Here is a 46,620-nt window from a genome sequence, read left to right on the forward strand (position 1 = left end):
GGATTTTCTTTTCTTCTCTGTCTTGATCCTTTCCCCCCCAATGATCAAATCGTATTCCTGACCCAACTGGGACTCGACAAGCTTTAGTGCTTCCTTAAAGGCTTTTCGGTTTTCCTCTTTACTGAAAGCGGTAAACGGTTCGTTTTTAAAATCTATGACCATGGATATCGCCTCCTTATTTTTTTCCAATACCATTCCTATTCTTTCTCAGGATACCATTTTTCATAAACAAAACTTAAGTCATAGGGAGTTATGGTTCTCTAATCCCTATACACATGGAAAAAGGGTTCTCCATTATTGGGTCTTACGTAAATCGCCTGGGGTCTGCTAATGGAATTTACGTATACATTAATATAAGTGTTGTCAGGAAAATATTTTGGCAGGATGGAGGCAATAAATTGGGTCATTTGAATAATTTCTGTCTTGGAATCAAATTCTGTTGTCACGGTAACGGTTAATTCCACCAGTTCCCCTTCTACAAACCGTCCCATTCCAATAATCCCGGCAAAGTTTTGGTAAAAACCCTGAACCTCATTTTTGAAGTCCGTAAAATCCCGCTGGGTTTTCAAAAAAATACCCTCAAGGGTTTTATTGCTGGGATAAAGGACATATTTCTCATTCATTTCTTTCCACTTTGAAATAGTTTCTTCATTTCCATTTACCGTTCCCACGGATATAAATCGACCTGGAATGAGGGATGGTTTCGGCTCCATTTGGAATAACGCCACAATGATTGGTACAGACGTGACCTTTTGTCTTAATCTTTGCACCACTAAATTGGCAATCCCCTTTGTCTTTGACAGCATTTCTTCAGGCAGGTATTCCTTTGTTTCCCCTTGAGGGGTTTCATATTGGGATGAAAATGATAAGGCAATGACGATCCCTTCCACCTTAGTCCCGTCTTTGGAAAGGTAATTATGTTCCAAAATATGGTATAAAAATGGGGTTCCTTCTGAAGGATTAAGTCCGTTTAAATTTTCTGGTGTTTTTCTTGCCAACCAGCTTTCCAGTTCCCCTTTTGTGAGAAACTGTCCCTCACGAAACACATATTGATTGATTGGAAAGGTCTGCTGGGCAATTTCCAATAATCCTAATTCCAATCTGGAAGCATCCAAACGACTGTTTAAACGGGTGAGGGTCCCTCTGCTTTGGTTCGGTTGGTATGGCAATACTCCCGGATAATATTTTTCTGTTACTTCGATATTTGGAGAAATATTCGGCTTAATCACATTAGGTTCTGCTTCTTTTTCTTGAAATAATGAACATCCGGACAGTAAAAAAATCATTGCGACGACAGGAAATAGATATTTTTTCAAAACAAAAAACCCCTTCCCTCATTAGTAACATCAAAAAATAGTCTATCAGAGGAACGGGGAGAATACAAAAACGAAAACATGGTTTTCATAAATCTTTTCAACTTATTTAAAGGAACGGGCGACGATCCCGTAATTCATTGGGTTGGGATAAAACACCTGCTCAACCTGGTAGCCTGATTGTTTCAATACGTTTTTTACTTCGGACTGCCCTATGCGATGGGATAAAGGCGGTCCCTGATCCATCTCTTCATCCTTCCACTCAAGAATTAATAACTTGCCTAGAGGCTTTAAGACCCTTTTAATTTCCACCAATGTTTGATTGAGATCATCCACCTCATGCAAAATGAAAGAAGCTAATGCCTTATCTGCTATTGAATCGCCAAGACGAATGGACTCAACAGGACTTTCTAAATATTCAATATGACGAGCCTCCATCTTATCTGCCTTTACTTTTATCGCAGCCAACATTTTCGGTTCTACATCCAAAGCAACGATTTTATTCTTTACTACATTCGCTGCGGGGATTGTAAAATATCCTGTTCCAGCTCCTAAATCAATAAAAACATCCTCCTCGCTTAAATCCAATTTATGTAGTATTGCCTCTGGCGGTAGATATTTTTTTCGCTCAGGATTATCTAATTTATGGATATGTTCCGGATTAAACCGTTTATCCATCGGTCTGTCACTCCTTTGTAATTTGATTTCTTTCCCAATACTTTTGTATACCCATCATCGTATCGTTTCTAAACAATACAAAATCAATTTCAGAAACATGCATGACCCGAAGGGTCACAAATTGATATGAAAATGTTATTTTCATATCAAAAAGATGGAGAAACGATATGAAAGAAAAGAGGGTTATCATGACCCAAACTATTCCTGTGTAGAGTGCAAATACAACGGATCATAACCATCGGTGTACAGCTGAACAAATCGAAGTACGATCCAATGGTGACTTAAACGTACATGGTTCAGCCGGAACCTGCAGCAGTACATTTACTCTAGAATAAGGCATCTTAAAGAAGGCTGCATCATATCGGTGCAGCCTCTTCTACCGCTGGAATCAATATCTTAATCTTAGAGAGTTACTCCTGACGCCGTACAGATTGGGCCTGCAAAGCCTTTTTCGGATTTAGGCTGCGGTAAACGACATAGCTTCTCCTTAAATAAGTAAGGGGCAAACTCCACACATGGACAAGGCGTGTAAAAGGCCAAATCCCAAAAAGGGCAAAAGCAGCCAGAATATGCAGTTGAAAAATCAGTGGAGCGCCTGCCATTAATTCAGGTTGAGGAGAAAAGACGAACAGACTGCGAAACCATGGTCCAATGGTTTCCCGATAATCAAATTCTCCTCCCAAAGCTGTATACCCCATCGTGGTTCCTAAACCTAATCCCATTACAATCACCAGAGAGACAACAGTCACAATATCGCTTGTACTGCTGTTTACATATATTCTTCCAACAGCAAGCCTCCGGCCCAGAAGCAGCAAGATTCCAATCATGGTTACAATACCGACGAAGCCGCCAACCCAAACCGCTCCTATATGATACATTTCTTCAGAAACGCCAATAACTGAATACACCCATTTTGGCACCAAAATTCCGGCTACATGGCCGAAGAAAACAAAGATGATCCCCCAGTGAAAAAGCAGGCTTCCCCATTTTAATCCTCTCTTTTCCAAAATTTCACTCGATTTTGCCGTCCAACCATATTGATCGGTATTAAAGCGGTAGAAATGTCCAACAAAAAATATCGTAAACATCAAATATGGAAAAATCACCCAGAGAAATTGGTTCCACAGATTCATGATGCACCTCCTGCTACGTCCTTTTGAACGGAATGACCCGTTGACAGTAAACAAGCCTGCAATACCCTGGCGTAAGGGCTGTTCATCATTTCAAGTTCCGAATGAAGCTTTTCAAGAATGGAACACTGTGACTCAAGAATTTCTTTGGCTAAACTTTGGGGAACAACGGATGCAAATTCCAGCAAAAGCGGCAAGTAATCCGGCAATTCTTCCGACGTTATCTGATAGCCAGCCTGTTCAAACCTTGCCTTTAAATCCACCAATGCTTGCCCCCGTTCACGTTGATCCCCATACTGTAAGTATGTCAAATAAAGAGTGGTTTTTTCATTAAAATCGAAGGTATTCACATATTCCGAGCATAGATCGGCTAAATCGGTCCGATCAATATATGCCATAAAATCTGAGAACAGCTTGCGAATTTCCTCATCCCCTAATGCGAAAATCTCATCGCGAAGTTCCCTCGATGAAATCCACTCCCCATCGGGATATTGCAGCAGAATAGAACTTAGTTTAAAAATTAACCGACTATCTGTCATCTGAATCCCCCCATCCTAAGACATTACAGCCGGAACAGGACTCCATAAAGTCCAACCCTGCTATTCCGCGGCCCAAGTGCATATTGCCTACCTGTTCCCGATGGGCAGAAGGAATCACATAACGATCGGAATATTTGGCAATAGCCAATAACCGATACATCTCCTTAACCATATGTTCATCCAGTTGAAGTTCCGCAAGCATCCCGATATCCGGATCTTTTCCGATATTAACAGCGCGCATATAGGATCTCATGGCCACCATCTTTTTTAAGACTGTCCGAATCACTTCCGTATCACCGGCCGTTAATAAATTAGCCAAATATTGAATGGGTATTCTTAAATGATCAATGGCAGGGAAAATCACTTGGGGATCCAGATGGTCCCCTTGCCCTTGAAAAGCATTCATGATCGGGCTTAAAGGGGGAACATACCAAACCATCGGCAATGTCCGGTATTCCGGGTGTAAAGGCAAGGCAATCCCAAATGTAACTGCCAATTTGTAAACCGGTGAGCGCTGGGCCGCATTGATCCAGTCTTCCGGTATGCCATCCCGGCGGGCTTGTTCAACAACCTTGGGATCATTGGGATCGAGAAAAATACTCAAGTGTGATTGAACCAACTCTTTTTCATTGGAAACAGAAGCTGCTTCTTCAACTCGGTCAACATCATACAGAACAATGCCGATATAGCGGATACGCCCGACGCATGTTTCAGAACAAATGGTGGACAGACCGGCCTCTATTCTTGGAAAACAAAACGTACACTTCTCTGCCTTTTGCGTTTTCCAATTAAAATAAACCTTTTTATAAGGACATCCTGTCATACAAAACCGCCATCCACGGCAGGCTTCCTGATCCACCAACACAATCCCGTCTTCATCCCGTTTGTAAATGGCGCCGGACGGACATGAGGAAACGCATGGCGGATTGATGCAATGTTCACAGATTCGGGGAAGATACATCATAAATGTCTGTTCAAATTCCAGGCGAACGGATTCTTCGAGCCCTTTCATATTGGGGTCCCGTTGGCCGGTGACATGCACCCCTGCCAGATCGTCTTCCCAGTTGGGTCCCCATTTTAATTCCATATATTCTCCGGTAAGCTGGGATTTTGGTCTGGCCACGGGCTGGTGTTTTTTCTCGGGACTATTGATCAACGTTTCATAGTCATAGGTCCAAGGCTCGTAAAATTCATCAATGGGGGTCAAGTAAGGGTTGTAAAAAATTTGCGCCAATTTGGTGGCTCTTCCCCCTGCTTTCAGTTCCAGTTTTCCCTTTTTTATTTCCCATCCCCCTTTATGGGTCTCCTGGTTCTCCCATTCCTTCGGATATCCAATCCCGGGCTTCGTCTCTACATTATTCCACCACATATACTCAGTACCGGGACGATTGGTCCATGTATTTTTGCAGGTCACACTGCAGGTATGGCATCCGATACACTTGTCCAGACTCATCACCATTCCAAATTGGGCCTTAATTCTCAAGCCAGGACACCTCCTTCAGCCTTCGAATGACAACCTTCATGTCCCGCTGATTTCCTGTAGGACCGTAATAATTAAATCCATAACTTAATTGGGCATACCCGCCAATCATATGGGTGGGTTTTACATAAATTTTTGTCGGGCTGTTAAAGGTTCCCCCGCGTTCCTTTGTAATTGGTGATCCTGGGACATTAATAATCCGGTCCTGAACATGATACATAAAGGCTGTTCCCCGGGGAATCCGATGGCTGACCACGGCACGTGCAACCACGACACCGTTGCGGTTATACATTTCAAGCCAGTCGTTATCAGCAATTCCCACTTCTTCCGCATCCTTATTATTCATCCATACATGGGGTCCGCCGCGGAATAAAGTTAACATGGGTAGTGTATCCCCATAGGTACTGTGATAAGACCATTTAAAATGAGGAGTTAAATACCGCAAGGTAATCTCTTTACTGTTCACATCGGGCCTTCTATCCGCCGGATAAAACGTCTTTATAGGCAGGGTGGGTTTATATAGAGGAAGTTCTTCACCGAACTCCTGAATCACCTCATGATCTAGGTAAAAATGTTGGCGCCCTGTTAGCGTCCGCCAAGGAATCATCTTTTCCACATTAGTGGTAAAGGGTGAATAACGCCGGTTCCCTGTCTCTGTCCCGCTAAAAACGGGAGAAGTCATTACTTTTTTTGGTTGGGCTGTAATTTCAGAAAAAGAAAGCTGTTCTTCCTTCCTTTCTTCGGCTAAATCCCTTAATCTTAGACTGGTTTTTTTCTCAAGGGCTTCCCATGCTTTTACCGCCATCGCCCCATTGGTAGTGCTGGACAAGGTTAGGATCGCCTCTGCCACATCCCGGTCACTAAAAAGGCTTGGACATTCCTTGTATTCTCCTTCGTAACTGACGGTTCCCAATATTCTTTGCAGCCGCTCATACTCTTCCTTTCCGTTCCAGGTAATTCCCTTTGATCCAATGGATTCTTTCACAAGAGGGCCTAACGCAATCATCTTCTCATAAACTTTCTTGTAATCCCGGTCCACAATATGCAAACGGGGTAAATTGACGCCAGGAATCGGTTGAATGTCCCCGGTTTTCCAATCAGGAACTTGACCTAAGGGTTGAGCAATCTCATCAGGAGAATCATGCAGCAAAGGAGTAGCCACCAGATCCTGTTGGGTTTCCGGAAAATAATTTACAGCTAATTCAGAAAAGGTTTTTGCCAATTTTTTAAAGGTATCCCAATCTGATTTGGCTTCCCAGGGCGGAGTGATCGCCGGATTAAAGGGATGAATAAAGGGATGCATGTCGGTACTGCTGAGATCATACTTCTCATACCAGGTGGCTGCAGGAAGTACGATATCTGAATAAACAGAAGTTCCTGACATGCGGAAATCAATATTTACCAATAAATCCAATTTCCCCTCGGAGCCTTTCTCATTCCACTTTACTTCCCTTGTTTTTATTTGTTGATTTTCTTCACTTAAATCGCCGTGATGGGTTCCCAATAAATGTTTCAGGAAATATTCGTGACCTTTGGCTGAACTTCCAATTAGATTGGCGCGCCAGACGAACAAGACCTTTGGAAAATTATTTGGGTTGTCCGGATCTTCTACAGCAAATTGAAGTTTTCCCTGCTTTAGCCGGTTGGTGATATTGGTAATGATTTCTTCTGTCGTTCCCGCACCGGTTTGTTTCACCTTATCAATCAATTTGATGGAATTTTGGTCAAACTGCGGGTAAAACGGAAGCCAACCCAAACGGGCAGCCAATGCATTATAATCTGCATAATGTTCATAACGGGGTTTATCCTTTAACGGAGAAATCAGCTCACGGACAGGAATTTCTTCATATCTCCATTGACTGGAAGCAAAATACATAAAGGAGGTGCCATTTTGTAGTCGCGGAGGGCCTCCCCAGTCCCGGGCAAAGGCAATGGTTTGCCATCCCTCCAGGGGTCGGAGCTTTTCCTGCCCAACATAATGAGCCCATCCGCCGCCATTTACTCCTTGGGACCCGGTTAAGAGAACAAGATTAAGAATAGAGCGGTAAATCAAATCAGAATGGTACCAATGATTAATTCCAGCCCCCATCACAATCATGGAACGACCCTTTGTATCGATGGCATTCTGGGCAAATTCGCGGGCAATTTGTGCTGCCAAATTTCGGTCTACGCCTGTGATGGCTTCCTGCCAGGCTGGGGTGTAAGGTTTCGGGTCATCATAATTTACTGGGTAATCACCGGCCAGACCCCTGCCGATCCCCACATTGGCCAGCATCAGATCAAAGACCGTTGCCACGTATAAGGGTTCACCATTTCGGTCTATTTTTTTGGCGGGGACGGAGCGATACAATACTTCTTTTTTCGTATCGTCAAAATATGGCAAAGCCAAAGAGATCACTTCATCATGGTTGCCAAGGAGAGTTAAAGCCGGATCGATGGGAAGATTCCCGACTTCATCAATTAAATGAAGATTCCAATTGCCTTTTTCTTCCCAGCGGTGCCCAATGCTTCCGTTTGGAACCGTAAATTGATTCGAATGTTGATCCAACACCACTGCTTTCCATTCCGCCTTATTTAGCGGAAATCCCAGATCGCTTGCTCTCAGAAAACGTTCTGCCGTAAAATGATCTCCTCTTTTTTTCAAGGTAACCAAAAAAGGAAGATCGGTGTATGTTTTTGCATAATGATTAAAGTACTCTGTTTCCTTATCTACATAAAATTCTTTTAAAATGACGTGTGTCATCGCCATAGCCAAAGCCGCATCCTTACCCGGATGAACAGCAAGCCAATGGTCTGCGAATTTCACATACTCCGCATAGTCGGGGCTGACCGCAACCACTTTTGTTCCACGGTAACGGGCTTCCACCATGAAGTGGGAGTCCGGAGTCCTTGTTTGTGGGAGATTGGAACCCCAAATCATCATGTAACTGGAATTATACCAATCACCACTTTCTGGAACATCGGTTTGATCTCCCCATATTTGCGGTGAAGCGGGAGGAAGATCAGCATACCAATCATAAAAACTGATAAGAGCACCGCCAAGCAGCGTCAAAAAACGGGAGCCTCCCGCATAGCTGACCATGGACATGGCCGGTATTGGCGAAAAACCGAAAATCCGGTCAGGTCCAACCTGTTGGATGGTATAAATAAGAGAGGCGGATATCAGTTGATTTATCTCATCCCATGATGCACGCACAAACCCTCCCTTCCCCCGTGCAGATTTATATTGTGCCGTTTTTTCCGGATCTTCCAAAATGCTCTTCCAGGCAGCTACCGGGTCATTCGTTTTCTCTAGCGCTTCACGCCACAAACGAAGCAATACTCCACGTACATATGGATAACGGACACGCAACGGGCTGTAAATATACCACGAAAAAGAAGCCCCCCTTGGACAGCCGCGCGGTTCATACTCCGGCATGTCAGGTCCCGTGGTGGGATAATCGGTTTGCTGGGTTTCCCAGGTTACAATCCCGTCTTTCACATATACTTTCCAACTGCAAGAGCCGGTACAGTTGACGCCATGAGTAGATCGAACAATTTTGTCATGCTGCCAGCGCCGTCTATATACTTTCTCCCATTCCCGGTCAAAGGGCGACATCTCACTCCATCCTTCTGAATATTTGGTTCTAGGCTTCAAGAACTTTAGTTTTTTTAACAGGGGTGAAGTCTTCTTGTTCATAACCCATCTCCTTTCATAACCATATCTGTCACGCTTCCTTTTTTTACTGTACAAATTCTTATGTGATTAATATGTTTTGAATTGGGATAAAATATACAAAATTCCTTTTTTAGGAGTTTAAATATATTAATTGAAAATATTTTCATTATGTAAAGGTGAGATCCCCATGCCAGAATGGCTGCAAAGGTTGTTTCAACTTGTTCAAACGCTGTCTTCCACTTACCTGTTTCTGTTATTTGCCGGAATCGCAGTATATTGTTTTGTTGTCCTCGTTCCCCATTACAAGGATAAAAAGTACAGCAGAGAATTAAAAATTACTCATTTTGGCGGATGGATGACCCTTATTTTATCCTTCATCACATTGCTGATACTGTTGTTCAAATCATAATATATGAACGGAACTAAAGAATTCACTAAGGACAGCCTTCGAGTTCGTACTTAAGCAGAGAGGCTAAAGAACGGGAATTAGCCCTCAAACTGACTCCACCTTTGAAATACCCAGATGTTTTTGAGGGCTCCGTTCTTTAGACTTGAAGCGGTCATGAATCTCTTCTTGGACGAACTCGACTAGCGGACGTGTGAATCTTTAGTTCCGCATCTATAGATCAAGTCGTTGCACCCACCCTGCGTATCAAAACCTTTACATCCACTTCCACCGGAACAGTTGGAAAGAGATCGATCCATCTTTTTTCTACCTTTTTCCAAACCTTCGGCTCTCTCTTTGAAAGTGTTTCGGCAAATTCGAATATATCCGTTTTATATTCTGTTTGAACTTTTTTGATCGTTCTCGTAATTCCTTGTTTTAAATGGTCTCTTAAAAGAGCCTCCATTTTTTCAATAGATTTCGCGTCCAAAGTTTCCAGGTTTTTGCAGGTATTCTCCATCAACACCCCTTCCGTTTCCACTTTAATGCGAAAAGAGATATTCTCGCTGTTTACCATCGGTTTTATTATGCTTTTGGCTATATCCACTTCATATGCAATATGTCCCTCATCCCCTTCGGGGCACTCCACTACAATTTCCCCGCCGCGAATTTCACCCACCACCCAATGGTGAAAGGCTACTTCCGCTTCCCCCATCCATCCAATCCATTTCCCCTTTTTCATAATGGCTCCGCCGGCCAGTTTTGCTTCACGGTGTGCCGCCCTTACCCTGGGGATTAACATATTGGATTTGGCATGGAACATATGAGAAAGCATACCTAAGTCTATATCGGGAAACCGGGCGCTGAAACGCGCTTCTTCCGACAAGCGGGATATGTAAATGGCTGATACGGGTTCGAGCATCGGCTTTATCTGCAAAACATTCCTTCCTCTCCCTTCCGCAATCATGACCTTTGTCTTGAGACGGATTTCAGAATGTCGCAGGAGAGGTATTAGCGCTTCTTCAATCCCCTCCCTTGCTAAATCTTCACCGATAACAATTACCTTCAGGTGTTCATAATATGGTATACGGTAAATTCGTGTCTGGAATTGTTTCAGTGCTTCGCGTACCGACTCGCTGGTGGTTGTCACATTCCAAATGGGTTCTTTTGAGGCCTGGGTAGCCACCCCCCCCACCAGGGTGCTGGGTTCAATCACCTGAATGGTCACACTGTATTTTCTTTCCCCTTCTTCCTGCTCATCAGGCACCGTATCAATGGCCATCCCTAGAACCAATATGCGATCCTCAACTTCTATCCGGTCCCAGCACCCCTGAAGAATAAACAACAGCAGGACAGGCAGCCATATAATCCATTTGAATAGAAACATATAATTACCCCCTCTTCTTACGGATCCATGCGATTCCCCAGAGAAGCAGAGGCACCCCGAGGGCCAGAATCGACCCATAGTAGCTGAATATTTCCATAAAATCGGAAATCTCTGCGACATTATTGGGAATCAGGGAAGAAATATAAATGACAGGAAGGGCAAGGATCACGTAAATGCGATGATCGTTCATCCCGGTTAGCTTGTTCATCGCCAAACTTCCGGTAAAAAATAGAACATTAATCGTGGTAAAAGCAAGGGGGATCCAGACAGACATCAGTACCGATTCAAAACGCTCAATAAAAGCGCCGGGAACCATGATATACTGAACCATAGACAAGGTCGGATACATCAATTGTTGCAAGTCCTCCGCACCAAACGTGGCGATCGCAAAGACCACGATCACCAGATAAAGGACCATGGAGACTGCTACCCCAGTACTGGCCATTTTCCCGGCATCCCGGGGCTGTTCCATATAAGGAATCATAAATAAAATCACTTCAAACCCTAGATAGGAAAAAAACGTGTTGGGAACACCTTCTATAATCGGCAACCATCCTTCCCCAAGAAATGGAAGAAGATTATCCCACTTCGCATCCCGAAAAAGAAAAACAAACACAAACAGTAGAAAAAACAAAGCTAATGGCATAATAAATTCGTTTAACCGGGCGATAATATTGATCCCATGTAAAACTGGATAAGCGCAGGTAAGAAGCATGGCGATAATCAAGACTTCAATTGGTGTTTTTGGTAATAGAAACAGCTTTACCACTTCAACAAATTGACGAGCAACTACTCCGGCAAACACAAAGAAATAAAGCACGTAACCAAGGATTAATATCGAACCGATCCATTTTCCCAACAACAAATTCACAAATTCAACCATAGATTTTCCCGGGAAGCGAGTGGTTAACAAAGAAATGAGGAGAACGGCAAGGATAGAAATCATCCCACCTATGATCACCGCTATCCACCCATCGGTTTTGGCGGTTTCGGTAACGGTTCGTGGCAGATTTAAAATACCCACCCCGACAATCACCCCCAACACGATCAAGGCCAACTGGCTTCCCGATATTCGATCTTCCATTTCCTATCACCATCCCGCCCTGCGATATATTTTTAACCTTTTTCGGTTTCTTGCCTGAAGCATTTCCGGACGGTTTTTCATAAAAATTATAGGCACCCTTACCAGTAAATCCTTCCAATCTCCCGGTCGGTAGGGTACGAACGGGGAAAAGTAATCCGTTCCAAAGCTTTTCAAAGTAATCAGGTGAGTTAGAATAACCAATAATACCAGAATTACGCCATAAATCCCCATGATCACCGCGGAAATCATCATTAAAAATCTCAACATTCTCAAGGATATTGCGACATTAAAAGAAGGAATAAGGAATGAAGCAATGGCCGTAATTGCCACCACCACCACCATGATCCGGCTTGCAATGCCGGCTTGTACCGCTGCTTCCCCTATGATTAGCCCTCCGACAATTCCTACCGTTTGTCCGACCACTCGCGGCAATCGTACGCCGGCCTCCCTGAGCAACTCGATGGTTAGCTCCATAAGAAAGGCTTCCATCACAGAGGGAAATGGCACTCCCGATCTGGAAGCGGTGATCGAAATTAATAACTTCGTGGGAATCATGCCAGGATGAAAGGAAACCAGGGCGATGTACAGGGACGGCAATGTTAAAGCCATGACGGCGGCAAATAAGCGAATCACACGGATAAGGGAACCGATCATCCAGCGATCGTAATAGTCATCAGCGGATTGGAACAGCTGGGGAAATGTTACAGGTGCCAGCAAAACCTGGGGGGTGCCGTCAACCATTATAGCCACTCTTCCTTCCATAATTGCGGATACCACTCTATCCGGCCGTTCAGTATATTGAAGCTGCGGGAATGGAGATAACCAACTATCTTGAATAAATTCTTCTATATACCCGCTGTCCAAAATCTCATCCGTTTCAATCGTCCCCAACCGACGTTCCACTTCTTTAAGAAGTTCGTCGTCACAAATATCCTGTACATAGGCGATCGCTACATCCGTTTTAGATCGGGTACCGATGGGTGTTATTTTAATCTTTAGCCGAGGATCCTTTATTCTTCTTCTTACCATCGCAATATTCGTTTGCAGAGTTTCCACAAAGCCATCCCGGGGACCGCGAAGATTGGATTCGGACAAAGGTTCCTCAATGGATCTACTGTTCCACTCCCTTGTACCGATGATCAGCGCCTGCTGGTTTCCCTCCACCAATAGAGCCGTATCTCCACTCATTATATGGTGAATCAGCTTTTCCATATCGCCAATGATTTTCATGCCGGAAACGGAAAGGATATGTTCCTTAATCTCTTGAACACGCCTGAAATACTTCATGTGAACAGGATTTTCTACAGAAACTAGAGGCTTAAGAACAAAGTGATGAACGATATCCTTGTCTACCAATCCATCTATGTAGGCAATCAGAGCTTTCGTCTCATTGTCAGCCATCACAAATTCATGAAATACAAGGTCACCACACTCAGAAAAAATAGTTTGCAGTTGTTTAAAATTTTTTTCAAGGGAATGGGAAAAATGGTCACCAGTTTTATGTTTTTTGGAAATTTTCCTTTTTTCTTTGGAATTTTCCCTTCTTCTGTTAAACATACCTTCACCTCTTTTTTCATAATATGCTATGATAAACTGACTCTTATTCGCCATAAAAAATCCCTCCTTCATGATTGAAGGAGGGAACTTACTTTAAAGAAGGGATAAAAATTCTTCTTCATTCAATATTTTTAATTCAGGATTTTGTTTGGAATCGATGATATCTCGGGCTTTTTTTAGTTTGGAACCGGCCTTGTCTCCGGCAATCAGAATATCTGTATTTTTGCTGACGCTACCTGTCACTTTCGCACCTAAGGATTCCAACTTCTTTTTAGCATCTTCTCTGTCCATGTGTTGAAGGGTTCCTGTTAAAACCACCGTTTTCCCTGAAAAGTAATGATTCCCATCGATTTTCTCCTCTGCAGCATCATATTCAGGCTTAACCCCTGCATCCAGGAGCCGCTGAATCAATCTCTGATTCTTCTCATTTGAGAAATAGGAGAGTATGCTGTTCGCCACGATTTCTCCAACATCAGGAAGGGAAAGTAGCTCTTCTTTACTGGATTTCATCAAAGCATCCAGGCTCTTAAAGTGATCCGCCAACATTTTTGTCGTGGTGATACCTGTGTTGGGAATCCCCAACGCAAACAGAAAGGAGGATAAATCTCTTTTTTTGCTTTTTTCTAGAGCATCCAACAAATTTTGCGCCTTTTTAGGGCCAAATCGCTCCAGTTTCACCAGATCATCAAATTGCAACTGATATAAAGCAGCAACATCATTCACACCTAATTCACGAAATAGTTGTTCCGCCGTTTTTTTACTGAACGTCTCAATATCCATGGCGTTTCGGCTAGAGAAATGGGTGAGTCTCCCAATGACCTGGGGTTCACAGGTCCCATCATTCGGACAAAACAAATGGGCTCCTTTTTCTATCAACTCCGTTCCGCAAGAGGGACAATGGGTCGGGACTGAAATTTCCCTTCCCTTTTGTTCATCCTCAACCTTGCCAAGAATCTCAGGAATAACATCATTGCTGCGCCGAATATATACGTCAGCACCAATGGCATGGGTAAGTTTTTTTCTTTCGATATCACCTAAATTGTTAAGGGTGCAACGCTGGACCGTTACTCCTCCAATATCAACAGGTTCAACCAATGCCACTGGAGTCAGTTTTCCGGTCCGCCCCACTTCCCAGGTGACGTCCAATAAAGTAGTGGTAATCTCTTCTGCTGCAAATTTATAGGCAATCGCCCATCGAGGAAATTTTTCTGTATATCCTAAAATTCCCCTGGTTTTTAGATCATTTACCTTAATAACCATTCCATCAATTAAGTAATCTAGCCCGTTCCTTTGTTCGGAAAATGAAGCGATTTCTTCTATTACTTCCTCAATGGAATGCAGGACTTTGAAGAAAGGGTTCACTTTAAAGTGATTTTCCTTTAAAAATTGGATCACCTCCTGATGGGTTGAAAAGGAAATCCCTTCGTAATAGCCAATATTGTAGAAAAAAGCATCCAGCCTTCTGGAAGCAGTTACTTTTGGATCCAAATTTCTCAAAGCTCCTGCCGCAGCATTTCTGGCATTTTTTAGAGGCTCTTCTGCTTCCTGATTATATTTTTCCAAGGCAGACAAGGGCATAAAACCTTCTCCCTGTACTTCCATCTTTCCCTGAAAGGGAATTTGAAGGGGAACCGTTTTAATGGTTTTTACTTGCGGCAGAATTCCTTCTCCAATCAACCCGTTCCCTCTGGTTGCCGCTTGTACCAATCTGCCAGACTCATAGGTTAAATTAAGGGTTAGCCCATCAAATTTTTGCTCCAAGGTATAGCTTAAGGGCGGGAGCATTTCCTCCGGATGGGTACGAAGGTAATCATGGATCAGTCTTTTTATTCTGGTCTCCCACTGTTTCAAATCCTCATAGGATTGGGCCTTATCCAAACTCCACAGCCGGGAAAGATGTTTATGGGGAATAAACCCCTCCAGTATTTGTCCGCCAACCCGTCGGGTTGGAGAGTAAGGAAGAATATATCCCGTTTCTTCCTCTAAACGGACAAGTTCGTCATATATCTTGTCATATTCAGCATCGCTGACCAAAGGATTGTCCAAGGTGTAGTAATGGTAATTATATTGATCAATCAGTTGAATGAGTTGATGAATTCTTTCCTTTGCCGACTCCATATCTGATTTACCCATCAGCATCCCCCTTTCATATCATCAATCTTGGAAATAGGAGCAAAGGCCACCAACAATCGCCTCAACCCTGTGGGTTGAGGAAAAGCAATATTCAGCTCCATATCATTTCCTTCACCTTTTACGCTGACCACCGTTCCTATTCCCCATTTGCTATGATGGACTTTCTCTCCAGGATACCATTCACCCATTTCCTTTTTCGGGAACGAATTTACCCTTGAAGCAACAGAAACGCCCTGATTAAATCCCATGGTTTTTCCTGATCCCGTGCCGTTATCTGGAGAAAATGTATGAATTAACTCTGCAGGAATTTCAGAAATAAAACGGGATGGGGGATTCATATTGGTACGACCGTAAAGGGTTCTGATTTTCGCCCGGGTGATATGAAGTTTCTTCTTGGCCCTTGTGATCGCCACATAAGCCAACCTCCGTTCTTCTTCCATTTCCCTTTCTTCAAATAGAGCACGGCTATGGGGAAATAACCCTTCCTCCATGCCAATCAGGAATACCACAGGAAATTCCAATCCTTTTGCACTATGGATGGTCATCAATAACACTTTATTATCATTTTCCTGCCCCTTCTCTTCGGCTCCATCAATATCAGATACCAAAGCAAGTTCCGATAGGAAAGAGACCAGGGATTTGTCTTCATTTTTTTCTTCAAAGTCTTTGGTTACCGATAAAAATTCCTCAATATTTTCCAATCTGGATGCCGCTTCAAGGGTTCCCTCTTTTTTTAGTAACTCCCGGTATTCTGTTCGTTTTAATACTTCTTCTGTCAATTCGGAGACTGACAGATATTCTGACATCTGCGAAAGATTGGAAATGAACTGGACAAAGGTGGTTAAAATATTTTGGAATCGGGGAGATAAACCAATTCGTTCCACCTCATTTTTTATCGCCTGAAAGATGGAAATTCCCCGGGACGCAGCATAGGAAGCCGTTTTTTCCATAGTCGCGCTGCCAATCCCCCTTTTCGGAACGTGAATTATTCTCATGAAGCTAATATCATCATTGGGGTTTGCCACTACACGCAAATAAGCGAGTACATCCTTGATCTCCTTTCTTTCATAGAATTTGGTTCCACCCACCATCATATAAGGAATATTTGATTTTACAAAAATTTCTTCAACCACTCGGGACTGGGCATTGGTTCGATACAATACTGCAAAATCCTTATATGAATATCCTTCCTTGATCCCTTTTAAAATTTCATCAACAATATAATAGGCCTCTCCATGCTCTGAATCGGATTCCAAAAGATATAATTTCTCCCCTTCTTCATTTTCCGTCCACAGATTTTTTGGTTTACGTTCTATGTTGTGTTTTACCACTTCATTGGCTGCCTGCAAAATTCTTTTGGTTGAGCGATAATTTTGCTCCAGGGGAATTACTTTGGCATCTTCATAATCTTTTTCAAATGAAAGAATATTAGATATATCTGCCCCGCGAAAAGCATAGATCGATTGGTCGGTATCCCCAACCACACAAACATTGCGATGAAAATCGGAAAGCATCCGGACCAACATATATTGAGCCCGATTCGTATCCTGGTATTCATCCACATGGATATATTGAAATTTACGCTGGTAAAAGTCTAATACCTCGTGAACTCCAGTAAATAAATCTACCGTTTTCATGATCAAATCATCAAAATCTAGGCTGCTACTCATCTTTAATCGTTTTTGGTATTCCGTATATACTTTGGCAACCGTTTGTTGATAAAAATCTTTCGCTTTATTTGAAAATCTTTCCGGGGTGACCAACTCATTTTTTGCCTGGCTGATGGAAGATCTCACAGCCCGTGGTTCCACCCGTTTTTGATCAATATTCAAATCTTTCATCACCTGTTTTATCAGCGATAGCTGGTCTCCGACATCAAGGATAGAAAAATTACGATCATACCCAATTCGGTCTATATCACGGCGAAGGATTCTGACACACATGGAATGAAAGGTAGAAATCCAGATATCTTCTGCTGTTTTCCCCACCAATTGGACAATTCGATCTTTCATCTCTTTTGCTGCTTTATTGGTAAAGGTTATGGCCAAGATGTTCCAAGGAAGGATGTGTTTTTCATATATTAAATAAGCAATGCGATGGGTCAGTACCTTTGTTTTTCCACTGCCCGCCCCTGCCATGATTAACACGGGCCCTTCTGTTGTCATCACTCCCTTTTTTTGCTGATCATTTAAGCCTTTTAGAAGGGGAATCTCTTTTTCCCGCTTTGCAATCGTCACCATTATTACCTCCTATTCAGTATGTACCTTCACAGCCTTCACCGTTTTCAGAGCAGTTTCAAAAGATTCGTATACCGCATTTCCCACCACCACCGTATCCGCCCAATTAGCCATTTCTTTTGCCTGTTCAGGTGAAAAAATTCCCCCTCCGTAGAATAGTTGAGTATTCTTCAACACGTTTTTTACTTTTTTTACAAGTAATGGATCTCCCCATTTTCCGCTGTATTCCAAATAAAAAATCGGGAGGTGAAGCATATGTTCTGCCATTCTAGCATAGGACAAAACATCCCCATCCTGCAAATTTCCTTCTGTTTTTGTTAAACGGGCTACGGAAGATTCAGGATTTAAGACAACATATCCCTCAACAGCCACTTGATTCCAATCTATAAAAGGCCAAAATCGTTTTAATCCTTCCCGATGGGGCTTTAATATCCATTCAGGATCCGTTGCATTTAATACAATCGGAATGAAATAGAGGTCAAATCCTGCACAAATGGCTTCCATGGATGATACTTCCAGGGCGCAGGGAATCGGATATCTCCTCACCCGTGACAATAATTCCACGGTATTGTCATAATCAATCCCTTGCGTTCCGCCAACTAGAATGGCATCTGTGCCAGACTCGCATATCTTCTGTAAACGGATATCTGAAATCTCCTTATCCGGATCTAATTTAAATACATGCCTCCAGCCCTTTATTTCCTCTAGCATAACGGGATCCCCCTTTCTCAAAAAATGCTTCTATATGGACGGAACTGCTAAAAAAGATGTGTACCCAAGGAGGTACACACCCTTTTATTTTTGTATTATTCGTTTGCATCCGCATTTGTCCGTTCCAGTGCCATTCTGTATCCATCATTCCCATAGTTTAAACATCTTTTTACCCGTGAAATGGTAGCTGTACTCGCTCCCGTTTCCATTTCAATCTGGTTGTAGGTATACCCCTTGATCAGCATCCGGGCAACTTCCAAACGCTGGGCCATAGACTGAAGCTCGTTGACAGTACACAGATCATCAAAAAATTGATAGCATTCTTCTACAGTTTTTAAGGAAAGAATTGATTGAAATAACTGCTCAATTTCCCTGCCCTTGATCTTTTGTATTTGCAATTTGATCCCTCCATCCTCACTACAGATGTGATGGATTACCTGTTACTCAAAAGTAACACTTGTTTTAATCCCAGGTACATCTGGAATAATGTTAACCCAAGTATTACCCGGATACAAGCCTAATTCTTTGCCATCTTTATAGGCTCGAATGATTCCCCTCACATTTTTCCAGTCAACTTCCTGAACTTTCCCCCTTTGGAAGAGATATCCTTTACCTCCTTTAAACAAATCGATCGCTCTTCTCCCTTCATTATCTAGTACTCGATGAAAGGCCTCTACAACTAATATATTGGTCACTTCGATCTGCGTATTTGTCGAAAGATCTATATGGGCTTCTTGTTCAGTAAAACGCTTATATTTCTTGGTTTCAGGGTTATATTCATATCCCAGTTCATAAAGAGAACCGTATACCACCTTAATCTTTTCTGCCTTATCTCCCGATGCTTCTTGATCTTCGTCTATAAATGGAAATGTTGGAATGGACGTATTTTCCCTAAACCCTTTATCCTTTGATGCTTGCCTTATCTTCTCCATGCTTGAGTAAAGATTGTGAGGCGGTTTTCTATTTTTTGAACGCCAGAAATAAGCGCCGGCATTGTATATTTCATCCAAATGGGCATATCCTTTACTACTTAACAAATCAAGGGCTGAAGGACTGCCTCCGGAATGAACCATGATCGCATCATACCCCACTCCCAAATCTATGTAATAGGGTCTAATGCTTCGGATCGGACCGATCACTTCCGGAGATTGACTTTGGTACATGGCAGCAAAACGTGTGATTTGCCCCTCTGCCAAAACTTCATATACAATATCTGCTTGGCTTAATCCAAATTGGGGCCTTGCTTTAGGGTGGTTGTTAATCATCACCATGACCACTCGATCTTTTAGTTCAACTTCACTTCCTATTCCTGTTAAAGGAGCGGTAAATGGAAGGATTGGCTTTTCTTCAACCGGATTCTCCTCTGTTTTTTCTTCTGTTTGCTGACTGTTATCCGTTTGCTGCTCTTTTTCTCCCGGGTTGACCACTACGGTTTCTGTTTCTTTTGAGGGGGCATTTGTTTCCTTATTACCACATGCTGATAGAACAAAGATTGCAAGTATTAGAAATAAAAAAAGTACAGGCACTTTTTTCATGATATCGCCTACCTTATCTCAATTTCTTGTTGCCTTCTACTTTTTCGATAGCAATACGACAATCTCCTGCCAGATGGAAGAGATTTTTTTTCCAAATAAATGAAACGAAAAAGACCCGCTCCCAGTCAAGAAAGCGAGTTTTTCAAACAATATATATACGATACCTATATAATCGGATAGTTCCGGATCCATAGAAGTGGACACTATAAGGGTTTAAGCTAAATAGGCTTCCTTTACCTGTTCATTCTTTAATAAGTTAGCGGCACTATCCTTTAAAATAATTTCACCGGTTTGGATGACGTAACCCCGATGGGCAATGTGCAGAGCCTGATTTGCATTTTGTTCCACAAGCAGAATCGTCATTCCTTCTTTATTTAATTCTTGTATGATATGAAAGATTTGTTCAACTAGAACAGGTGCCAAACCCATTGATGGTTCATCAAGCAAGAGGATTTTAGGCCTGGACATCAATCCCCTAGCAATGGCCAGCATCTGCTGTTCACCGCCGCTCATCGTTCCACCCTTCTGATGGATCCTCTCTTTAAGTCTTGGAAAGTAATGAAATGCCCTTTCCATTCCTTCCTTAATCACTTTTTTGTCCTGAATAGAAAATGCTCCCATCTCCAAATTTTCTTCTACGGTCAACTTGGGGAAAATACGTCTCCCCTCAGGAACATGAGCAATACCTTTCTGAGCGGTGATATGGGCAGGATGTTTCGTTATATCCTCGCCATTAAAAATAACTTTCCCTTCCCTAGGCTTAAGCTGCCCTGAGATGGTCTTTAATGTTGTTGTTTTCCCTGCACCATTCGATCCAATCAGCGTTACAATTTCGCCCTCATTTACTTCGATGGAAATGTTTTTTAGTGCATAAATTGCACCATAATAAGCTTGTATGTTTTCCAATTGCAATAGAGCCATATTGTTCACCTGCCTTATTTATGATACTTCGCTTTTTCCGAGATAAGCTTCTATTACCCTTGGATTGGATCGAATTTCTTCAGGTGTTCCCTCCGCGATTTTCTGACCATAATCCAATACATGGATATATTCGCTTAGTCCCATCACAAGTTTCATATCATGTTCAATCAAAACAATGCTTAGTTCTAGTTCTTCCTTCAACCGACGAATAAATTGGGTCATCTCTGCTGTTTCCCTAGGATTCATCCCCGCAGCCGGCTCATCCAATAACAACATTTTAGGATTGGATGCAAGGGCTCTTGCTATTTCTAATTTTCGCTGATGTCCGTAAGGAAGACTGTTCGCTTCCGTATTGGCAATATCACTGATCCCAACGTATTTTAAGAGCCTATAGGCTTCCACCTTGGCCTTTCGTTCTTCTTCCCTGTTTCTCTTCGAATGAACCAATATCCCTGGCAAGCCGGACTTCAACCGACTGTCCATTCCCACCATGACATTTTCGATGGCCGTCATTTCCTTAAATAGACGAATATTTTGAAAGGTACGGGAGATTCCCCTGTTGGCGATCTGATCAGGTCTCAAACCTTTTATGCTTTTCCCCTCAAGAAGAATATCTCCACGATCGGGAACATAAAATCCGGTGATCATGTTAAAAAACGTGGTTTTGCCTGCTCCATTGGGTCCAATGACTGCCGTAATGGTCCCTTTATCTATTGAAACACTGACATCAGAAATCGCTGTTAATCCGCCAAATGTCTTTGAGATATTTTTTACCTCCAAAAGCGCCATCTTATTTGCCCCCTTTCTTATTTTGCAATTTCATCAAAATCCCGGTTGTTGGGGCATCCATTTCCAACTTCTTTAACTCTTCTATGTCTATTTTTTTTCGCTTTGCTGGAATCAATCCATTTGGCCGATATAAGGCCATGATGACAAGAAGAATACCGAATACAAAACGCTGAAATTTTGAAGGATCTAATTGGCTTGGCAGGTTAATGATCCCGGCAAGACGCAAATCATTAAGGAAAAAGGAAAACTCCTTCAACAATTGTACCTGTAATATGGTAACGATTGCTGCTCCAAGGATCACCCCTGGTACACTTCCGCTTCCACCCAATACCACCATAACAAGAATCCCGATGGATTCCATTAATGTAAAACTGGTTGGATCGATATAGGTTTGCTTAGCGGCAAATATGACGCCCACAATGCCAGCAAATGACGCTCCAGTGGCAAATGCCAGTAGTTTGGTTTTAACCAATGGGATTCCCATGGCTTGAGCGGCCAATTCGTCTTCCCTGATGGCTACCCAAGCACGGCCAAGCCTTGAGTCCTCGAGACGGCGATTGATCAAAATAATTAATGCGATGCTGAATAAAACAACAAAGTAATAATGAAACGGCGTATTAATCACAATGCCAAACAGATTTGGCTGAGCAATAGGTGTAAGGCCCTGAGGGCCGTTGGTTATATTTACAGGCTTGTCCAGGTTGTTAAATATGATCCGGACGATTTCTCCAAAGCCCAATGTTACGATCGCCAGATAGTCCCCTTTTACCTTTAATACAGGTAAACCCAATAGTATTCCAAAAACAGCAGCTACCAATAACCCGACAACCAAAAATGGCCAAAACCATCCTCCTTCAAGCGGAAATTGATAAAAATCCAGAAAATTATTTGCCTGGGCTGTAGCAAAAATGCCGTAAGAGTACGCTCCTGCTGCAAAAAAAGCAACATATCCCAAATCCAACAGCCCAGCAAAACCTACCACGATGTTTAATCCAAGGGCCATCGCCACGTAAATTCCTACTTGCGTACTAACTTCCATGTAGTAACGATTATCTCCCGCAATAAAAGGAAGTAAGATAAAAAGTACAAATATTCCAATTCCTATTCGTACTTTACTGGACAACTGATTTGCTGAATAGATCACCAGAATGGATGTTAGCATCATCAAAAAGGCTAATATCGATTCCTGTGATAGTTTAAGCCAGAGGGAAGCAATGAACAAATATAAACCAACAAAAGTGTACTGTACCGATGCCTTTAAAAATTGCGCTTTAATTTTATCCATAACGATCACCTACACTTTTTCTTTTACTGCTTCGCCAAACAGGCCTTCTGGCTTAAACAGTAGAACAATAATCAAAATAGTAAACGCAAAAACATCCTTGTATTCTGCTCCAAAGGCATTGCCGGTCAGAGGACCCATGTAAGCGGTCCCCAAAGACTCAATTAAGCCTAGCAATACGCCTCCCCACATCGCTCCCTTCAAATTTCCAATACCGCCTAAAACAGCGGCAGTGAAGGCTTTTAACCCCAAAATAAAGCCGATATACGGATCAACGGTCCCATATTGCTGGGCGTACAAAACCCCAGTGGCACCACCCAAGGAAGAACCAATGAAAAAGGTTAAAGCGATTACCTTATTCACATTGATTGACATCAAAGACGCTGTTTGCTGATCCTGAGCAACCGCACGCATGGCAATTCCCCATTTCGTTCTTGAAACAAAAAGATGCAAGCTAACCATCATAACGATAGCAGAGATAATAATCAATAACGTTTTAGTAGGAATAAATATTGAACTGGACAAAGGGATGATCCCTTTAAACAATTGAGGTCCGCTTAGATAGAACGCATTTCTCACAAGCCCTTCTGTAAATCTCACTAAATCTTGCAAAAAAAACGAAACCCCGATCGCTGAAATCAAAGCAATCAATCTTGGAGAATTCCTTAAGGGTCGGTAGGCAATTCTTTCAATGGTAACCCCCATACCTCCGGTAATTAAGGAAGCCACCAAGATTGCTAAAAGAAAAGCAACAAATGGATTTAAGCCTTCCAGTATACCGAAAGATTGCATAATCAAAAGAACTTCCGTCCCCAGAAATGCCCCCACCATAAATATTTCACCATGAGCAAAGTTTATCAATTCCAATATTCCGTAAACCATGGTATATCCGAGAGCAACAACGGCATACAAGAAGCCTAATGTTAAACCGTCTATGAGCACTTGCGGCAACATTGTCAATAAGACATTTTGGTCCATAACTTTCCCTCTTTCAAAGCATTAGTTAGTAGTTTATATACATGTGCGGTAAAAAAGGGACGACCATAAGTCGCCCCCCTTCCTCATGGAGCTAGATTACTTCACAGAGACTGTCTTGATGAACTTGGCTGGATATGTTCCTTCTTCAAAGGAGTAGATAAATACTTCTGCATTGATGTTGTCTCCCTTTTCATCAAAGGTGGTTGTCGTAAATACCCCTTTTAAGTCCTTTGTGGCACTGACATATTTATTCAATTCCTCACGAGTCGGAACTTTTCCGCCATTTTCATTGATGGCTTTCTCCAGTGCATTTAACACTACTAAAGTAGCGTCGTAACCATAGACGGAGAATGTAGAAGAATCCTTGCCAAATTTCTCCTTATAACGCTGTGTCCAAGCTTTCCCTTCTTCCGTACGGGAAGCGTCTCCAGCTACAGAGGTGATATAAGTTTTCTTTACATTATCAACTCCAGCAATCTTAATCAACTCAGCGTTGTCTGATCCGTCACCGGAAAGAAAATATCCTTGGAATCCACGTTCATTGGCTTGTTTTACAAGCAGTCCGGCTTGGTTATACATTCCACCGAAATAAATAGCATCCGGTTTCATGGCAACGATTTTATTAACAAGCGCCGTGAAATCGGTTTGGGTCGCTTCTTGACCTTCAAAACCAAGAACGTTCATCCCTAAGGCTTTGGCACCTTCCTGGAAGGCTTCAGCTAACCCTTGTCCATACGCGGTTTTGTCATGGACAACGTAAACACTTTTTGCTCCTAGGTCCTCAAAAGCAAACTTTGCACCGGCTGGTCCTTGGACATCATCTTTTGCCACAATACGATGGAAAGTCGCCCAACCGTAGGTTGTCAAATCCACGGCTGTATTGGCTGGAGAGACAACAGGCAATTTGGCTGCTTCGTACTTAGGTCCTGCAGCACGGGCAACACCAGAGTTTAAGTGTCCAACGAGCGCAAGTACTTGTTTGTCGGACACGATCCCTTCTGCATTGGATACTCCAATCTTTGGATCCCCTTGATCATCCTGCGGAAACAGTTGTAACTCAACACCTAAAGCCTTAAACTTTTCAGCGTTGTCTGCCAGGGCCATTTCAGCTCCCAACTTAATCGCTTCTCCCATCGCAGAGTATGGTCCGGATAAAGGGCTTTGCGTAGCGATTTTTACCACTGTCGTTTCACTGCTCGAAGAATTGGAAGAACTTGATGAGTCGGATGAACTTGAGGTTGAACTGCTGGAATTGCTGCTAGTTGAGGCCTTCTCACTTGATCCACAACCGACTAGAATCAGACCAACGGCGAGCACGACCAAAAGAACATAGAAAAGCTTTTTGTTTTTCAAAATTGATCCCCCTTTTAAGTTTATTAAAAATGTGATTTTTATAAATTGAATAAAAAATATATATTTTTTATTCAAAAATGTAAGCCTTACCAAAATAAACGAAATGGCACCTCCCTTCTAAATAATCATCGTCTCAATATTTTGACTTTTTATGTGCATCGCGGTAGTGAAGCAAAGCTCACTCGTGCCTACTTGATTATACCGAATCGTTATATAGAATGGCAATATTTTTTTTATAAAATTTAAAATAGTATAAACAATAATTAGTTTTGCGAAACAAAATTTTTTTCAAATATTAATTCTAGAAAATGTTACATTTATAGTAGATTTACAATGTACTATCACTAATCACAGATTATTTTAATACTTTAAACCAATAAATTATTTCAATAAATTTATTTTACATATAAAATTTGCAAGGATATAATTGTATTTATTTGCAATATTTCTTTGGTTGTGTTATTTAACTTTACATGGATTTATTATATATCCTTTTTTAAAATCAATCAAGCACTATATGTTATATTTCCTAACATTTATTGATGCTTATTTTGTAATATCTTTTCTAGATGGCCAAATGATCCCTTCTTTCATGGCATATATGCCCTTAGGAGTTAATCTGATGGAGGGTAGGTGTGTAGAGGAAAGAAACAATAAAGAATAAATTGGATCCTGAAACAAATACCCTTTATCCACCATGATTTTTACAAAATTTTGTGAAGACGTGATTAACTCACTCAAATCCATACAACTCATAAAACCGGCAAGAGGAAGATGCAACTGAAATAGAGGGGTTCCATTCTCGATGACGACTAAACCCCCTCCCATAGCCATTACTTGATTCACTGCTTCTGCCATGGATTTAGGATGGTCACCTATAGCAATAATATCTGAAGAGCCGGAATATGTAGTAGCCAAAGCTTCAAGTCCCTTGGCAAAGCCTCCGATAACCCCAGTGGTTACCCATTCTCCCTCTCTGTCTATTAATGCGGCATATTGATATGCTCCACCTGGGGGGATATCAATTCGTCCCTCTTTTTTAGGAAAAGCTACTATCTTTTTTGCTGTAATCACTGCATTCACCAGTTGTATGACCGGAATTTCTTCTTCCTCTGATATCACATGAAACCATTCCGGCTTTGCCTCCCAATCTGGCTTCTTTAATAGGACCCCCCATTCTTCCCATTCCGGTTGTGCAAAGGGAGTGATGACTTTCCCGTCACGAGCCAAAATCATTCCTTCAACCATCACCATGGCGGGAGTCGGGTCCAACGGATCCGCAAGAAAATTAATGTCTGCCAAACGTCCGGGAGCAATTCCGCCAACATGTTCATCCAAACGATAATAAACAGCAGGATTAATGGTTACCATTCTGTAAGCCTCAACAGGATCCATTCCATGCTGAATGGCCACACGAACCATCTCATCGACAAAACCTTCCCTTAAGAATGGCGGTGTTGAACCATCCGTAGTCATCATCATCCGTTCCGACCAAGGATGTCCCATGGATATCCATTCTTCAACAAGCCGCGGCAAATCAGGGCGTATCGAACTATATCTCAAGGTTGTATATAATCCTAAACGTATCCTTCGTTCCAATTCCTCCCCATTAATTGCCTCATGGTCTGCTGTCACTCCTGCAGCAGACGCTACATTTAACGTTTCCACAGATGCTCCCGGAGTATGTCCCTCTAACCGTTTTCCCAATGATTGTATCCACTCGATCCATGATAGATCACCGATCTCCTCGTTGAAGTACTGTCTCCAGCCGGTCAATTCTCCTCCCTGAATCACTGCGGGATGATTAATCATCTTTTTCATTCTTTCATGATTAAATCGCGTGTTATAATTACTGATTTGAGTTTGCGGATCGAATCTGGCCCACCAAAAAATATGCACAGGCAAACTTGAAGTAAGATCCATGAACTGAAGCATTTTTTCTATCGGCCAGTGAATGAAAAAGGACATATTATCATACAACATGGTTGCGGTTCCATGCTCCAGGGCAAATTGGGCCAAGGTAAAGGGATTATACCATTGAAAAGGATGGGCGTGGGGTTCAATATATCCAGGAACCAAGTATTTTCCTGAAGCATCAATGAATTCCGTATGTTCATCGGTAAGTGGAGTCTTTTTCCCTATATAGGCGATTCTATTTCCTGACAAAGCAATCGTGACCTCTTCCCACTCTCTAGAATAAACATTTAAAACGGTCCCGCCCATAATCACCTTCGTTGCCGCCTTTTTAAACCAAGCGGTATCGATAAGATTTCTTCTTTCTTCCCTGGTAATCGGTTGAATAGGCTGTTTCATCGTCATCCCTCTTTTCAGATTTTTCTTGTCATTTATCACAGATTCTCACTCGATTATTCTCTTGCTATGCCATCTTCTCCTGTTTATTTCATTTCTCCATCATAGGTTTAATCCCTTTCATTGTATATAGATGGAGCGAAAAAATTTACGACGGACAGTTTAAAAAAATAAGACCATCCTCGGAATTCTATCATCCTAGAACGGTCTGATTATTTTAAATCTCTATTGATATTTAAAAGCCTTATTGGCAATATCTTTGCGGTAATGGACACCTTCAAAGGTGACTTTACAAATTTCCTCATAAACCTTCTCTTTGGCTCCTTGTATAGAAGAGCCCAACGCCGTCACTCCCAGCACCCTTCCTCCACTGGTCACCAGTTTCCCAAGGTCTAACTTGGTTCCAGCATGGAAAATCAAGATATCTGGTGATACTTCATTTAATCCATCGATCACTTTTCCCTTCCCATACTTTCCTGGATATCCTCCGGAAGCCATAATCACGCATACGGCTGCATCTTCCTTCCATTTAATTTCTACAGATGCCAATTCACCTTGCAGATGAGCAATGATAATATCCAACAAGTCACTTTCCAGTCGCGGCAGTATCACCTGAGTTTCAGGGTCTCCAAAACGAGCGTTATATTCAATCACTTTCGGTCCGTTCTTCGTCATCATCAATCCCGTATATAGAATTCCCCGAAAGGGCCTGTTCTCTAATACCATGGCCTTCGCGGTAGGTTTGACGATGTTCTCAACGATTTCTTCGATTAAAGATTCATCGATATGAGGAACAGGAGAATAGGCACCCATTCCTCCAGTATTCGGCCCTTTATCCCCGTCAAAAACAGGCTTATGATCCTGAGAGGGAACCATCGGCCTTACGATTTCACCATCAACAAAGGACAAAAGGGTCATCTCTTCTCCTTCAAGATATTCTTCGATAACAACCTTAGACCCGGCATCGCCAAAAATGCCATCTTTCATCATAGAAATGATTGCCTCTTCCGCCTCTTGCAGAGAATGGGCCACCACTACCCCCTTTCCCGCTGCCAAGCCATCAGCCTTCACCACAATGGGGGCTCCTTTTTCTCTTACATAGGAAAGTGCTAATTCATAATTGTTAAATGATTCATACTCAGCCGTGGGTATACCATATTTTTTCATTAAATCTTTGGCAAATTCCTTACTCCCTTCAATAAGGGCGGCCTGTTGGGAAGGACCATAAATGGCCAAACCCCTTGATTCGAAAAAATTGACGATTCCATTTAACAAGGGGTTTTCCGGACCAACCACTGTTAGATCAATTCCCTCATCCTTCACGAATTGGGCTAAACCGGAAAAATCCTCTTCGGAAATGGACACACACGTTGCCATTTGGGCAATCCCGCCGTTACCAGGTGCACAAAAAATTGTTTTAACTTTAGGACTTTGGGCTAATTTCCATACCAAAGCATGTTCCCTTCCACCCTGGCCGATCACTAAAATTTTCAATTGTTTCCCTCCTCTAACAGTATTTGTATCATGAACTTCTCTACCAGAACATTACAAACTCAACTAATTGAGGGAACTAATGAATATACTAAGGACAGCCTTTGACTTCATTCTTAGACCTCAAACTGACTCCATCTTTGAGTTATCCAGATGTTTTTGAGGGCTCCGTTCTTAAGTATCGAAGTGGATTTGATTTCTTCTCCTTCGAACTCGACTCGATGTCCATGAAAATTCTTTAGTTCCGTTCTAGTGTTTAAAATGCCTTTGACCGGTAAAAATCATGGCAATTCCATGTTTATTTGCCTCTTTGATGGAATCTTCATCTTTAATGGATCCCCCGGGTTGAATAATAGCGGTAATTCCCGCCTTGCCTGCCTCTTCCACTGTATCCGGCATTGGGAAAAAGGCATCGGAAGCCATCACTGAACCTTTTGCTTTTTCTCCAGCCTGCTCAATAGCGATCCGTGCCGAGCCCACTCGGTTCATTTGCCCTGCCCCCACTCCAATGGTTTGATCATTCTTTGCCAAAACGATGGCGTTTGATTTCACATGCTTTACCACTTTCCAGGCAAAGAGAAGCTGCTTTAACTCTTCTGGCGTCGGCTTCCTTTCCGTGACACAGGTCAGATTTTCTTCATCGATTTCCTTCACATCTTCTTCCTGAACCAAAAGTCCCCCACCGACGCTATGGTAGCGAAGGGATGGGGATGCTCCCTGCTGCAGTTGGTCCCCAAGGGCTAACAAACGGAGATTTTTCTTGGTGGTTAAAATATTTAAGGCTTCCTCTGTAAATGACGGAGCCATAATGATTTCCAAAAAGATTTCTTTTAACTGCATGGCTGTATCTCCATCAATGGGGCGGTTTGCAGCAACAATTCCGCCAAAGATGGAAATCGGATCTGATTCATACGCTTTGCGATAAGCTTCAAAAATCGTGTTTCCGACACCTACTCCGCAAGGATTGGTATGTTTAATGGCAACCACGGCTGGCTCAGTAAATTCCTTCACAATCTGGATGGCTGCATCCGCGTCATTGATATTGTTATAGGAGAGTTCTTTCCCGTGGAGCTTCTGAGCAGAGGAAATATTCCCTTTCTGCAGCAATGCTTCTCTGTAAAAAGCCGCTTGCTGATGAGGATTTTCCCCATATCTTAAATCCTGTACTTTCTCAAAGGTAATTGTTAGTGTGTTAGGAAATTTTACGTCTAATTGTTCATTCAAATATCCGGCAATCATCGCATCGTAAGAAGCGGTGTGCCTAAATACTTTGGCTGCTAATTTACGCCTGGTCATCTCATCAATTTGACCCTTTTCCTTTAGCTGTGTAATGATACGTTCATAATCGTTAGAGTCAACAACTACCGTAACAAAGCGATGGTTTTTGGCAGCAGAGCGAAGCATAGTTGGTCCGCCGATATCGATGTTTTCTATCGCCTCATCAAAGGTGACATCAGATTTTTGGATGGTCTCTTTAAATGGATACAAATTAACAACCACCAAATCGATTGGCTGAATATTCAATTCCTTCAATTGCTTACGATGCTCTTCTTTATCCAACATGGCCAACAAACCGCTATGAATATTGGGATGGAGAGTTTTGACGCGACCATCAAGAATCTCTGGAAATCCTGTTACCTCATGAATCCCGGTTACCTGAATGCCTTCACTCTGAAGCAGCTTATAGGTTCCGCCGGTGGAAATAATCTCATATCCAAGATTTACTAACTCCTTGGCAAAAGGAACGATTCCCTTTTTATCTGAAACACTGATCAGTGCTCTTTTCATTTGAAAGCCTCCTTTAGCTCTTCATCATCCATAATTTTTACCAATCGGCCATTTAACCGAATGCGACCTTGAATAAGCCAACCAATCACTTTAATTAGAAGCTGGTGTTCGGTTTTGTGAATCTTTTCCGTTAGGCTTTCCCTGGTTTCATTTTCTTCTATGAAGATGGGGACTTGGGCAATAATCGGACCTGTATCCATGCCTTGATCCACAAAATGGACGGTTACTCCGGTTACTTTTACTCCATATTGAAGGGCCTGACCAATGGCATCTTTACCAGCAAATGAAGGAAGTAGGGATGGATGGATATTAATCATTCTTCCTTCAAATTCTTTAAGAAGCGTATCGCCAATCAGGCGCATATATCCTGCCAAGACAACAAATTGAATATCTCTCTTGCGAAGATGAGATAAAATAAACTGCTCATATTCAGCTTTTGTTTCATATGATTTGGGATCAACAAGCAAGGAGGGTATCCCAGCTTGATTCGCCCTTTCCAAAACAAAGGCACCCGGCCTGTCACAAATTAGTAATTTCAATTGACCGGGTAATAGCCCACTTTTGATGGCATCTGCAATCGCCTGAAAATTACTCCCGCTCCCAGAGGCAAAGACAGCAAATTTCACAGGGTAATCCCTCCAAACCTTACCCCTTTTTTCCCTTCAATGACTCGACCGATATAATAAGCTCTCTCATTTTGTTCGGATAGGAAATTCATGACGGGCATTACTTGCCCGTTGGGGATAACCAGAACCATTCCAATTCCCATGTTAAATGTTCGGAACATCTCCTTTTTATCTATATTGCCATACTCTTCAATCAACTGAAATATAGCAGGAACGGGCCATGAACCGTAATCAATTTCTACGGCAGCCCCATCCGGGAGAATCCTTGGAATATTTTCGATAAAACCGCCTCCGGTAATATGAGCCATTCCTTTTATATTAAATCGCTGAAGAAGGGACAAAATAGTTTTTACATAGATCCGGGTTGGGGTTAACAGTTCTTCTCCCAAAGTTTTTTCTAATTGAGGAATTTTCTGTTGGAGTGTAAGCCCTTGATCTTGTATTAATACTTTTCTGACCAAGGAGTACCCATTGCTGTGGATTCCACTTGATGACAACCCAATTAACGCATCTCCTGGTGCAATTGTGCGCCCATCCACCATTTTTTCCTTTTCGACAACACCGACAACAAATCCAGCAATATCGTATTCCCCTTCCCCATAGATCCCCGGCATTTCCGCTGTTTCACCACCGATTAAAGCACAGCCCGCCTGTTTGCAGCCATCAGAAATCCCCTTTACAATCTCTTCAATTTTTTCGGGGATTACCTGATCACAAGCTAAATAGTCCAAAAAGAATAAGGGTTCAGCCCCCTGAACAACGATATCATTGACGCACATGGCCACTGCATCAATTCCGATGGTATCATGCCGGTTCATAGCAAAGGCGATCTTTAGCTTGGTTCCAACACCGTCAGTTCCAGAAACAAGTATTGGCTCCTTGTATTTTTTTGTATCTAAGGAAAAAAGGGCACCAAATCCTCCGATTTCCGTCAGAACTTCCGGGCGAAAAGTAGCCTTCACATGCTTTTTCATCCGATTTACCGCTTCATTGCCAGCGTCAATATTGACTCCAGCCTGTTTGTAGGCTTCACTCATGGTACCGTTCCTCCATTAACATTTTTGGTATGGTTTTTGGGTATCTTCGTAGATCTCTGTCGGGTAAGAGCCATTAAAACATGCCAAACAGTGACCACGATTGGGGTGCCCATTTGGACGACCAATAGCCTCAATCATGCCTTCAATGCTGAGAAATGACAGGGAATCCGCTCCAATTAACTGTCTGATTTCTTCCACACTTTTTTTGGATGCAACCAACTCTTCCCTTGTAGACGTATCAATTCCATAAAAACATGGATTTTTCACTGGAGGTGAACTAATTCGCACATGGACCTCTGTAGCCCCTGCTTCCCGAAGAAGATGGATAATATGTTTGCTCGTGGTTCCGCGAACGATAGAATCATCAATCATGACCACTCGTTTTCCTTCCACCACTTTTTTTACGGCACTCAGCTTCATCCGAACTCCTCTGGCCCTCATTTCCTGGCTGGGCTGAATAAAGGTTCTTCCAACATAGCGATTCTTGATCAGACCCAATTCATATGGAATCCCCATGGCCTCGGCATATCCTATGGCTGCAGAAACACTTGAATCAGGCACCCCCGTAACCAAATCCGCTGCTACAGGCGCCTCTTCAGCCAATTTTCTGCCCAACTGTTTTCTCGCTTGATGAACGTTAATTCCGTCTATATCACTGTCCGGACGGGCAAAATAAATATATTCAAAGGTACAGATCGTTCGAGAAGTTTGTCCGGAAATTCTTTCTGAATGAAGGCCATTTTTATCGATCACCAGCATCTCTCCCGGCTCAATCTCCCTTTCATAGGCTGCACCGATAGTATCAAAAGCACAGGTTTCTGAAGAAACGACATAACCGTCCCCAATCCTCCCAAGGGATAACGGCCTTAACCCATTGGGATCTAATGCGACGATTAATTTATTGTCCGTCATGATCAAGAGAGCATAGGCTCCTTTAATCATCCGTAGGGACTCCCTTACGGAATCTTCAATCTTTTCATAACCGGAACGGGCAATTAAATGGGCAATCACTTCCGTGTCACTGGTGGTTTGAAATATGGATCCTTGTCTTTCCAACTGGTGCTTAACCTGATTGGCATTCACCAGGTTTCCATTATGGGCCAATGCCAATTGGCCTTGACTGTACTTAAAAATGAGGGGTTGGGCATTTTCCAGTTTGCTTTCGCCTGCTGTTGTGTATCGCACATGACCGATGGCCATATTGCCATAAATCCGCTCCAGCTCCCCCCTTGAAAAAGCCTCTGTTACCAAACCCATCCCCCGGTGGGAGGTAAAGGACTCCCCATTGGAAGCGACAATTCCGGCACTCTCCTGGCCCCGATGCTGTAGAGCGTGAAGACCGTAGTACGTAAGGTGAGGGGCTTCAGGGTGGTTAAACACCCCAAATACCCCACATTCTTCGTTTAATTTATCCCAGATCATGTCATCATGCATGGAATGGCATCCTCCCAGAGCGCCTTCAGGTCTGAAAGCGAAGAATCAATTACCGTCTCCTGATTTACCTTAATTTTAACTGTATTTCCACCGATAGTTCCTTCTCCTTCAATCGGAACTCCAAATGTTTGAGCCAAACGGGTGATTTCCTCTTTGTTTTCTTTACTAGTGCTGATGAGAATGCGGGACTGTGATTCGCTGAAGAGGGCGATATCGGGGCGCAGGGAAGTATTTAAATGAAGCTCTGCCCCGAGATTTTTTTCAAAGCAGGACTCTGCCAAGGAAACGGCTAATCCCCCTTCTGCAATATCATGGGCACTTTGTACCAAGCCCATGCGAATCCCCTCCAACACCATCTGCTGCAGATTTTTTTCCTTTTGCAAATCCAAGACTGGAGGACGGCCGCTAATGTTTCCGTTGATCAGTTTCTGATATTCGCTGCCGCCGAGTTCCTCCCTTGTTTCCCCTAGAAGGAAAACCAAATCTCCTTCCTGCTTAAAGGATTGAGTGGTAATATGATTCACATCCCGGATGAGCCCAACCATCCCTACCACAGGAGTTGGATATACCGCTTCTCCCTTTGTCTCGTTATAGAAGCTTACATTTCCGCCGATAACCGGAGTGTTCAAATAGGAACATGCCTTGCTCATGCCATCAACGGCCTTTTCAAATTGCCAAAAGATATCTGGTTTCTCGGGATTGCCAAAGTTTAAACAGTCTGTTACAGCCAAGGGTTCTCCTCCAGAACAAACGATATTTCTAGCTGCTTCGGCCACGGCAATGGCACCGCCGGTTTCCGGATCAAGATAAACATAGCGTGCATTACAATCCGTAACCATCGCCAATGCCTTCCTTGTTCCGCGAATGGTAATTACCGCTGCATCTGAACCGGGACAAACGGCAGTGCTGGTTCTTACCATATGGTCATATTGATGATAAACCCATTTTTTGCTGGCAATGGTGGGACTTCCTAATATATTTTTTAATATTTCTTCATATGATTTGGGTTCGGAAATCGCAGCTAGAACATCTATATTTGCAAATTCCTGATAATATTGAGGAGTTTGAGAGGGTTTATAATAAACCGGTGCACCATCCACCAGACTGTTCACCGGCATATCCGCCACCACTTCCCCTTTATGGAGAAGCCGGAGTCGTCCGTCATCGGTTACCTTCCCCACCACAGCAGACAACAGCCCCCACTTTTTAAACAGTTGGGCAACTTCTTCTTCCTTGCCCCTTTCCACTACAATTAACATTCTTTCCTGGGATTCGGAGAGCATGATTTCGTAAGGGGTCATTCCCGGTTCCCTTTGAGGGACAAGATCCAGATTTAGCTCCACTCCGTTCCCTGCTTTGCATGCCATTTCAGCACTGGAGCAAGTGAGTCCTGCAGCACCCATATCCTGAATCCCCAATACCATACCTTTATCAATCAATTCCAGACATGCTTCCAACAATAATTTCTCCATGAAGGGATCTCCCACCTGAACGGCAGGACGCTTGGCTTCAGAGGATTCATTTAATTCTTCAGAAGCAAAAGTGGCTCCATGGATACCATCTCTTCCGGTGCTTGCCCCTACATAAATCACCGGATTTCCTATTCCTTTGGCCACTCCTTTTTGAATCTTGTCATGGTCAATAATGCCGACACACATGGCATTCACCAAAGGATTTCCTTCATAGCAGGGATCAAAATAAATTTCTCCTCCTACTGTTGGAATTCCGACACAGTTACCATATCCAGCAATCCCCTCAACCACATGTTCAAACAAATATTTGACCTTGGCTTTATCCAGGTGACCGAAACGAAGGGAATTTAATAGGGCGACGGGGCGAGCACCCATGGAAAATACGTCGCGGATGATTCCCCCCACACCGGTAGCAGCCCCCTGATAAGGTTCTATGGCTGATGGGTGATTGTGACTTTCTATTTTAAAGACCACAGCTTGGTTATCACCAATATCTACGATGCCAGCTCCTTCTCCAGGTCCTTGTAAAACCTTTTCCCCTTTCGTAGGAAAACGACGCAAAACCGGCTTGGAATTTTTATAGCTGCAGTGCTCACTCCACATCACGCTATATACTCCAGTTTCCGTATAATTGGGTCTTCTCCCTAGGATCTCTACAACCCGGTTATATTCCTCATCGCTTAAACCCATATCCCGATACAATTTGTGCTCAAACACCTGATTAGCTGTTGGTTCCTTTATGCTCACGATTAATCTCCCCTCCAATAGCGGATGATGGAATGAAACATTCCCTTTCCGTCTTCTGAGCCCAGTAATGTGTGAACCGCCCTTTCCGGGTGGGGCATCATCCCCAACACGTTTCCCTTTTTATTCGTAATACCGGCAATATTATCGATTGAACCATTCGGATTATGCAGATAACGAAAAACAATTTGACGATTCTCCCTTAAATTTTTTAATGTCTCTTCATCACAGTAGTAATTTCCTTCACCATGGGCAATCGGTATGGATATTTCCTCCCCCAGTTCATATTGGTTGGTAAAGGGAGTATGATTGTTCTCCACCGTAAGGGGGGTATATTTACATGAGAATTTTAACCCCTCATTTCTTCTCATCGCTCCGGGAAGTAATCCGGCTTCCAGCAAAATCTGAAATCCATTGCATACTCCCATCACCAACTTACCCTTTTCGGCAGCTTCCACCACTTCGGCCATCACAGGTGCAAATCTGGCAATGGCACCGGAGCGTAAATAGTCACCATAAGAAAATCCGCCGGGAAGGAATATCGCATCGTATTCCTCCAAACCGGAGTCGGAATGCCATATATAATTGACTGTCACCCCATCCATGCAGTCTTCAATGGCATTGTACATATCCATATCACAGTTGGAACCAGGGAAAACGATGACTGCGCATTTCATCCATTATCCCTCCATCAGGTCAAAGCGGTAATCTTCAATCACCGTATTGGCCAGTAGTTTCTCACACATCTCTTTGACTCGTTCTTCAGCCATTTTTCTTGATTCGGCTTCGAGGGTAACTTCCATGTACTTTCCGATTCTTACCTCATCCACTTCATCAAATCCGAGGGAAAAAAGAGCATGTTTTACCGCATTCCCTTGAGGATCCAATACACTTTGTTTTAAAGTAATATAAATCATTGCTTTATACATTCGCTACCCCTCCCAAGCGTTTTAATATTTCCCGATAGGCATTTTCCACTCCGCCTAAATCTCTGCGAAAACGATCTTTATCCAATTTTTCATTCGTCGTGGAATCCCAGAAACGGCAGGTATCCGGGGAAATTTCGTCGGCTAAAATCAATTCCCCTTCATCTGTTATTCCAAATTCCAATTTAAAATCTACTAATATCACTTTTCTATCCAATAGAAAGGGCTTTAAAATATCATTGATCCGAAGAGCCATTTCTTTCATTTTTTTTAATTGCTGCAGTTCGGCTAATTCCAACACAGCCACATGGTCTTCGTTAATAAGGGGATCTCCTAAAGCATCGTTTTTATAATATAGTTCAACAACCGGTTGCTTTATTTCTGTTCCCTCTTCCAGTCCCAGGCGCTTTGCCATAGAACCGGCAGCAATATTACGAACAACCACTTCCAGGGGAAGAATCTTTACCTTTTTGACTATTTGTTCGGTGGGGGATAATGACTGAATATAGTGGTTCTCTATCCCTTTTTCACTCAACATTTTGAAAAAGATGGAACTAATCCGATTGTTTAACTCACCCTTGCCGAGAATAGTTCCCTTCTTTTCTCCATTAAAGGCAGTGGCATCGTCCTTATATTCCACCCAATAGACATTCCTATCGTTTGTCTTGTAAATTTTCTTCGCTTTCCCCTCATAAAGCAGTTCCAACTTCTCCATGAGCCCCTCATCCCTTTCACAAATTATTTCGATATACTTCTATAGATGTGGAATTAAAAATTCACACGTCTGCTAGTCGAATTCGCGAAGAAGCGATTAATGTCCGTTCCAAGACTAAAAATCGGAGCCCTCAAAAACATCTGGGTAATTCGATGATGGAGTCAGTTTGAGGGCTAATTCCCGATCTTTAGCCTCTTCACTAAGTACGAATTCGAAGGCTGTCCTTAGTGAATTCTTTAATTCCATCTATATATAAAAGTGAAACTAAACATCCATGACCCGAAGGGTCACAAATTGATATGAAAATGTTATTTTCATATCAAAGATTCAGCCGTTCAAATATCGTATCTACATGCTTTAAATGCCATTGATAATTAAAACAATCATCCAGTTCTTCTTTAGACAAATATTGAGGAATCACAGATTCTTTCTCGATGATTTCTCTGAATGAACGCTGTTCTTCCCATGCCTGCATCGCCCGTGGCTGAACCAGATCATAAGCATCTTCCCGGCTTAATCCTTTGTCAATCAGTTTTAAAAGCACCCGCTGGGAATAAATTAAGCCGAAGGTACGATCCATATTTCGTTTCATGTTTTCCGGGAATACAGTCAAGTTGTCTATAATATTGGCAAAACGATGCAGCATGTAATTTAACAAAATCGTAGCATCGGGTAGTATTACCCGCTCCACTGAGGAATGGGAAATATCCCGTTCATGCCATAATGGAACATTTTCATAGGCGGATAGCATGTAACCACGAATGACCCGAGCCAATCCCGTCATGTTTTCTGAACCGATGGGATTCCTTTTGTGAGGCATCGCAGATGATCCCTTTTGCCCTTTAACGAAGGCTTCCTCCACTTCCCGTGTCTCACTTTTTTGTAAACCACGGATTTCCACAGCAAACTTCTCAATGGATGTAGCAATTAGAGCTAAAGTGGACATATACCTTGCATGGCGGTCCCTCTGCAGGGTTTGCGTTGAAATTGGAGCTGCATTCAAACCTAACTTTTCACAAACATACTGTTCGATAAAGGGATCAATGTTGGCATAGGTTCCTACGGCTCCAGAGATTTTTCCCACTCTGACCTCTTCCGCCGCCTGTTTAAAGCGTTCCAGATTTCTCGCCATTTCTGCATACCACAGGGCCATTTTAAGTCCAAAGGTCGTTGGTTCAGCATGGACTCCATGGGTTCTTCCCATCATCACCGTATATTTATGTTCCTTGGCCTTGTTCTTCAAAACATTAAGAAATCGCTCCAAATCCCTCAAGAGAATTTCATTGGCTTGTTTTAACAAATATGAAAGGGCTGTATCCACGACATCCGTTGAGGTAAGGCCATAATGAATCCATTTTTTTTCCTCACCAAGGGTTTCGGAAACGGCTCTGGTGAAGGCAACAACATCATGACGGGTTTCCTGCTCGATTTCATAGATTCGATCAATATGAAAGGAAGCATGGTCCCAAAGCTTTTTTACATCTTCTTCTGGAATATGCCCCAGCTTGGACCAGGCTTCACAAGCAAGAATCTCCACCTTTAACCATGCCTGAAACTTGTTTTCCTCTGTCCAGATTGCACCCATTTCCGGTCGGGTATAACGTTCAATCATCGTACATCCTCCGTTTTCTTCCATATTTTTAATTGGTCAATGATTTGTAAGGCCACTTCGGTGGTCTCTGCTAAAACATTAAGATGCCCCATCTTTCTTTTAGGTTTTGCTCCCTTCTTCCCATATAAATGAATTTTTATATTGGGGGGGAATTCAGCTATTTTCTCAACAACCTGATTGACATGTTCACCTAAAATATTGACCATTACCACAGGTGATAACAGCTGAGTTGATCCAAGGGGTAAATTGCAAATCGCTCTAAGATGCTGCTCAAATTGAGAAGTCACGCAAGCATCATAGGTATAATGTCCAGAATTATGAGGCCTTGGAGCCAGTTCGTTTACATATATCCTTCCATCTCCGGTTAAAAACATCTCAACGGCAATTAGTCCAACGACCTGTAATCCCTCAGCAATCCGTTTCCCAATCTCTCGCGCTTCACTTTCGACTCGTTGACCAATTCTTGCCGGAACAAGGGATTGATGCAAAATATTGTTCCGGTGTATATTTTCAGCCACAGGAAAGAATTCCATCTCTCCACTTTGCCTTCTTGCCACAATCACGGAAATTTCTTTTTCAAATGGAACAAACTGTTCCAAAATGAGTTCACGATCATGTTGAACAAGCAGTTGAAAGGCGCTTTCGGCATCTTCCGGTTTTTTTAAAACAATCTGTCCTTTCCCATCATAGCCTCCCGTTGCCGTCTTTAATATAGATGGAGTTCCGATTGCCTTTAATCCATCAAACAGATCTTGGCGGCTTCTAATCACATGAAACGGTGCAACGGGAACCTTTAATTCCATGAGAGCCTCTTTCTCTCTGATTCGATGCTGGGTGAAAAACAGCAGCCGGCTCCCCTGGGGAACAAAGGAGTGTTTTCCCAATGCTTCTGCAACTAACGAACTTACATTTTCAAATTCATAAGTAATGACATCACACCGTGAAGCCATTTCCTTTGCCTGTTCCACGTCGTCATAGGAAGCGACAAATTGATAGTCAGCCACTTGACCACAAGGGGAATTTTCAGTTGGATCAAGTGTGATAAATTGGTATCCCATCCTTCTCCCTTCAAGGGCCATCATCCTGCCTAATTGTCCCCCTCCAAGGATACCAATGGTGCTTCCAGGAAGAATGGTTTTTGTTTTTTTATCCACGCTCATGCCAATTCACTTTCCTCCAAAACCTTTTGTTTTATTTTTTCTCTCCGTGCTTTTACTTTCACTTGAATATGTGGATACTTAATTCCTAAAATCTCTGCTGCCAAAAGACCAGCATTGATCGCTCCTGCTTTGCCAATGGCTACGGTAGCCACTGGTACTCCTCCTGGCATTTGAACAATGGAGAGCAATGAATCCAAACCATTTAAGGTAGATGATTTAACAGGGACACCAATGACGGGCAATTCCGTTTTCGAAGCAACCATCCCTGGAAGATGAGCAGCTCCTCCAGCCCCAGCAATGATGACTTCCAATCCACGTTCTTTTGCGGTTTCAGCATATCGAAACATCATGTCAGGAGTACGGTGGGCTGACACCACTTTTTTTTCGTATGGAATTTGCAATTCTTCCAGTGTATTGCATGTTTCCTTCATGGTTTCCCAATCAGAAGTACTTCCCATAATCACGCCTACTAATGTTTTATTCATTTATACCAAACCCCCTCTTGCATGTTCCCTCAATAACATCTGGGTATTTGAACGATGGAGTCAGTTCTCCTGTTCCGCCTAAATCATTCGGTTTGACAAAGGAAACAGAAAACCCAGGCGGGTAGATTTTTGAAGAAACCTACCCGCCTGGGTTTTTATCCCTTCGGTGTAGTAATAGCCAAAATGACCATACCTGGACCGCTTGGACCGTTCAATCAATTGAATATTAATACCCCATTGATCACGGAACCCTAGGTCCACTTTCCTCGTAGTCCGAAAATTTACGGTTTTCGGGTAGAGACTTTCGGGCCATATTCCCAAATTTATACGAGTTATATTTTTTACATATTCTCATATCTGCATCCCTAGTGTATCAGGGTTAATATAAAATTTCAACCTTTTTTCCGAACGTTTAATAGACAATTAATATAAATATTCGTTTTTACCTAAAAAATGTTCGGAAAATAAAACAGCCCCGACAGATAAAAGCTGCCGAGACCATTGGGAATATGTATGGTGAGCCATGAAGGACTCGAACCTTCGACACCCTGATTAAAAGTCAGGTGCTCTACCAACTGAGCTAATGGCTCAAATATCAACAACGTTTATTATATTAACAAATTCGACAAGGAAAGACAAGGGCTAATTTATTCCAATTCTGGACAAGGACGATGGTGAAAATAAGGGAGCCCCTCTCATTTCCTTTACGGGATTGAGAAGGGCTCCAGTTAGACCTCTTCCTCTGTTTTCAACTTCTTAGAAGTAGACCTCAGGACTTTCTTAATTCTTCAGGTGCTTCTGGCTGATACAAAAACCAAGCGCTTGCGGTTCCCACATCCATTGCTGCTATTAAGGCGATTACGGAAGCAATACTGGTACTTACCCTTACAACCAACCCTTTAAGCATGGATGTTCCTCCTTTCGAATATTTTGGAAAACCTTTTATCTATAGCACCTATCGTGTTGTAACCAGCAGGAGTAACCGTAAAAAGCTGAAACATCCATCCCATGATGACAGACAACAACACAGGAACTTCTGTATAGGATTCGATTGGCAAGATGTATAAAATGCTGAATATTATGAAAATCAGGAGGACACTTCTTCCCTTAAAGGTCCAATCTGAATGAGTGAGATGTTTGGTATCCCATTTCCCAGGAACCCAAATCCAGATGACACTAAGGGAATATAGGAAGAAAAGGCTGAAAAAAACGAATTCATTTTTTAAGTACCAAGGGTAGCTTACTATTGTCAGCCAGCCAAAAAAAGGGAAGAAAAGAAGGCTTGTCCCTAAACATCGTCCATAAGTGGTACAATGAACCCCACCGGAAAAGGTGCGGAGAACAGAAAAGGAGAAAGCCGCAATAAGGGTTGTCCAAAATGTGCTTGTTATCCAGGCAATAAATAAAAGTAGCGCCGCTTTAATAAGCGAGGATAAAACAATCTGAATTCCATAGGCCAACACCGGAACAGAATATGCTCTGTCCGATGAAGAATAAATACTTTCGGCTAGTTTATTGGACCAATTTCTTATCATCATTTGTCACTCCTTGCTAAACAGGAAATATGACAGAAAAAGCCGTTCCCTCTTCTTCATTGCTGATGACTTCCATATAGCCCTTTTTTTTTTCACTAACTGTTTAACCGCCGCAAGACCCAAGCCGTCATGATTCTTTTTCGTTGAAAAACCGCCTTCAAATATCTTTTCTATCATATTTTCCGGAATAAGAGGCCGATAATTAGTTACCTTGATCATGCTGAAATTTTCAAAACTTTTGATTTCTATGGAAACTTTTCTTTCAGAAGGCGGCAATTCCATTACTGCCTCTCTTGCATTGTTTAACAGATTTCCTAAAATGCGAACTAAATCGATAGAATTAATCTCGATTTCGCTAAGATTTGACTTGATCTCCATCTTCAATTCAATCTGATCCATTTCATATAAAGCCAAATTGGTCTGAAGGAGTGCGCTTAATGCCGGATTATCCCTGATGATGACCCGATTCAGTTGCTTGATTTCACCCATCATTTTTTTCATATACTCTTTTAAATCCTCGTACTGTTGAAGAATCAAAAAAGAGTACATCACTTGAACATGATTAATAAAATCATGCCGCTGTGAACGAATGGTAGAAAATAGTTTATTAATGTTGTCTAAATAGGCTTTTTGTGCATCAAGTTCTGTTTCCTTCTCAAAGACCCTGATTATATAACGTAAATAAACAAAAGAAGTCAGTTGCAAAACAACTAGCATGCCAATAATAATATATAATATAATACCATTATCTCCAATGATATCCAATAGGACAATGGTCCCAATTGTTACCAAAAGAAAGGTTTGAAAAACAATTATTACAAACAAAATCACCGATTTCTTATTCATAGAGTACTTAGAAGAAATCCTAAATAAGGGGCGGTTTAATTTGCTTAATATGTATACTAAAGACAGCAACAGGAAAAAGGATATATAGGATATAAGGAAATAGGTGCTCGTTGACTGTAAAACGATTTGAGCTTGAGTTTCCGTAATAACCATATATGAAAACAGGACAATGGTTTCTACTATGCCTACAATAATATAAGATAATACAATAGAGGCAAAAACAAGTATCCATCTCACACGGAATAGCAAATAAAAACTTACCATAAGAATAGGCAACTGAATCAACACACGAATGACAAACGGGGGATTCAACCAGTTTAAACTGCCGATGATGACTGCCAGAATCAGCCCGTATAAAATAATTTTCTTTATTTCCTTTAGTGGATGTTTAAAGCATAGGGAGTAAGCGATCGCCGCCATTAGAATTTCTTCGGGTATAGATGTAAAAAAAAACGAATACCAAGTATATTCCTGCATGTCAAATCCTCCACACTTTATCCATCTATTGCTTCATCATACCAAAATTTGATATTTTTCGACATCCCTTTTCCCATTGAACTATTTATTTTTTACAGCCAGACGTTTGTGAACTACCCGCCACCTACGCTACGCTTAGAGGTTAGGGCTTCTAAGGTAATCGCACCTAACGGTACGAAATTTACTTAGCTATCGAGCCTGTTCCATGCTCTATTTATGATTATGCTAACAGTCGCAATCCTTCACGCTTGATATTGATAGAAGCATTCCAATCACGGTCTGCCACAAAACCACAATCACAGCGAAATGTACGATCAGAATAGAGATAGAGACTCCTTTACTTGACCACAACATGAACAAGTTTTGGATGATGGAAACCATTTTTCTATCTTGATAAGCTTTTTCCCCTGCTCCTCTAACTTGTATTGGAGAAATGTCGTGAACATGCCCCATGCATTATCAGCAACACTTTTGCCGAAATTGAGGGCTTGGGACATTCCTTTCATGTTGAGGTCTTCGATAACCACGCAGTCATATCGTTTCGCTAAATTGTGCGATTCCTTATGTAGAAAGTCTTTTCGTTGATTTGCAATTTTCTCATGTAGCTTCGCTACTTTCAGACGTTGTTTGTGCCAACGATTAGAACCTTTCTTTCTGCGTGATAGAATACGCTGTTCTTTCGCTAATTTTCCCAAGGCTTGGCGATAGAAACGAGGGTAATTGGCTATCTTACCTTCTTCACTATCGACAAATAAGCCGCTCATGGAAAAATCTAAGCCAACAGCGGATTGTACTTCTTTTGGTATGGGTTGGTGTTCATATTCGGTGAGAATAGAAACATAGTATTTTCCTGTTTTTGTTCGGGTAACCGTACAAGACTTGATGACATGGTGCGGGGGAATGTCTCGATGTTGCTTGATTTTCACAAGTTTCAGTTTCGGTAATTTGATATAGCCATCCAAAAGCATAATGTTTCCGCTGACCACGTTGGTTGTGTAGGACTGTCTCGCCTTGCGGCTTTTGAACTTAGGAAATTCAGCACGACCAGAGAAGAAGTTTTGGTATGCCTTCTGCAAATTCAGTTGAGCGTTTGCCAACGCAAGGCTATCGGCTTCTTTGAGCCATGCAAACTCCTTTTTGTACTTGGCAGGAGTCGGGAATTTTTGCTTTTTCAAGGCTTCTTTGTCATTCTTGAACTGCTCATATATTTCCTTTCGTTCAGCCAACATTTTATTGTAGACGAAACGAACGCAACCGAAGGTTTTCGCAAGAAGTTGCTCTTGTTCTTGTGTTGGGTATAGACGGAACTTATATGCTTTGCTTGCCATATCGAATCACCTCACTTCATACCTTGATTTTCTATATATTTCTTTATCACTTCGATGGGCGCACCGCCCGTTGTAAGTAAGCAATAGCTTCTTGACCAAAAATACTCTTTCCAAAGTTTTCTTTTCACTTGTGGAAAATGCTTTTTGATAAGTCGAGAACTTGCGCTTTTATAAGCATTGATGAACTTTGACATTTCAGTATTCGGATGTGCTTTGAACAAAATATGCACATGGTCAATATCGTGATTCCATTCTACCAAGGAAATATTGTAATTTTCACCCAATCGAACAAACATTTCTTTTACATAGTCAGATATGGCATCATCAATCACTTTTCTGCGATATTTTACAACCAGAACAAGATGGTAATATAACAAGAACACTGAATGATTATTATTGTCTAATTTCATTGATATAACAGCCTTTCATTTATCTAAGACCGATTAGATCATAGTACAAAAAAAGAGACAACTTTAGGCTGCGCCTAACCGAAATTCATCTCCCACTTTCACTTCGTTTAGAAGGGAGACTTCTTTCGGGAATTACGTTAAAGCCGATCACCAATTTCATCGGTCCTTGGGTAAACATTTCAGAAAGGCCTATGATGAAAAATTCATTCACTCCTGGAGACTGATCAACAAATGGGTTAATGATGGAGTTCCCTTTCCCGGAGAAGCTTATCGTCAATGGATTAAAGATTTTTATCAGCACAATTTGCTGACTACAGGCGAGTTGGTCATTCGTGGTAGAAAAGTGGATCTAAGTAAAATTACAGCAGATATCTTAGTTATCGCTGCTGAAAGGGACCACATCGCTCTTCCCTCTCAGTGCAAAGCCATTCTCTCCCATGTTTCAAGTAAGGACAACCATCATGTGTTGCTGTCAACCGGACATGTTTCCTTAGTTACAGGTGGGGCAGCATCCAAAAAAACCTATCCTGCTTTAGGCAATTGGTTTATCTGTTGAAAAATTTGTTTCAATGAAACTTCGACATCACCTTTTAGAACTTGAAACCGAAATTTCAGACACCAAACTAAATAATACTGAACAAGATAGCGACAATGGTTCGGGGATTTGTAATCATTCATCGGAATCTAATTCGTATTTTTCTTTAATCGCTCGTCGAATCAAGTCCAAATAGGTTAATGTCGTTTCTTCTTCAACAGAATAAATACGTGCCAGATTTTCCAACTCTGATTTCCATGTTTCAGGAATAGAAATGTTAATTTGCACATTTTTCATCGGAAACCAACTCCTTACATATACATTCTACCATAATAGATAGTCTAAAATTTATAACAACGTAATATCCACCAAAAAAGCCAGGTTGGAAATGTAATCCAACCTGGCCTTTACATGCCTGGCAACGTCCTACTCTCCCAGGACCTCCCGGTCCAAGTACCATCGGCGCTGGAGGGCTTAACGGTCGTGTTCGGGATGGGTACGCGTGTATCCCCTCCGCCATCATCACCAGACTTCTATAC

38 protein-coding genes, 1 tRNA gene, 1 rRNA gene, 2 pseudogenes and 1 riboswitch are annotated in these 46,620 nt (G+C 42.2%); of the genes and pseudogenes, 2 read left to right on the plus strand and 40 right to left on the minus strand.

Translation table 11 applies throughout. The annotated features are described in order from the left end of the window. Window positions 1–260: 260 nt before the first annotated feature. The 6 genes from L1765_RS10865 to L1765_RS10890 form a co-directional block, all read right to left on the minus strand. Entirely contained in the window at window positions 261–1,316 is a 1,056-nt protein-coding gene (locus L1765_RS10865; RefSeq protein WP_236407211.1) for a CamS family sex pheromone protein, read from the minus strand. A gap of 102 nt (window positions 1,317–1,418) precedes the next feature. Then, window positions 1,419–1,991, minus strand: a complete 573-nt coding sequence (locus tag L1765_RS10870) for a class I SAM-dependent methyltransferase (RefSeq protein WP_236407212.1) — start codon at window positions 1,989–1,991, stop codon at window positions 1,419–1,421. Window positions 1,992–2,401: 410 nt separating this feature from the next. Beyond that, window positions 2,402–3,124, minus strand: a complete 723-nt coding sequence (gene narI, locus L1765_RS10875) for a respiratory nitrate reductase subunit gamma (protein ID WP_236407214.1) — start codon at window positions 3,122–3,124, stop codon at window positions 2,402–2,404. Beyond that, window positions 3,121–3,660: a nitrate reductase molybdenum cofactor assembly chaperone gene (gene narJ / locus L1765_RS10880; protein ID WP_236407215.1), complete on the minus strand. Its 540-nt coding sequence runs from the start codon at window positions 3,658–3,660 to the stop codon at window positions 3,121–3,123. The genes narI and narJ overlap by 4 nt, the downstream gene beginning before the upstream one ends. After that, window positions 3,650–5,143, minus strand: coding sequence for a nitrate reductase subunit beta (narH, locus tag L1765_RS10885; protein ID WP_236407218.1), 1,494 nt, complete (start codon window positions 5,141–5,143; stop codon window positions 3,650–3,652). The genes narJ and narH overlap by 11 nt, the downstream gene beginning before the upstream one ends. Beyond that, window positions 5,133–8,819: a nitrate reductase subunit alpha gene (locus L1765_RS10890; RefSeq protein WP_236407220.1), complete on the minus strand. Its 3,687-nt coding sequence runs from the start codon at window positions 8,817–8,819 to the stop codon at window positions 5,133–5,135. The genes narH and L1765_RS10890 overlap by 11 nt, the downstream gene beginning before the upstream one ends. 166 nt (window positions 8,820–8,985) lie before the next feature. Between L1765_RS10890 and L1765_RS10895 the strand changes: the two genes are divergently transcribed. Further along, window positions 8,986–9,207 carry a hypothetical protein gene (locus tag L1765_RS10895; RefSeq protein WP_236407223.1) on the plus strand — a complete coding sequence of 74 codons (222 nt, stop codon included), beginning with the start codon at window positions 8,986–8,988 and terminating at the stop codon, window positions 9,205–9,207. Between the two features lie 217 nt (window positions 9,208–9,424). On the opposite strand, the gene L1765_RS10900 is transcribed toward L1765_RS10895, so the two are convergent. The 32 genes and pseudogenes from L1765_RS10900 to tnpA all read right to left on the minus strand — a co-directional run bounded on the left by L1765_RS10900 (window position 9,425) and on the right by tnpA (window position 45,546). Then, complete coding sequence (locus L1765_RS10900; protein ID WP_236407225.1) at window positions 9,425–10,570, minus strand: Ger(x)C family spore germination protein; 1,146 nt, start codon at window positions 10,568–10,570, stop codon at window positions 9,425–9,427. Window positions 10,571–10,574: 4 nt separating this feature from the next. Beyond that, window positions 10,575–11,654, minus strand: coding sequence for a GerAB/ArcD/ProY family transporter (locus L1765_RS10905; protein ID WP_236407227.1), 1,080 nt, complete (start codon window positions 11,652–11,654; stop codon window positions 10,575–10,577). A 6-nt stretch (window positions 11,655–11,660) separates the two neighbouring features. Beyond that, the gene (locus tag L1765_RS10910; RefSeq protein WP_236407229.1) at window positions 11,661–13,265 is read right to left on the minus strand and encodes a spore germination protein; all 1,605 of its coding nucleotides are present in this window, start codon (window positions 13,263–13,265) and stop codon (window positions 11,661–11,663) included. Between the two features lie 39 nt (window positions 13,266–13,304). Beyond that, a complete protein-coding gene (ligA, locus tag L1765_RS10915; RefSeq protein ID WP_236407230.1) occupies window positions 13,305–15,344 on the minus strand; it encodes an NAD-dependent DNA ligase LigA in 2,040 nt (679 codons plus the stop codon). Beyond that, window positions 15,344–17,581 carry a DNA helicase PcrA gene (gene pcrA / locus L1765_RS10920; protein WP_407942254.1) on the minus strand — a complete coding sequence of 746 codons (2,238 nt, stop codon included), beginning with the start codon at window positions 17,579–17,581 and terminating at the stop codon, window positions 15,344–15,346. The genes ligA and pcrA overlap by 1 nt, the downstream gene beginning before the upstream one ends. 12 nt (window positions 17,582–17,593) lie before the next feature. Next, a complete protein-coding gene (pcrB, locus tag L1765_RS10925) occupies window positions 17,594–18,292 on the minus strand; it encodes a heptaprenylglyceryl phosphate synthase (protein ID WP_236407235.1) in 699 nt (232 codons plus the stop codon). A gap of 95 nt (window positions 18,293–18,387) precedes the next feature. Next, window positions 18,388–18,690, minus strand: coding sequence for a YerC/YecD family TrpR-related protein (locus L1765_RS10930; RefSeq protein WP_236407238.1), 303 nt, complete (start codon window positions 18,688–18,690; stop codon window positions 18,388–18,390). Between the two features lie 42 nt (window positions 18,691–18,732). After that, entirely contained in the window at window positions 18,733–19,827 is a 1,095-nt protein-coding gene (locus tag L1765_RS10935) for a DUF3048 domain-containing protein (RefSeq protein WP_236407241.1), read from the minus strand. A 213-nt stretch (window positions 19,828–20,040) separates the two neighbouring features. After that, a complete protein-coding gene (locus tag L1765_RS10940) occupies window positions 20,041–20,748 on the minus strand; it encodes an ABC transporter ATP-binding protein (RefSeq protein WP_236407243.1) in 708 nt (235 codons plus the stop codon). Between the two features lie 18 nt (window positions 20,749–20,766). Next, window positions 20,767–21,537 (minus strand): ABC transporter ATP-binding protein, encoded by a 771-nt coding sequence (locus tag L1765_RS10945; RefSeq protein ID WP_236407245.1) that lies wholly within the window; start codon window positions 21,535–21,537, stop codon window positions 20,767–20,769. Between the two features lies 1 nt (window position 21,538). Further along, complete coding sequence (locus tag L1765_RS10950) at window positions 21,539–22,822, minus strand: branched-chain amino acid ABC transporter permease (protein WP_236407247.1); 1,284 nt, start codon at window positions 22,820–22,822, stop codon at window positions 21,539–21,541. Window positions 22,823–22,831: 9 nt separating this feature from the next. Continuing rightward, on the minus strand, window positions 22,832–23,797 hold the full coding sequence (locus L1765_RS10955; RefSeq protein WP_236407249.1) for a branched-chain amino acid ABC transporter permease: 966 nt from the start codon (window positions 23,795–23,797) through the stop codon (window positions 22,832–22,834). Between the two features lie 96 nt (window positions 23,798–23,893). Then, window positions 23,894–25,150: a branched-chain amino acid ABC transporter substrate-binding protein gene (locus L1765_RS10960; protein ID WP_236407251.1), complete on the minus strand. Its 1,257-nt coding sequence runs from the start codon at window positions 25,148–25,150 to the stop codon at window positions 23,894–23,896. A gap of 546 nt (window positions 25,151–25,696) precedes the next feature. Continuing rightward, on the minus strand, window positions 25,697–27,463 hold the full coding sequence (locus L1765_RS10965) for an adenine deaminase C-terminal domain-containing protein (RefSeq protein ID WP_236407253.1): 1,767 nt from the start codon (window positions 27,461–27,463) through the stop codon (window positions 25,697–25,699). Window positions 27,464–27,685: 222 nt separating this feature from the next. Continuing rightward, the gene (gene purD, locus L1765_RS10970; protein WP_236407256.1) at window positions 27,686–28,954 is read right to left on the minus strand and encodes a phosphoribosylamine--glycine ligase; all 1,269 of its coding nucleotides are present in this window, start codon (window positions 28,952–28,954) and stop codon (window positions 27,686–27,688) included. 246 nt (window positions 28,955–29,200) lie between these two features. After that, window positions 29,201–30,739 (minus strand): bifunctional phosphoribosylaminoimidazolecarboxamide formyltransferase/IMP cyclohydrolase, encoded by a 1,539-nt coding sequence (purH, locus tag L1765_RS10975; protein WP_236407259.1) that lies wholly within the window; start codon window positions 30,737–30,739, stop codon window positions 29,201–29,203. After that, entirely contained in the window at window positions 30,736–31,365 is a 630-nt protein-coding gene (gene purN, locus L1765_RS10980; protein ID WP_236407262.1) for a phosphoribosylglycinamide formyltransferase, read from the minus strand. The genes purH and purN overlap by 4 nt, the downstream gene beginning before the upstream one ends. Further along, a complete protein-coding gene (gene purM, locus L1765_RS10985; RefSeq protein WP_236407264.1) occupies window positions 31,362–32,402 on the minus strand; it encodes a phosphoribosylformylglycinamidine cyclo-ligase in 1,041 nt (346 codons plus the stop codon). The genes purN and purM overlap by 4 nt, the downstream gene beginning before the upstream one ends. Window positions 32,403–32,417: 15 nt before the next feature. After that, window positions 32,418–33,836, minus strand: a complete 1,419-nt coding sequence (purF, locus tag L1765_RS10990; RefSeq protein ID WP_407942255.1) for an amidophosphoribosyltransferase — start codon at window positions 33,834–33,836, stop codon at window positions 32,418–32,420. After that, window positions 33,821–36,055, minus strand: coding sequence for a phosphoribosylformylglycinamidine synthase subunit PurL (purL, locus tag L1765_RS10995; RefSeq protein WP_329610010.1), 2,235 nt, complete (start codon window positions 36,053–36,055; stop codon window positions 33,821–33,823). Before purL ends, purF begins: the two co-directional genes overlap by 16 nt. Before the next feature lie 2 nt (window positions 36,056–36,057). Continuing rightward, window positions 36,058–36,729: a phosphoribosylformylglycinamidine synthase subunit PurQ gene (gene purQ, locus L1765_RS11000; protein WP_236407267.1), complete on the minus strand. Its 672-nt coding sequence runs from the start codon at window positions 36,727–36,729 to the stop codon at window positions 36,058–36,060. Window positions 36,730–36,732: 3 nt separating this feature from the next. Continuing rightward, window positions 36,733–36,981 carry a phosphoribosylformylglycinamidine synthase subunit PurS gene (gene purS, locus L1765_RS11005; RefSeq protein WP_236407269.1) on the minus strand — a complete coding sequence of 83 codons (249 nt, stop codon included), beginning with the start codon at window positions 36,979–36,981 and terminating at the stop codon, window positions 36,733–36,735. Further along, window positions 36,974–37,693: a phosphoribosylaminoimidazolesuccinocarboxamide synthase gene (gene purC / locus L1765_RS11010; protein WP_236407271.1), complete on the minus strand. Its 720-nt coding sequence runs from the start codon at window positions 37,691–37,693 to the stop codon at window positions 36,974–36,976. Before purC ends, purS begins: the two co-directional genes overlap by 8 nt. Window positions 37,694–38,012: 319 nt before the next feature. Next, window positions 38,013–39,305, minus strand: coding sequence for an adenylosuccinate lyase (gene purB, locus L1765_RS11015; RefSeq protein WP_236407272.1), 1,293 nt, complete (start codon window positions 39,303–39,305; stop codon window positions 38,013–38,015). Continuing rightward, window positions 39,302–40,465 carry a 5-(carboxyamino)imidazole ribonucleotide synthase gene (gene purK, locus L1765_RS11020; protein ID WP_236407275.1) on the minus strand — a complete coding sequence of 388 codons (1,164 nt, stop codon included), beginning with the start codon at window positions 40,463–40,465 and terminating at the stop codon, window positions 39,302–39,304. Before purK ends, purB begins: the two co-directional genes overlap by 4 nt. Next, window positions 40,462–40,950: a 5-(carboxyamino)imidazole ribonucleotide mutase gene (gene purE / locus L1765_RS11025; protein WP_236407277.1), complete on the minus strand. Its 489-nt coding sequence runs from the start codon at window positions 40,948–40,950 to the stop codon at window positions 40,462–40,464. The genes purK and purE overlap by 4 nt, the downstream gene beginning before the upstream one ends. 249 nt (window positions 40,951–41,199) lie before the next feature. Beyond that, window positions 41,200–41,301, minus strand: a riboswitch (purine riboswitch). Between the two features lie 163 nt (window positions 41,302–41,464). Next, window positions 41,465–41,540, minus strand: a tRNA-Lys gene (locus L1765_RS11030). Window positions 41,541–41,719: 179 nt separating this feature from the next. Then, complete coding sequence (locus tag L1765_RS11035) at window positions 41,720–41,857, minus strand: cyclic lactone autoinducer peptide (RefSeq protein WP_236407280.1); 138 nt, start codon at window positions 41,855–41,857, stop codon at window positions 41,720–41,722. After that, window positions 41,850–42,485, minus strand: a complete 636-nt coding sequence (locus L1765_RS11040) for an accessory gene regulator ArgB-like protein (protein ID WP_236407283.1) — start codon at window positions 42,483–42,485, stop codon at window positions 41,850–41,852. The genes L1765_RS11035 and L1765_RS11040 overlap by 8 nt, the downstream gene beginning before the upstream one ends. Window positions 42,486–42,491: 6 nt before the next feature. Beyond that, a complete protein-coding gene (locus L1765_RS11045) occupies window positions 42,492–43,808 on the minus strand; it encodes a sensor histidine kinase (protein WP_236407285.1) in 1,317 nt (438 codons plus the stop codon). Window positions 43,809–44,028: 220 nt separating this feature from the next. Further along, window positions 44,029–45,136 (minus strand): annotated as a pseudogene (locus L1765_RS11050) (RNA-guided endonuclease TnpB family protein). Between the two features lie 11 nt (window positions 45,137–45,147). After that, complete coding sequence (tnpA, locus tag L1765_RS11055; RefSeq protein WP_236407287.1) at window positions 45,148–45,546, minus strand: IS200/IS605 family transposase; 399 nt, start codon at window positions 45,544–45,546, stop codon at window positions 45,148–45,150. A gap of 137 nt (window positions 45,547–45,683) precedes the next feature. Between tnpA and L1765_RS11060 the strand changes: the two are divergent. Next, window positions 45,684–46,102: pseudogene (locus L1765_RS11060) on the plus strand (class III poly(R)-hydroxyalkanoic acid synthase subunit PhaC); the annotation flags it as partial. A gap of 114 nt (window positions 46,103–46,216) precedes the next feature. Here L1765_RS11060 and L1765_RS11065 read toward each other — a convergent pair. Together L1765_RS11065 and rrf are read right to left on the minus strand one after the other, a co-directional pair. After that, window positions 46,217–46,378 (minus strand): hypothetical protein, encoded by a 162-nt coding sequence (locus L1765_RS11065; protein ID WP_236407289.1) that lies wholly within the window; start codon window positions 46,376–46,378, stop codon window positions 46,217–46,219. A gap of 116 nt (window positions 46,379–46,494) precedes the next feature. Further along, a 5S ribosomal RNA gene (rrf, locus tag L1765_RS11070) occupies window positions 46,495–46,611 on the minus strand. Window positions 46,612–46,620 lie beyond the last annotated feature (9 nt).

Source organism: Microaerobacter geothermalis (assembly GCF_021608135.1).
Classification (GTDB): Bacteria; Bacillota; Bacilli; order DSM-22679; family DSM-22679; genus Microaerobacter; species Microaerobacter geothermalis.

Excerpts from the sequence above, each read along its gene's own strand:
- L1765_RS10870 (WP_236407212.1), bottom strand. The coding sequence starts at position 1,991 with ATGGATAAACGGTTTAATCCGGAACATATCCATAAATTAGATAATCCT.
- narI (WP_236407214.1), bottom strand. The coding sequence starts at position 3,124 with ATGAATCTGTGGAACCAATTTCTCTGGGTGATTTTTCCATATTTGATG.
- narJ (WP_236407215.1), bottom strand. The coding sequence starts at position 3,660 with ATGACAGATAGTCGGTTAATTTTTAAACTAAGTTCTATTCTGCTGCAA.
- L1765_RS10890 (WP_236407220.1), bottom strand. The coding sequence starts at position 8,819 with ATGAACAAGAAGACTTCACCCCTGTTAAAAAAACTAAAGTTCTTGAAG.
- L1765_RS10895 (WP_236407223.1), top strand. The coding sequence starts at position 8,986 with ATGCCAGAATGGCTGCAAAGGTTGTTTCAACTTGTTCAAACGCTGTCT.
- L1765_RS10900 (WP_236407225.1), bottom strand. The coding sequence starts at position 10,570 with ATGTTTCTATTCAAATGGATTATATGGCTGCCTGTCCTGCTGTTGTTT.
- L1765_RS10905 (WP_236407227.1), bottom strand. The coding sequence starts at position 11,654 with ATGGAAGATCGAATATCGGGAAGCCAGTTGGCCTTGATCGTGTTGGGG.
- L1765_RS10910 (WP_236407229.1), bottom strand. The coding sequence starts at position 13,265 with ATGGCGAATAAGAGTCAGTTTATCATAGCATATTATGAAAAAAGAGGT.
- ligA (WP_236407230.1), bottom strand. The coding sequence starts at position 15,344 with ATGGGTAAATCAGATATGGAGTCGGCAAAGGAAAGAATTCATCAACTC.
- pcrB (WP_236407235.1), bottom strand. The coding sequence starts at position 18,292 with ATGCTAGAGGAAATAAAGGGCTGGAGGCATGTATTTAAATTAGATCCG.
- L1765_RS10935 (WP_236407241.1), bottom strand. The coding sequence starts at position 19,827 with ATGAAAAAAGTGCCTGTACTTTTTTTATTTCTAATACTTGCAATCTTT.
- L1765_RS10940 (WP_236407243.1), bottom strand. The coding sequence starts at position 20,748 with ATGGCTCTATTGCAATTGGAAAACATACAAGCTTATTATGGTGCAATT.
- L1765_RS10945 (WP_236407245.1), bottom strand. The coding sequence starts at position 21,537 with ATGGCGCTTTTGGAGGTAAAAAATATCTCAAAGACATTTGGCGGATTA.
- L1765_RS10950 (WP_236407247.1), bottom strand. The coding sequence starts at position 22,822 with ATGGATAAAATTAAAGCGCAATTTTTAAAGGCATCGGTACAGTACACT.
- L1765_RS10955 (WP_236407249.1), bottom strand. The coding sequence starts at position 23,797 with ATGGACCAAAATGTCTTATTGACAATGTTGCCGCAAGTGCTCATAGAC.
- L1765_RS10965 (WP_236407253.1), bottom strand. The coding sequence starts at position 27,463 with ATGAAACAGCCTATTCAACCGATTACCAGGGAAGAAAGAAGAAATCTT.
- purH (WP_236407259.1), bottom strand. The coding sequence starts at position 30,739 with ATGAAAAGAGCACTGATCAGTGTTTCAGATAAAAAGGGAATCGTTCCT.
- purM (WP_236407264.1), bottom strand. The coding sequence starts at position 32,402 with ATGAGTGAAGCCTACAAACAGGCTGGAGTCAATATTGACGCTGGCAAT.
- purF (WP_407942255.1), bottom strand. The coding sequence starts at position 33,836 with ATGCATGATGACATGATCTGGGATAAATTAAACGAAGAATGTGGGGTA.
- purQ (WP_236407267.1), bottom strand. The coding sequence starts at position 36,729 with ATGAAATGCGCAGTCATCGTTTTCCCTGGTTCCAACTGTGATATGGAT.
- purS (WP_236407269.1), bottom strand. The coding sequence starts at position 36,981 with ATGTATAAAGCAATGATTTATATTACTTTAAAACAAAGTGTATTGGAT.
- purC (WP_236407271.1), bottom strand. The coding sequence starts at position 37,693 with ATGGAGAAGTTGGAACTGCTTTATGAGGGGAAAGCGAAGAAAATTTAC.
- purB (WP_236407272.1), bottom strand. The coding sequence starts at position 39,305 with ATGATTGAACGTTATACCCGACCGGAAATGGGTGCAATCTGGACAGAG.
- purK (WP_236407275.1), bottom strand. The coding sequence starts at position 40,465 with ATGAGCGTGGATAAAAAAACAAAAACCATTCTTCCTGGAAGCACCATT.
- purE (WP_236407277.1), bottom strand. The coding sequence starts at position 40,950 with ATGAATAAAACATTAGTAGGCGTGATTATGGGAAGTACTTCTGATTGG.
- L1765_RS11035 (WP_236407280.1), bottom strand. The coding sequence starts at position 41,857 with ATGCTTAAAGGGTTGGTTGTAAGGGTAAGTACCAGTATTGCTTCCGTA.
- L1765_RS11040 (WP_236407283.1), bottom strand. The coding sequence starts at position 42,485 with ATGATAAGAAATTGGTCCAATAAACTAGCCGAAAGTATTTATTCTTCA.
- L1765_RS11045 (WP_236407285.1), bottom strand. The coding sequence starts at position 43,808 with ATGCAGGAATATACTTGGTATTCGTTTTTTTTTACATCTATACCCGAA.
- tnpA (WP_236407287.1), bottom strand. The coding sequence starts at position 45,546 with ATGAAATTAGACAATAATAATCATTCAGTGTTCTTGTTATATTACCAT.
- L1765_RS11065 (WP_236407289.1), bottom strand. The coding sequence starts at position 46,378 with ATGAAAAATGTGCAAATTAACATTTCTATTCCTGAAACATGGAAATCA.